Source organism: Paenibacillus sp. GCM10012306, assembly GCF_042649265.1.
Lineage (GTDB): Bacteria > Bacillota > Bacilli > Paenibacillales > Paenibacillaceae > Paenibacillus_AQ.
On sequence record NZ_JBHRYW010000002.1, the window covers coordinates 230687 to 288357 of the forward strand.

Annotated in this window: 51 protein-coding genes (2 of these 51 running past the window's edge); 41 read left to right on the forward strand and 10 right to left on the reverse strand. The window is 48.7% G+C overall.

Going from position 1 to position 57671, the window contains the following annotated elements; genetic code table 11:
• Both ACFORK_RS04710 and cysI read left to right on the forward strand, forming a co-directional pair.
• Nucleotides 1-782 carry the 3' portion of an assimilatory sulfite reductase (NADPH) flavoprotein subunit gene (locus ACFORK_RS04710; RefSeq protein WP_379197094.1) on the forward strand. The gene continues 1066 nt to the left of window position 1, outside the view, so the window shows 782 of its 1848 coding nt (coding positions 1067-1848); its start codon lies off the left edge, out of view; it ends in the stop codon at nt 780-782.
• A gap of 53 nt (nt 783-835) precedes the next feature.
• Nucleotides 836-2563, forward strand: coding sequence for an assimilatory sulfite reductase (NADPH) hemoprotein subunit (gene cysI, locus ACFORK_RS04715; protein ID WP_379196189.1), 1728 nt, complete (start codon nt 836-838; stop codon nt 2561-2563).
• Nucleotides 2564-2657: 94 nt separating this feature from the next.
• Here cysI and ACFORK_RS04720 read toward each other — a convergent pair whose 3' ends face one another.
• The gene (locus tag ACFORK_RS04720; protein ID WP_379196191.1) at nt 2658-3767 is read right to left on the reverse strand and encodes a glycosyltransferase; all 1110 of its coding nucleotides are present in this window, start codon (nt 3765-3767) and stop codon (nt 2658-2660) included.
• Nucleotides 3768-3964: 197 nt separating this feature from the next.
• Nucleotides 3965-6175, reverse strand: a complete 2211-nt coding sequence (locus ACFORK_RS29090; protein WP_483874835.1) for an exosporium glycoprotein BclB-related protein — start codon at nt 6173-6175, stop codon at nt 3965-3967.
• 232 nt (nt 6176-6407) lie between these two features.
• Between ACFORK_RS29090 and map the strand changes: the two genes are divergently transcribed.
• Nucleotides 6408-7154: a type I methionyl aminopeptidase gene (map, locus tag ACFORK_RS04735; protein ID WP_379196193.1), complete on the forward strand. Its 747-nt coding sequence runs from the start codon at nt 6408-6410 to the stop codon at nt 7152-7154.
• A gap of 69 nt (nt 7155-7223) precedes the next feature.
• Here the strand turns inward: map and ACFORK_RS04740 are convergent, their stop codons facing one another.
• The 4 genes from ACFORK_RS04740 to ACFORK_RS04755 all read right to left on the reverse strand — a co-directional run bounded on the left by ACFORK_RS04740 (nt 7224) and on the right by ACFORK_RS04755 (nt 10213).
• Nucleotides 7224-7628, reverse strand: a complete 405-nt coding sequence (locus ACFORK_RS04740) for a CBS domain-containing protein (RefSeq protein WP_379196195.1) — start codon at nt 7626-7628, stop codon at nt 7224-7226.
• A gap of 179 nt (nt 7629-7807) precedes the next feature.
• Nucleotides 7808-8989, reverse strand: coding sequence for an oxalate decarboxylase family bicupin (locus ACFORK_RS04745; RefSeq protein ID WP_379196197.1), 1182 nt, complete (start codon nt 8987-8989; stop codon nt 7808-7810).
• A gap of 137 nt (nt 8990-9126) precedes the next feature.
• Complete coding sequence (locus ACFORK_RS04750) at nt 9127-9318, reverse strand: hypothetical protein (protein WP_379196199.1); 192 nt, start codon at nt 9316-9318, stop codon at nt 9127-9129.
• A 151-nt stretch (nt 9319-9469) separates the two neighbouring features.
• Nucleotides 9470-10213: a hypothetical protein gene (locus ACFORK_RS04755; RefSeq protein WP_379196201.1), complete on the reverse strand. Its 744-nt coding sequence runs from the start codon at nt 10211-10213 to the stop codon at nt 9470-9472.
• A 162-nt stretch (nt 10214-10375) separates the two neighbouring features.
• Here ACFORK_RS04755 and ACFORK_RS04760 point away from each other — a divergent pair, with 162 nt between their 5' ends.
• Both ACFORK_RS04760 and ACFORK_RS04765 read left to right on the forward strand, forming a co-directional pair.
• The gene (locus ACFORK_RS04760; RefSeq protein ID WP_379196203.1) at nt 10376-11092 is read left to right on the forward strand and encodes a response regulator transcription factor; all 717 of its coding nucleotides are present in this window, start codon (nt 10376-10378) and stop codon (nt 11090-11092) included.
• A gap of 1 nt (nt 11093) precedes the next feature.
• Nucleotides 11094-12557 carry a sensor histidine kinase gene (locus tag ACFORK_RS04765; RefSeq protein WP_379196205.1) on the forward strand — a complete coding sequence of 488 codons (1464 nt, stop codon included), beginning with the start codon at nt 11094-11096 and terminating at the stop codon, nt 12555-12557.
• Nucleotides 12558-12757: 200 nt separating this feature from the next.
• On the opposite strand, the gene ACFORK_RS04770 is transcribed toward ACFORK_RS04765, so the two are convergent.
• On the reverse strand, nt 12758-13099 hold the full coding sequence (locus ACFORK_RS04770) for an ArsR/SmtB family transcription factor (protein WP_379196207.1): 342 nt from the start codon (nt 13097-13099) through the stop codon (nt 12758-12760).
• Between the two features lie 107 nt (nt 13100-13206).
• Between ACFORK_RS04770 and ACFORK_RS04775 the strand changes: the two genes are divergently transcribed.
• The 9 genes from ACFORK_RS04775 (at nt 13207) to ACFORK_RS04815 (ending at nt 23701) form a co-directional block, all read left to right on the forward strand.
• On the forward strand, nt 13207-14583 hold the full coding sequence (locus tag ACFORK_RS04775) for an MFS transporter (protein WP_379196209.1): 1377 nt from the start codon (nt 13207-13209) through the stop codon (nt 14581-14583).
• A gap of 825 nt (nt 14584-15408) precedes the next feature.
• Nucleotides 15409-16185, forward strand: coding sequence for an ABC transporter ATP-binding protein (locus ACFORK_RS04780; RefSeq protein ID WP_379196211.1), 777 nt, complete (start codon nt 15409-15411; stop codon nt 16183-16185).
• 282 nt (nt 16186-16467) lie between these two features.
• The gene (locus tag ACFORK_RS04785; RefSeq protein ID WP_379196213.1) at nt 16468-17271 is read left to right on the forward strand and encodes an ABC transporter permease; all 804 of its coding nucleotides are present in this window, start codon (nt 16468-16470) and stop codon (nt 17269-17271) included.
• A gap of 12 nt (nt 17272-17283) precedes the next feature.
• Nucleotides 17284-18168, forward strand: coding sequence for an ABC transporter permease (locus ACFORK_RS04790; RefSeq protein ID WP_379196215.1), 885 nt, complete (start codon nt 17284-17286; stop codon nt 18166-18168).
• 23 nt (nt 18169-18191) lie between these two features.
• Nucleotides 18192-19799: an FAD-dependent oxidoreductase gene (locus ACFORK_RS04795; protein ID WP_379196217.1), complete on the forward strand. Its 1608-nt coding sequence runs from the start codon at nt 18192-18194 to the stop codon at nt 19797-19799.
• Entirely contained in the window at nt 19796-20128 is a 333-nt protein-coding gene (locus tag ACFORK_RS04800; RefSeq protein ID WP_379196219.1) for a 4Fe-4S binding protein, read from the forward strand. Before ACFORK_RS04795 ends, ACFORK_RS04800 begins: the two co-directional genes overlap by 4 nt.
• Nucleotides 20129-20566: 438 nt before the next feature.
• The gene (locus ACFORK_RS04805; protein WP_379196221.1) at nt 20567-21634 is read left to right on the forward strand and encodes an ABC transporter substrate-binding protein; all 1068 of its coding nucleotides are present in this window, start codon (nt 20567-20569) and stop codon (nt 21632-21634) included.
• Nucleotides 21635-21746: 112 nt separating this feature from the next.
• On the forward strand, nt 21747-23360 hold the full coding sequence (locus ACFORK_RS04810; RefSeq protein WP_379197100.1) for an FAD-binding protein: 1614 nt from the start codon (nt 21747-21749) through the stop codon (nt 23358-23360).
• On the forward strand, nt 23357-23701 hold the full coding sequence (locus ACFORK_RS04815; protein WP_379196223.1) for a 4Fe-4S binding protein: 345 nt from the start codon (nt 23357-23359) through the stop codon (nt 23699-23701). The genes ACFORK_RS04810 and ACFORK_RS04815 overlap by 4 nt, the downstream gene beginning before the upstream one ends.
• A gap of 179 nt (nt 23702-23880) precedes the next feature.
• Here the strand turns inward: ACFORK_RS04815 and ACFORK_RS04820 are convergent, their stop codons facing one another.
• A complete protein-coding gene (locus ACFORK_RS04820) occupies nt 23881-24060 on the reverse strand; it encodes a TetR-like C-terminal domain-containing protein (RefSeq protein WP_379196225.1) in 180 nt (59 codons plus the stop codon).
• 10 nt (nt 24061-24070) lie between these two features.
• On the opposite strand from ACFORK_RS04820, the gene ACFORK_RS04825 reads away from it, so the two are divergent.
• From ACFORK_RS04825 to ACFORK_RS04860, 8 genes are all read left to right on the forward strand, one after another.
• Entirely contained in the window at nt 24071-25000 is a 930-nt protein-coding gene (locus ACFORK_RS04825) for an NADP-dependent oxidoreductase (RefSeq protein WP_379196227.1), read from the forward strand.
• Nucleotides 25001-25151: 151 nt separating this feature from the next.
• Entirely contained in the window at nt 25152-26309 is a 1158-nt protein-coding gene (locus tag ACFORK_RS04830; RefSeq protein WP_379196229.1) for a YhgE/Pip domain-containing protein, read from the forward strand.
• Nucleotides 26310-26378: 69 nt separating this feature from the next.
• Nucleotides 26379-26921, forward strand: coding sequence for a PadR family transcriptional regulator (locus tag ACFORK_RS04835; RefSeq protein ID WP_379196231.1), 543 nt, complete (start codon nt 26379-26381; stop codon nt 26919-26921).
• Between the two features lie 565 nt (nt 26922-27486).
• Nucleotides 27487-28014, forward strand: coding sequence for a WGR domain-containing protein (locus ACFORK_RS04840; RefSeq protein WP_379196233.1), 528 nt, complete (start codon nt 27487-27489; stop codon nt 28012-28014).
• A gap of 339 nt (nt 28015-28353) precedes the next feature.
• Nucleotides 28354-28491 carry a hypothetical protein gene (locus ACFORK_RS04845; protein WP_379196235.1) on the forward strand — a complete coding sequence of 46 codons (138 nt, stop codon included), beginning with the start codon at nt 28354-28356 and terminating at the stop codon, nt 28489-28491.
• A gap of 978 nt (nt 28492-29469) precedes the next feature.
• Complete coding sequence (locus ACFORK_RS04850; protein WP_379196237.1) at nt 29470-29883, forward strand: cytidine deaminase; 414 nt, start codon at nt 29470-29472, stop codon at nt 29881-29883.
• A gap of 4 nt (nt 29884-29887) precedes the next feature.
• Nucleotides 29888-30367 (forward strand): hypothetical protein, encoded by a 480-nt coding sequence (locus ACFORK_RS04855; RefSeq protein WP_379196239.1) that lies wholly within the window; start codon nt 29888-29890, stop codon nt 30365-30367.
• 427 nt (nt 30368-30794) lie between these two features.
• Nucleotides 30795-31274 carry a GNAT family N-acetyltransferase gene (locus ACFORK_RS04860; protein ID WP_379196241.1) on the forward strand — a complete coding sequence of 160 codons (480 nt, stop codon included), beginning with the start codon at nt 30795-30797 and terminating at the stop codon, nt 31272-31274.
• 435 nt (nt 31275-31709) lie between these two features.
• Here ACFORK_RS04860 and ACFORK_RS04865 read toward each other — a convergent pair whose 3' ends face one another.
• Nucleotides 31710-32384, reverse strand: coding sequence for a hypothetical protein (locus tag ACFORK_RS04865; RefSeq protein WP_379196243.1), 675 nt, complete (start codon nt 32382-32384; stop codon nt 31710-31712).
• A 152-nt stretch (nt 32385-32536) separates the two neighbouring features.
• On the opposite strand from ACFORK_RS04865, the gene iolD reads away from it, so the two are divergent.
• The 18 genes from iolD (at nt 32537) to ACFORK_RS04955 (ending at nt 55999) form a co-directional block, all read left to right on the forward strand.
• Complete coding sequence (gene iolD, locus ACFORK_RS04870) at nt 32537-34399, forward strand: 3D-(3,5/4)-trihydroxycyclohexane-1,2-dione acylhydrolase (decyclizing) (protein ID WP_379196245.1); 1863 nt, start codon at nt 32537-32539, stop codon at nt 34397-34399.
• A gap of 12 nt (nt 34400-34411) precedes the next feature.
• Nucleotides 34412-35305 carry a myo-inosose-2 dehydratase gene (gene iolE / locus ACFORK_RS04875; protein ID WP_379196247.1) on the forward strand — a complete coding sequence of 298 codons (894 nt, stop codon included), beginning with the start codon at nt 34412-34414 and terminating at the stop codon, nt 35303-35305.
• Nucleotides 35306-35324: 19 nt separating this feature from the next.
• Complete coding sequence (gene iolC, locus ACFORK_RS04880; protein ID WP_379196249.1) at nt 35325-36332, forward strand: 5-dehydro-2-deoxygluconokinase; 1008 nt, start codon at nt 35325-35327, stop codon at nt 36330-36332.
• A 37-nt stretch (nt 36333-36369) separates the two neighbouring features.
• Nucleotides 36370-37815 (forward strand): CoA-acylating methylmalonate-semialdehyde dehydrogenase, encoded by a 1446-nt coding sequence (locus ACFORK_RS04885; protein ID WP_379196251.1) that lies wholly within the window; start codon nt 36370-36372, stop codon nt 37813-37815.
• Nucleotides 37816-37951: 136 nt separating this feature from the next.
• A complete protein-coding gene (gene iolG, locus ACFORK_RS04890; RefSeq protein WP_379196253.1) occupies nt 37952-38965 on the forward strand; it encodes an inositol 2-dehydrogenase in 1014 nt (337 codons plus the stop codon).
• 18 nt (nt 38966-38983) lie between these two features.
• Nucleotides 38984-39817, forward strand: a complete 834-nt coding sequence (gene iolB, locus ACFORK_RS04895) for a 5-deoxy-glucuronate isomerase (RefSeq protein ID WP_379196255.1) — start codon at nt 38984-38986, stop codon at nt 39815-39817.
• A 98-nt stretch (nt 39818-39915) separates the two neighbouring features.
• Entirely contained in the window at nt 39916-40929 is a 1014-nt protein-coding gene (locus ACFORK_RS04900) for a LacI family DNA-binding transcriptional regulator (protein WP_379196257.1), read from the forward strand.
• A gap of 5 nt (nt 40930-40934) precedes the next feature.
• Nucleotides 40935-41480 carry an HAD family hydrolase gene (locus ACFORK_RS04905; RefSeq protein WP_379196259.1) on the forward strand — a complete coding sequence of 182 codons (546 nt, stop codon included), beginning with the start codon at nt 40935-40937 and terminating at the stop codon, nt 41478-41480.
• A 909-nt stretch (nt 41481-42389) separates the two neighbouring features.
• Entirely contained in the window at nt 42390-43538 is a 1149-nt protein-coding gene (locus tag ACFORK_RS04910) for a GntR family transcriptional regulator (RefSeq protein ID WP_379196261.1), read from the forward strand.
• A 389-nt stretch (nt 43539-43927) separates the two neighbouring features.
• Nucleotides 43928-45457: a Vps62-related protein gene (locus ACFORK_RS04915; RefSeq protein WP_379196263.1), complete on the forward strand. Its 1530-nt coding sequence runs from the start codon at nt 43928-43930 to the stop codon at nt 45455-45457.
• Nucleotides 45458-45484: 27 nt separating this feature from the next.
• Complete coding sequence (locus ACFORK_RS04920) at nt 45485-47599, forward strand: DUF5054 domain-containing protein (RefSeq protein ID WP_379196265.1); 2115 nt, start codon at nt 45485-45487, stop codon at nt 47597-47599.
• Between the two features lie 420 nt (nt 47600-48019).
• Nucleotides 48020-49978, forward strand: coding sequence for an ABC transporter substrate-binding protein (locus tag ACFORK_RS04925; RefSeq protein WP_379196267.1), 1959 nt, complete (start codon nt 48020-48022; stop codon nt 49976-49978).
• A gap of 89 nt (nt 49979-50067) precedes the next feature.
• On the forward strand, nt 50068-51066 hold the full coding sequence (locus ACFORK_RS04930) for an ABC transporter permease (RefSeq protein WP_379196269.1): 999 nt from the start codon (nt 50068-50070) through the stop codon (nt 51064-51066).
• Nucleotides 51067-51068: 2 nt separating this feature from the next.
• Entirely contained in the window at nt 51069-52214 is a 1146-nt protein-coding gene (locus tag ACFORK_RS04935) for an ABC transporter permease (protein ID WP_379196271.1), read from the forward strand.
• Between the two features lie 32 nt (nt 52215-52246).
• Nucleotides 52247-53290: an ABC transporter ATP-binding protein gene (locus ACFORK_RS04940; protein WP_379196273.1), complete on the forward strand. Its 1044-nt coding sequence runs from the start codon at nt 52247-52249 to the stop codon at nt 53288-53290.
• Complete coding sequence (locus ACFORK_RS04945; protein WP_379196275.1) at nt 53287-54333, forward strand: ABC transporter ATP-binding protein; 1047 nt, start codon at nt 53287-53289, stop codon at nt 54331-54333. The genes ACFORK_RS04940 and ACFORK_RS04945 overlap by 4 nt, the downstream gene beginning before the upstream one ends.
• Nucleotides 54334-54430: 97 nt before the next feature.
• Nucleotides 54431-55465 carry a LacI family DNA-binding transcriptional regulator gene (locus ACFORK_RS04950; protein WP_379196277.1) on the forward strand — a complete coding sequence of 345 codons (1035 nt, stop codon included), beginning with the start codon at nt 54431-54433 and terminating at the stop codon, nt 55463-55465.
• 30 nt (nt 55466-55495) lie between these two features.
• A complete protein-coding gene (locus tag ACFORK_RS04955) occupies nt 55496-55999 on the forward strand; it encodes an MgtC/SapB family protein (protein ID WP_379196279.1) in 504 nt (167 codons plus the stop codon).
• A 193-nt stretch (nt 56000-56192) separates the two neighbouring features.
• Here the strand turns inward: ACFORK_RS04955 and ACFORK_RS04960 are convergent, their stop codons facing one another.
• Complete coding sequence (locus tag ACFORK_RS04960; protein WP_379196281.1) at nt 56193-57266, reverse strand: LLM class flavin-dependent oxidoreductase; 1074 nt, start codon at nt 57264-57266, stop codon at nt 56193-56195.
• A 187-nt stretch (nt 57267-57453) separates the two neighbouring features.
• Between ACFORK_RS04960 and ACFORK_RS04965 the strand changes: the two genes are divergently transcribed.
• On the forward strand, nt 57454-57671 hold the 5' end (the start) of the coding sequence (locus tag ACFORK_RS04965; protein WP_379196283.1) for a DinB family protein. Its footprint extends 262 nt past the window's final position; only the first 218 of its 480 coding nucleotides appear in the window; it begins with the start codon at nt 57454-57456; the stop codon falls past the right edge of the window.

Here is a 57671-nt window from a genome sequence, read left to right on the forward strand (position 1 = left end):
AACTTCTGTCGCCTGAACGCAAGCAGGAGCTAAAAGAATATATCCATGGGCGTGATCTGCTGGATCTGGTTCAAGACTTCGGGCCTTGGGAGGCACCAGCCCGCAGCTTTGTACCAATCCTGCGCAAGCTGCCAGCCCGTCTGTACTCCATTGCAAGCAGCTATAATGCGAATCCGGACGAGGTCCACTTCACCGTTCGTGCTGTACGTTATCAGACCCATGGCCGGGAGCGGTATGGTGTATGCTCCGTACATTGCGCAGAGCGGGTGCAGCCGGGCGATACTTTGCCGATTTACATCCAAAACAATCCCAACTTCAAGCTCCCGGCTAGTGGGGACGCTCCGATTATCATGATTGGACCGGGTACGGGCGTAGCGCCGTTCCGTTCCTTCCTGGAGGAGCGAGAGGAGCTTGGTGCTGAAGGGAAATCGTGGCTGTTCTACGGAGACCGTCACTTTGTGACGGACTTCCTGTACCAGACCGATTGGCAGCGGATGCTGAAGGACGGTGTACTGACGAAGCTGGACGTGGCATTTTCCCGTGATACAGAAGAGAAGGTATATGTTCAGCACCGATTGCTGGAGAAAAGCCACGAGCTGTATCAATGGCTGCAAGAGGGTGCACATGTCTATGTTTGCGGTGACGAGAAGCATATGGCCCATGACGTCCATACTGCACTGATCACGGTTATTCAGCAGGAAGGCGGGCTTAGCCCCGAGGATGCTGCCGCTTATCTAGAGCAGATGCAGCAGGAGCAGCGCTATCAGCGTGATGTATATTGATATACAGGGTCCAAAGAGGACACCGGGATGATCTGCGAGAGGAGATGGCAGCATTGGCGAATAAATTATCGGTAACGCCTATTGGCGGTCCGCCAAGCGATGTTGAACATATAAAGAGTGAGAGCAATTATTTACGGGGCGCCTTGGTGGAGACCCTGCAGAATCCGATAACCGGGGGCTTGCCGGAGGATGACAACCGTCTGCTGAAATTCCACGGCAGCTACATGCAGGATGACCGTGATCTGCGCAATGAACGGGAGCGGCAAAAGCTGGAGCCGGCCTATCAGTTCATGTTGCGGGTCGTAGCTCCCGGCGGGGTGGCGACACCGGCCCAATGGTTGGAATTGGACAGACTAGCCCAGTTATACGGCAATGGCACACTACGGATAACGACGAGACAGGCTTTTCAAATGCATGGAGTTCTGAAATGGAATTTGAAAAAGACGATCAAGAGCATCAACGATTCACTGATGACAACGCTGGCGGCATGTGGTGACGTGAACCGTAATGTCATGAGTAACCCTAATCCCTATCAGTCGGATGTACACGGTGAGGTCTATGAATGGGCAAGACGAATCAGCGATCATCTGTCTCCGCGCACACCGGCGTATCATGAGATCTGGCTGGACGGGGAAAAGGTTGTGGACAGCCTCGCAGACCAACCGGAGGTAGAACCGATCTACGGTCCGGTTTACTTGCCGCGTAAATTCAAGATTGGCCTGGCCGTACCGCCTTCTAACGATGTAGATGTATTCTCGCAGGACCTGGGATTCATCGCTATTATTGAAGATAATAAGCTGGTTGGTTTCAATGTCACTGTGGGCGGCGGGATGGGAATGACCCATGGCGATACTAGCACTTATCCGCAGCTTGGCCGGGTTATCGGCTTCTGCAAGCCGGAGCAGATGATTGATGTCGCTGAGAAGACGGTGACGATTCAGCGTGACTATGGTAACCGCTCCGTACGTAAGAACGCCCGTTTCAAATACACCATCGACCGTCACGGCATCGAATGGTTCACAGAAGAGCTGCATGATCGGCTGGGTTGGCAGCTGGAGGGGGCACGCGATTTTAACTTTGAGCATAACGGCGATCGTTACGGTTGGATAAAAGGTAATAATGGCCGCTGGAACCTGACACTCTACGTGCAGAGCGGACGGATTCATGATCAGGAAGGCTATGAGCTGATGACTGGCCTCCGGGAAATTGCCAAGATCCATACCGGAGATTTCCGGCTGACCCCGAATCAGAATTTGACTATTGCCAACATCACTACAGCGAAGAAACGCAAGATTATGGAGTTGGTTCAGCAATACGGGCTGACCGATGGTGCCCATCATTCGGCACTGCGGAGAAGCTCTCTGTCTTGTGTGGCCCTCCCGACTTGTGGTCTGGCGATGGCGGAAGCCGAGCGTTATCTGCCGCTGCTGCTCGATAAGCTGGAGCTGGTGATTGACGAGGCAGGTCTGCGTGACAAGGAAATTGTTATTCGGATGACTGGTTGCCCGAATGGCTGTGCCCGTCCGGCACTGGGTGAAATTTCGTTCATCGGCAAATCACCGGGCAAATACAATATGTACCTGGGCGCAGGCTTCACTGGCGATCGGCTGAACAAGATTTACCGGGAAAATATCGGCGAGGATGAGATTCTTTCGCTTCTTACGCCGATGCTTCACCGTTATGCCAAAGAACGTCATACGGGCGAGCACTTTGGCGACTTTGTCATCCGCGCCGGATATGTCAAGGCGGTAACGTCAGGGCTTAATTTTCATAGCGTATAGAAAGATAGAATAGACAGTGGAATTAACAAAGCTCCGGGCAATGTGCCGGAGCTTTGTTTTTTAACGACCGCTTATATTTTGATGAGAGCAGAATTCAGACGACCAGTTGGGCTAACGCTTCTTGGGCCAGCGTGTAGTTCGGATAGAGCTTTAACGCTTCTTCATAAGCTTCAGCAGCGAGTTTAGGCTCTTCCAATTGTTCCAGACATTTGCCTTTGTAATACCAGGCGTGAAAGCTGCCAGAACCTTTTAAAATCAAGTGACTGATATTGTCTTCTCCCATGAGAATGCATTGCTCGAATAGTTCTATAGCCGATGAGTATTCTTTACTTTTGAACAAGGCGACTCCTTTATAGAAATGCAAATTGATATAGTCTGGGTACAGCTTAATGGCTTTATCAATGCCTGTTGGAACGTTCTCCAGACTATCCACAATAATCAGGCAAGAGTATTTCAGATTGTATAGCAAGGAAGGCGGTAATTTACCGCTATTCAAAAAACGGGCGATGGACAAATTCACAAAATTATAGGCTTGCTCATATTGACCAGTCCGATAATATTCACTGGCTAGATGGTATTCCGTCCAGGGATTGCTGTTCTCGCTATTCCATTCCTGAAGCAGAAGCGTTAGATTCCGCTCATTTTTTTGTTTGGCTGTGACATAGGGCTGAAGGTAGCCATAGTGGTAGATGAACAGGTCTTCGATTTGCTCGATGCTGCGGGGGGCTTTTTCCCCAATCAATATCTCTTCGACATTTAGCGTTTCATGAATAGGGTATATAAAACGCAGTCCGATTTTGTTGCGAAATAACCGGGTATGTGCAATATGAAATGTCTCATTGGGGTCAGGAGTTTCACCTATATAATTTACTAAGTGAACATTAAACAACGGCACGTCTGCCACCGTCAACCGTTCCTTCCAATTTCCAGCGGCAGATACATCCAGTACCTCGTCTGCATCCATCCATAGAATCCAATCGCCGGTCGCTTGCTCCAGACTATAATTACGGGCTTCTGCAAAATGATTATTCCATTCATAACTGTAAACCTGTGCTCCAGCACTCTGACAGAGCTGTATCGTCTGATCTGTCGAACCTGTATCGACGACAATCATTTCATCCACGAACGGCCTCACGCTTGCCAGACAGCGTTCGATGCTCTTTTCTTCATTTTTAACAATCATGCAAAGCGATACGGTAGTCATTTTAGCATCTCCTTTGAGGGTTTTACAGAGTAAAGAGTATTATTGTAATTTCTATACTGTAGATGCTTAAATATGAGTTTTTTTTGAAAATTACTATGTAAAAAAAACAAAACAGAGCTGGCTCACGGATCTATTGAGATCTTTGAACCAGCTCTATTGTTAAAGGATCATTGGAAGATCCTAATATTATAAATGTATCAGCTGATGGTGACACCTGCCCTAGCATATCCACCAATGGTGTTCAACAGGCTTAGACCGGAAGCAGTTGAGGAGAAGACCATGAGCAGGCTATCCTGGGCTGCAACAGCTATAGATAAACCGGATGATAACCCGTTACTAATCTGACCAGTAGGGACAATTCCTGTGAGTGCAGGGGCTAAAGTTACACTAGCTCCAGGAATCGGTATAAAGGAATTATTGGGGGTAGCTGACCTATATAATTGAGCTGTAATTGTAATCGATGAGCCGACAAGTGAAAGTCCGGACGTTGTGCTAAAGAAGGCGGCTATGCTCGTAATTGTGCCGGGCCGGGAGCATTGAAACGCAAAGTTAAGCAGAGTGCCTGAAGAACCGGTCAAATCGATGCTCCCACCTGCAGCGCTGACACCTGTTACAGAGCTACCAAAGCCTACAAGGCTTGTTGAGCCGATTAACCCGCCAGCAATAGTTGTCATAGAGATTGGTGTACCCGATGCGTACGGAATGATCGCCCCGGGACCCGTGGCGCCGGTGGAACCCGTGGCGCCGGTAGAGCCTGTGGCGCCGGTAGAGCCTGTGGCGCCGGTGGAACCCGTGGCGCCGGTGGAACCCGTGGCGCCAGTAGAGCCTGTGGCGCCGGTGGAACCCGTGGCGCCAGTAGAGCCTGTGGCGCCAGTCGAGCCCGTGGCGCCGGTGGAACCTGTGGCGCCGGTGGAACCTGTGGCGCCAGTGGAACCCGTGGCGCCAGTGGAACCTGTGGCGCCGGTGGAACCTGTGGCGCCAGTGGAGCCTGTGGCGCCAGTGGAGCCCGTGGCGCCGGTGGAACCCGTGGCGCCAGTGGAACCTGTGGCGCCGGTGGAACCTGTGGCGCCGGTGGAACCCGTGGCGCCAGTGGAACCCGTGGCGCCGGTAGAGCCCGTAGTACCCGTGGCGCCCGTAGCCCCTGTCGCTCCAGTAGCCCCTGTCACACCAGTGGCACCGGTAGCGCCTGTCTCTCCCGTAGCGCCCGTGGCGCCAGTAGAGCCCGTGGCGCCAGTAGAGCCCGTGGCGCCAGTAGAGCCCGTGGCGCCAGTAGAGCCCGTGGCGCCAGTAGAGCCCGTGGCGCCAGTAGAGCCTGTGGCGCCGGTAGCACCAGTGACGCCAGTAGCGCCCGTCGCCCCCGTAGCGCCAGTTGCGCCTGTCGCACCAGTGGCGCCTGTGGAACCCGTAGCGCCCGTAGCGCCCGTAGAGCCAGTAGAGCCAGTAGAGCCCGTGGCGCCGGTGGAACCCGTGGCACCAGTAGAGCCCGTGGCGCCGGTAGAGCCTGTGGCGCCGGTGGAACCCGTGGCGCCAGTAGAGCCTGTGGCGCCAGTGGAACCCGTGGCGCCAGTCAAGCCTGTGGCGCCAGTGGAACCCGTGGCGCCGGTAGAGCCTGTGGCGCCGGTGGAACCCGTGGCGCCAGTGGAACCTGTGGCGCCGGTAGAGCCTGTGGCGCCAGTGGAGCCCGTGGCGCCAGTGGAACCCGTGGCGCCAGTCAAGCCTGTGGCGCCGGTAGAGCCCGTGGCGCCAGTGGAACCCGTGGCGCCAGTAGAGCCTGTGGCGCCGGTGGAACCCGTGGCGCCAGTAGCGCCGGTGGAACCCGTGGCGCCAGTAGCGCCGGTGGAACCCGTGACGCCAGTGGAACCCGTGGCGCCAGTGAAGCCCGTAGCGCCAGTAGCTCCCGTAGCGCCGGTAGCCCCCGTCGCACCAGTGGCGCCGGTAGCCCCCGTCGCACCAGTGGCGCCAGTAGCGCCTGTCTCTCCCGTAGCGCCCGCAGCGCCATTAGCACCAGTGGCACCTGTCGCACCAGTAGCCCCAATAGCCCCCGTAACCCCAGTAGGCCCAATCGGTCCACCAGCTGGGCCCGTAGGGCCGGTCGGTCCAGTTGGACCAACTAAAGAAGGGGCCGCCAAGATGCACTTCATTTTAAACACGAGGAGAATCTCTTTCTTAATGATTTCCTGCATAGTATTTTGAACACTGTCATTAATAGCAATCAGTTCGCTTATAGAGGGCGGATTAGTCAGCCCTGGTAGTGTTCCAAGGGCATATTGAATTTTTTCCGCTTCGGCATTAATGAGATGGCCTAATCCTAATTCTTCAATCGCTATCGATGATAGTAATAGGTTAAGCGCTTCATCTCTGGTAATGAGGACGGTAGGCGTAAGGTTGGGAATATCTTCTAGAGGCAAGAGAAACATCCCTTTACTTTTGGATTTTAATATCTTATGTGTTAATCCAAAGAAAGTTCCTCGAATCCTCGTAACATCCCGTTATTTCCGCTTTTAAATAGAAGCTGTTTTACATGTAATCATAAAAAATTTGGATTTCTTCCGTTTTTCTTTCATAATATAAGGGGAGTACTAACCATACCAAGAGCCATTATGATCAGTAATGAGTTCTGTACAAAAAAGAGGCGAATATATGATTATCATCAAAACGATGGAAGAGATCGAGAAGATGCGGGCTGCCGGCAAGATTCTTGCCGAATGCCATCGGCAGATTGCGCAAATTATTAAGCCCGGTATTACTACCTGGGAGATTGATGAGTTTGCAGAAAAGTTTATCCTGTCCCAAGGAGCAACGCCTGAACAAAAAGGCTACCATGGTTATCCTTATGCGACCTGTGCATCGGTCAACGATGTGATTTGCCACGGTTTTCCTAAGAAAGAGCCTTTGAAGGAAGGCGATATTGTGACAATCGATATGGTGGTGAACCTGAACGGCTGGCTAGCTGATTCGGCTTGGTCTTACGCAGTGGGAACCATCAGCGATGAAGCGCAAAAGTTACTGGATACCACGAAGGAATCGCTGTTCCGCGGCATTGAGCAGGCGGTGGCAGGCAATCGGATCGGGGACGTAGCACATGCGATCCAGACTTTTGCTGAAACCAGCGGCTATTCGGTGGTGCGCGACTTTATTGGTCATGGAATCGGTTCGGAGATGCACGAAGCCCCAGAGGTGCCGCATTACGGTCCCGCAGGGAAGGGGCCTCGCCTCAAAGAAGGTATGGTATTTACCATTGAACCTATGTTGAATACCGGAAGCTACCGTACGAAGGTGGATGCAGATGGTTGGACAGCCCGCACTATTGACGGCGGTTTGTCTGCACAATACGAGCATACCCTGGCGATCACGCCACAAGGAACGATTATTCTGACAGAACTGTAATTCCTTAACCATACAATACCCCCGGCCTACCTCACTTTAGTGTGAAGAGGGACCGGGGGTATTTGTGTTTTAATCTGTGATATTGCTTGTATAATATTCGATGATATCTTTTCGACGGATGATCCCGATGAAGACTTCGTCCTCGTCGATTACAGGAACAAAGTTCTGATCGGCAGCCAGAGTTAACATATCTTCCATTTGTGCTCTTACAAATACACTCTCGTTGTGCACATGCCTTTGGATATCGCTAATTTGCACCTCACGCATGGTTTCAAACGTTAGTCCTGGCGTTCGCTTCAGCTTCCACAACAGGTCACCCTCCGATAGAGTTCCTACATATTTCCCATCGGCATCAATTATAGGGATCGCTGTGTAATGATGCTGTTCCAATTTCTCCAGCGCTTCCAGCATGGACATTGAGGAGGTGATATAGGCAACCTGATCTTTAGGTAACAAAAAAGAGGATATTTCCATCGGTATGAACTCTCCTTTACTGTGGATTGATTGGCAGTGTCTCTTTAATTAAAACACATTTATGTATGTAAGCGCATTGATAAAATGATTAGAAATGGATATATCTCAATATTGCTGAACATAAAAACCCTTGGAAACGCCTAGTTCATTAGGATTTTCCAAGGGTTTTCGGCTGCAAATCACGGGTTTGGCCAATGCTGAGGGTATTTTACAACCGGATGTTTGACCTTTTGCAATTTGGCTATCAGATCTGGACCCACATTCAGATTGCTTTCGACAAGTTGGGGAGGTGTGAGCGCCATCCATTGATTCAGCGATACATCCTCGAACCTGTCGCTCTTGAACATCTCCAGAAACCACAGACTCTCTGCACCGGTATTCTGAATATAATGTCCAAAGGCAAAAGGTACATATCCCACGTCCCCGGCTCTGTAATCGAACGTTCGTGCTGCGCCGTTGCCTGCGAATACGGTCATCCGGCCTTGCCCAGAGAGGTAATACTGCCACTCATCATTATTGGGGTGCCAGTGCAGTTCCCGCATACCGCCCGGTTCAATCTCCACCAGTGCTGCGGCGACGGTTTTGGAGATGGGGAAATTAGAGGAATCCACGATTCGTACACTTCCCCCAGAGGTTTTGAGTGGAGGTTGTGCGAGTAACTGGTGCTTGAAAGACAAAGGGATGGGGCCATACGGTGATTCAACAGCCTGGCTGTTGAGGGGGCCTGGAACGGTATCCTGATAAATGTATACCTGTTCGTTAGGGATGGACTGAAAGTCGCTTTCCGGTACCCCAAAATTGGCCGATAATACCTCTTTGGGCGTATGCGCGAACCAGTCCGAGATTGAGAGTGTATTGAGGTCGGAGAAGCGGCCGTCGTCGAATACAAGCAGGAACTCACAGCCCGCGTCAAGACCTTGGATCGAGTGAGGAATACCAGGTGGAAAATACCACAGATCCCCTGGCCCGACATCGGCTATGAAATTTCTGCCGTTCTGGTCCACTACGGTAATTCGTGCCTGGCCCAGCAGCATATAAGCCCACTCCGCCTGCTGATGCCAGTGCAGTTCCCGGACGCCGCCCGGGGTCAGACTCATGTTCACCCCAGCGAGCGTGGTGGCGATCGGAAGCTCCCGCACGGTTACTTCACGTGACCAGCCGCCGTGGTTCAACTGTATGTGGGTATCGGAGAATGAAAACCGCAGGTTCGGAACCAGTCCATTATCGGTAACCGGGGGGACGAACATATCTGGATTCTCTAAATCCCGTAGAATATCGCGCGGACCATTGTCTACATTCCCCGCACCATCACTACGGATGGGTTGGGGAATATGTGCAGCTTTGGAGGGATGCTGATTCATGAATTCCTCTTCCTCTCTTTATGAAATGCCGAATGAATGACATACATGAGATTGTTATGAGGTTTTACGGGCTTTTATACGATTTTAGCGAAACAAAAACAAGCTCGGGCGGTGAAGGGTTGGGGGTGAAGCGATATTCAAAATCCGGACTGAGCTCTGAATCTGCCTTTTACAAGCTCGGCTTTTAAGTTTGATTTTGCGACGGCTACAACTGCGTTAACAGGTCGCTGGCTAGTGGCTTCGCTATCTATACTGAGAAGGAAGCAAAGCGCGGCTGCAGCCAGCAGCAGGAGGGAGAGCAAAATCTTTTTAATGAGGTGGAAATCCATAAAGTGGTAGCTCCTTCTGTGTATCGTGTTGGGACCAGCAGAAAGCAGACCCCTAGGAAGGGGCCTGTTGGTTCATGCACAATCGGTCATTCTATATAGTGGGGATGTCCGGGAATAGTAATGTTTTTATGCGTGGAATGTATAGTGAAATTTATTCTTGAGGTTGGGCTTTCTCCAACCCAGTGACTTTAACCTCTGCCTTATATTGCTTCAGGAGCTCGGCAAGAGCGTTCTTGATTTTGGCAGCGTCCTTAGTAGCCACAGCGTCGTTCAGATTAATCTGAGCGTTAAAAAATGCATTGTTTTCAATAGCGACTACCGGGAATGCAGCGTCGAGTTTTACAGCTTTTTCTGCCGGAACGCCTTCCAGATTACCGATAACTTTCATCTCACCGAGGTCTGTAGCCTGAGCAGGAATTGTAACGCCGGTCCATGTCCGCTTTTCCGCTTCTGAAGTTTTAGGGCTTGCCGCAGCCGTTTGGTTGCTCTTCGTAGTCTCAGACTTGGCCGGCAGCTCAATTTTTACGCCGTCCAAATTTTTAAGCGTGCCTCTCACGGCTTCGCCTTCTTTCAGAGCGGGAAGCGCAGGAATCTCAGAACCGGTCTGAGAGGAAGAGGCATCTACTAGAATAGCCATAGGCAGCACTTCTTTGTATTTTTCCAGCACAGCTTCCCATTCGCTTACTGTTTCGGGTGCGTATTTTTTGGCCAGCTCTAACGGGTTAGCCATTGTAAATGCCGCAGTAGTTGCTTTCAAAGGTTGGACGTTGCTAGTTACGTTTCTGGTGTCTTTAAGAGTTGCAGCACTGTCGGCGTTGGCGATAACCGGTACCGAGATGGCGGAGATCAGCAGGGCGGACAGGGCGACATTTTTGAATTTCAGGCTGTAGTTCATTGTTTAACACTCCTTGTGGTTTGGTTTGTCTTACAGTGTCCAATTTACAGGAGGAGTGTGGCACAATATTGGTTGAATTGTGGAAAAACAATGGCAACGCCCTTACGCTCTATCTACCTTTGGTATACTTACTAAAGAGAAAACGTACAGGAGGATCACTTCATGAACAACAACTATCTCATCGCAGTAGTCGACGATGACGAGAATATACGGACCTTAATAGAAGCATATCTACATAAGGAAAACTACCGAACGATCGGGCTCGCGAATGCTGAGGATGCCTGGACATTATATAGAATGAGTCCACCAAGTATGTGGGTAATGGACATTATGCTTCCTGGCATGGATGGCTATGAATTATGCAGACGCATCCGTAATGAGGGCGAGGTTCCAATTATCATGATTTCGGCCAAGGATAATGAAGTGGATAAAATCCTTGGTCTTGAACTGGGCAGCGACGATTATCTTGTCAAGCCTTTCAGCCCTCGCGAACTGGTCGCCCGAATCAAACGGCAGCTGGAGCGCTGGGTCCGAATATCGAACACAGAAGAACGGACAGCTCCTAGTGAAGCAGTTTCTTCACGGATCGAGATCGGCGAGCTTAGGCTGCTGCTGGAGGAGAGACGGGTGATCTGGCATGGCGAGGAAGTGGATCTTACCAGTAAGGAGTTTGCTATGCTTAAAGTCTTGGCTGAACATCCGAACCGGGCATTCACAAGGGACGAGCTGTTGACGTTCGTCTGGGGAGACGATTACTTCGGCAGCGACCGTGCAGTCGATCATCTAATTAAACGGATGCGCAAAAAAATAGAGGAATTACCGGTTGAGTCCGTATGGGGACATGGATACCGTATGCGTACAGACAGGAGTGAGATTTGAGATGAAGCTCGTTCACCAGATTAATCTTGCCTTCGGTTTATCGTTGGCCTTGATTCTTTCGATCACGGCGGTGTTGATTCATTATGTGCTGCTGGATCATTTCATCGGGGCACAGAAAGATGATCTCAAGACATTAAGCACGGCGATGTCGGCGACTTTATCCCAAGCGGGAGAGAATCTTACCCCAGCAATGATTCAGGATATGGGTACCCTGCAAAATGTGGCTGGAGTAGATGTGGACCCGAGCAAGACGATTAGTGGTACAGTCCTTGATGTCGTAAGCGCGATTCCGGTTAATTACGCTGGCGTGGAAGCCATCGTCACTGATCCTAGCGGGAAAGTGCTGTCTGGCCCAATGCCACTAAATGCAACTTCCTTGCGATCAACAGATGACTCATTCTCAGCGGTCATGCCTGCACAGCTGCAGGAGTTCAAACCTGTTACGTCCAGTCTTCAGGAACTATGGAATGGGAAAGATGGACGTTATGTGATGGATGTAAGCGCGATTCCACAGGGGACCCTAACGCTTCTGACACCAATGAGCAAGATCAAAGCAATCGAGCAGGCGCTCTTGGGACGACTTATTCTGGTAATCTTCATTGTAGGTGCGGTTTTGTTCCTGCTCAGTTTGTTCATTACGAAAAAGCTAATCCAGCCGCTAATGAATTTGAAGCAGGAATTGAAGAAGGTCAAGGAGCGGCATTTTACCGATGTACAGCTGGTCAGAGCCGGAGGTGAGATAGGTGCTGTGGCGCAGACCGTATATGAAATGGCCGGAGAGCTGAATCGGTTCAACCAGGTACAGAAGCAGTTTTTCCAGAATGCATCCCATGAGCTGAAAACGCCTCTGATGTCCATCGCGGGGTATGCGGAGGGTATCCGGGATGGTGTGTTTGAAGGTGAGAGTGTCCGCACAGGCCTGGATGTAATTCTGGAGGAGAGCGGCAGATTGGGGAAAATCGTAACGGAAATGACGCTGCTAGCCAAATTAGACAGCGAAGAGGATATCTTCAAGCCTTCCGAGGTGAGCCTGAATGAGCTATTGTCAGAGATGGCCGAGCGTGTCAACCCGCTGCTGGTGAAGAAAGAGCTGATGCTCAACATTGACTGTCCGGATAACAAAGCGCTGGTCATCATGGCCGACCGTGATAAGCTGCTGCAAGCTTTGCTCAATATCGTAACGAATGCTGCTAGATATGCGAAGGCGTACATTCATATCACAGGACGTGTTGAAAAAGGAAAAGTGGAGTTGACCGTCACTGATGATGGCCCTGGCTTCCCGCAGGAACTGCTCCCAACACTGTTCCACCGGTTCGTTAAGGGTAAAGATGGCGAGTCGGGTCTTGGCCTTGCCATTGCCCGCGCGATTGTGGAGCGCTGTGGCGGCCTGATACAGGCTAGTAACCGCCAGGAGGGCGGCGCGGTGATCACATTTGGCTTTCCGGCGGCTGGTAGTGCCACGTGAAGAGAGAATACAACTAACGTGGACATAGATAAAGGTCCGGTTTCCTTGGATAGGGCTAAGGATCGGGTATATCTTCCTGCCGATCAATTGCAATCCAAAAACAGCATGTCGATGAGGTTATCGGCACGCTGTTTTTTATACTTATTGGTTTACTAGTAAAGAATGATCTTATGACTGATATTATTGGTGGAATAGGGTGATCAGTTGTTCAGGTTCAACAGCTTGCTTTTCTCTTCGGAATTTTCGAAAGCCTCGAGAATGGAAGATAGCAGACCAGGAAAACGGAGATTCAAGTCTTCTGCCCGCAAGGCCACGAGCCTCTGTGTTCCATGAGGACGCACATGTACAATACCTGATTCCCGAAGAGTCTTGATATGATGAGACGCTGTGGATTTGACCACAGGAACGTTAATTTCACCGCAGGTGCGTTCACCGACTTGATACAGTTCAGAGACAATTAATAGACGGATAGGATCGCTTAATGCATTAAGTACCGTGGATAAATGAATATCCGCCCGGTCGGGATGAAATAAGAGCTTCACGGGAGGACCTCCTTTTTTTACTGATGATTGCATTATAACACAAACCGTGTTATATTATTTTCAAATTTCGATAATAATCGAACAATAGAAATTGGATGGTGGAGAAAATGAATAAACAACCAGTCCCTGCCGCATCTGGCGGACAGGAATCGACTGTGATAAATGAACGGGCAGTAGGCATTTTGCTAGGTGTAGCGATCGTGCTGGTCATCATGAATACCATGATGTTCAATCTGGCTCTGCCCGATGTTGCTGAAGCTTTTCATTTGACACCTGCGTTAACTTCGTGGATTGTCACAGGCTATTCGATCGTTTTTGCTGTCTCGTCTATCACGTACAGCCGTCTTGCCGATTTTGTACCGATCCGCAGGTTGTTCATAATAGGTATCCTGTCGCTCAGTCTTGCAGCGATAGTAGGGCTGTTCAGTAACAGCTTTATAATGCTTCTAATTGTGAGGCTCGTTCAAGCCACTGGTGCAAGTTCAATTCTTGCATTGACGATGGTTCTGAACTCCCGCTATATTCCGGTTGAACGCCGGGGCAAGGCGATGAGTATAACCATGTCTTCTGTCTCGATGGGTCTTGGACTGGGTCCGGTTGCTGGCGGAGCTATTGTTGAGTATTTAGGCTGGCATATGTTGTTTGTAGTTACTGCAGTTACGGTGCTGCTGGTACCGCTGTTCGTCATTTTTATTCCAAAAGAGTCTGTGCAGAAGGGGTCTTTTGATTTCCTGGGCGCATTGTTCATTAGCGCGGGCACGACAGGCCTGCTAATCGCTTTAACGAATCATTCCTGGATTGGTCTGGTCGTAGGTCTTGTAGCGCTTGTATTGTTCGCTGTCCGGATTCGTTCGGCTAAGGAACCGTTTGTCCTGCCATCCTTGTTCCAGAACCGCCGCTATCTGATCCTGGCTGCAGTTGGTATCGCTGCTTATCTTTGCAGCTTCGCGACCTTGTTCCTGATGCCGCAGATTCTGGTGAAACAGTACAGTCTAAGCGCCATCCAGGCAGGTATGGTGATTTTCCCGGGCTCGTTCCTGGCGATGGTTGTCTCCCAGCGGGTCGGCCGGTTTATTGATTCTCGCGGCAACAGCCCGATTCTGCGGATTATCCCGTTGTTCTTCCTGGCAGCCGTTGTCTTGTTTGCATTATTTGAGGGAAGCTCGTATGTAGCTATCATCTTTATTTACATGCTGATGAGCACCTGCTTCACAATTCTGTCGAGTAGTGTATCCAACGAAATCTCCCGTATTCTGCTGCCGGCCGAGATGGGCTCCGGGATGGGGCTGTACCAATTGCTGCAGTTCTGCAGCGGAGCCATGGGGGTTGCTGCTTCTGCCAGTGCACTGGCGATGCAAAAGAGTCTGCCAATGGGCATGGCCTATAGCAATATTTACTGGGGCCTGTCCATCATCGTCATCGTATCCATCGGCTGTGCGGTGCTCTACCTGAGATCGGCCATGCAACGCCAGCCGCAGGTATAATCCGAATTTTCCCAGCTGAAGTACAAAGGTAAAGGTAAAAAGTCCAAGAATCCTGTGTTTATAAGGCGTCTTGGACTTTTACTTTATTCAGAACAGATTCCGAAGGAGTTCTATAGCAGTGAAGCTCAGCAATGTCTTCGAGAGATAGGATTTAAGCAAATCCGCATAAAGAATCGTTGACAACCCATTAAATAGATGCTATTTTAAAAACACAAATTCCAATATATTTACTTTGAATTAATTGAATAACCGACTGTTCAGAACAGAGGTGTTGCGCTTAAGAGAAGCGTGATACCTCTGTTTTTTTAGCTCAATGTCTTAGTGATCGCTAGCCAGAACGATCTGGCCAAACAGGCTCGATAAAACAGCGTCAGCAGAACACGATCATCAAAACAAGCTTAATAAAACAGTGTCGTGAAAACAAGCTCATCAAAACAGCATCGTAAAACACTTAGTAAAAACAAATTTGTTAAAACAGCGGTATCCAAACAATGCGATAAAATCAGTGTATCAGAACAATATTTTCATAATAGCCAGTTCAGCAGCTAACATGTGGTACTACACATCGCGTGAGAGCTAACGGACCGTATAGGCGTTATTTTCAAATGAGGCTGGTCTGGCACATGTAGCGGACTCAAATGACGCTATTTCATCCCAAACAGCCCATTTTGAGCAAGAATCTTGTCATTAAGGTCTCTGGAGTCCTTTATCTTCTGAAATGGTTTGATCAAAAGGCAATAAAGCCTCTGGAGTCCGTTGTTTGACAAAGCAAGCATGGTTTTGAGGTGATCCATTTTTTCACTCACAATTAAAGGGGGAGCTGGGATGGGAGAGGCTTTATTATCCATAACCAATCTGAATAAACGGTTTGAGACGGCGGGCGGGTCTGTGCAGGCCCTTCACAATGTAGATCTGAATGTCCAGCAAGGGGAATTTATTACGGTTATTGGTCCCAGTGGTTGTGGAAAAAGCACTCTACTCCGCATCATTGCCGGGCTAGACAGCGGCTATACGGGCAATGTAACTCTGGAGGGTAGCGAAATTGGCGGACCGGGGATTGATAAGGGCTTTATCTTTCAGGAGCATCGGCTGTTTCCTTGGCTGACTGTAGAGAAGAATATCGCTTCCGATTTGTCGCTAAGGAACCATGAAGTTCGGCAGAGAGTGGATGAGCTGATTGAACTGGTAAAGCTGAAGGGATTCGAGAAGTCCTATCCTCGTGAACTGTCCGGTGGGATGGCCCAGCGAGTGGCGATTGCCAGAGCGTTGCTGCGGAGTCCGAAAATTCTGTTGCTGGATGAGCCATTCGGGGCACTGGATGCCTTCACTCGGGCGCATATGCAATCGGTACTACTGGACATTTGGCGCACCAACAAAACAACGATGATCTTCGTGACTCATGATATTGACGAGGCTGTCTTCCTGGGTAACCGGGTAGTTATTCTAGAGCCGCGCCCAGGGAAAATCCGCCAGATTGTACCTATAGATCTACCGTATCCGCGTAAGAAGACGACTTCATCCTTTCAGGAGCTGCGCTTACGGGTGCTGAATCAGTTCGAGAAGGTGGATGAATTGGAACTTACAGATGGGGCGGGAATCTGAAGCAAGCTTTTATGGCAGAAATTCCTTTCCTCTGTAAACCTTATGAAAAATAGCCATGGCCATGAAAAAGCAGCGATGGGGCAATGTAGAGCGGTAATTAGCGAATTAGAGCAGTATGGAAGTAGAATTAATACAGCATTGAAGCAGCATTAAATCAAAAAATCAGCGCTGAAGTATCACTATAGGTCGACCATACACTTGGAGACTTCCTGAAGAACAACTTTCGGGAGTCTCTTTTTTTATAGCTTTAGAGGATTGGTAAAGAACAGGAGGAGAGCATTCATGAGCAACAGCACTGCAGTCGTACACACAGCAAGAGGACCAGGAAAGTTAGCAACATTGGGGTTGGCCTTGCTGCTTCCGGGAAGTGTGCTGATTCTGTGGCAGGTATTAGGACATTATGGAATCATCTCCGAATTGCTGTTTCCTACACCGTATACCATTGGCGAGTCTTTTTGGAATCTGGCTGTTTCTGGTGATCTGTGGATTAATCTGAAAATTAGTGCGGTCCGGGCACTTAGCGGGTTTGCACTTGGCGGGGGGCTTGGGCTGCTACTGGGTCTTCTGGTCGGCCTGTTCCGAAGGTCGGAGAAGCTGCTCGATCCATCACTACAGATGATTCGGATGATCCCGAGTCTTGCGGTAGTGCCACTGTTCATCCTTTGGTTCGGTATCGGCGAGGAATCTAAGGTATTGCTGATTGCCAAAAGCGCCTTTTTTCCGCTCTATATCAATACCTTCGTAGGTATCCGTGGTGTGGACAACAAGCTGTTTGAGGTTACCCGGGTGCTAGGTTACAGCCGGCTGAAGCAGATCTCCAGACTGGTGCTGCCCGCAGCGTTGCCAAATGTCATTCTTGGCGTACGCCTGTCGCTTGGATTGTCCTGGCTTGGACTAGTGGTGGCTGAGCTTATCGCTTCAAGCTCAGGCATCGGCTATATGATGTCGGATGCTCGCCAGTTTGCCGACACGCCGGTGGTATTCGTGGGGATTCTGGTCTTCGCAGCAGCCGGGCTGCTTAGCGATACAGTCGTTCGCTTGATCGAGCGCAGGCTGCTGAGATGGAAGGGCAACTTTCAAGGATAGGAGGAGTGTAGTATGAGCGATAGTGCAGAAATCATTATCAATCAGGCCAAAGCGGTTAGAGAGGCCCATGATTATAGCGGAACGGCACCAATCTGGTCCAAAAGGAAGACCCGAAAATCTCGAGTTGCTTGGAGACCATTGCTGTCTGATCTGGGAATTGGTGCCTTGATCCCAGTCGTGACTGTGGCTGTCTGGCAGTTCGCTGGCAGCGCCGGGTGGATCTCGGGTGAGTTCTTGCCTGCACCGTTATCCATTGCGAGAGCTTTTGGCGAACTGTTCACCAGCGGCGAACTGCTGCACCATCTGGGTGTCAGTATCGGCAGGGCGGGAATCGGTTTTCTGATCGGCGGTGTTCTGGGGCTGTTGTTCGGCATATTAACCGGATTGTTTCGCAGCGCGGAGTACGTACTGGACCCGAGTGTCCAGGTGCTGCGCCTTGTTCCGCACCTTGCGATAGCGCCGCTAATTATCCTTTGGTTCGGTTTTGGAGAAGTATCCAAGGTGGCTATTATTATGAGCGGCTCTTTCTTCCCGCTCTATATTAATACATTTGCCGGTATTCGTGGCGTGGATAACAAGCTGTTCGAGGTGGCACGTGTGCTTGGGTTTAGTCCATCTCAAAAGCTAGTAAGATTGATTTTACCAGCGGCACTTCCCAGCATTCTGCTTGGTTTGCGGCTGTCACTGGCTGTCGCTTGGATTGGTCTTGTCGTCGCTGAATTAATCGGCTCACAATCAGGGGTTGGCTTCCTTATCAATGAAGCGAAGCAGAATTCCCAGACGGAAATCATTTTTGTCGGCATTATCATATTCGCTATTGTCGGCAAGCTGATCGATTCTCTTTTTAAAGTGATTGAACGTAAATTTCTGTTCTGGCGCGATAGCTACCAAGGCTAAACAATTTGAGGAGGTATATGCACATGAGTGTAGCAGCACATAAAGGATCGTTGGATTTGACGGCAGATGTTCTGGTGATTGGTGGAGGTCCGGCGGGAACCTGGGCGGCGCTCACAGCAGCCGCTAAAGGCGTTAAAGTCGTGTTGGCTGACAAGGGGTACTGCGGATCAAGCGGAGCAACGGCTCCTTCCGGCACTGGTGTTTGGTACGTAAACCCAGACAAGAAGCTGCGTGAAGAGGCCAAAGCCAGCCGTTTTGAAATGGGTGGACGACTGGCAGAAGACCGCTGGATGAACCGGGTGCTGGATCGAACATATGAGAATATGAATCGCCTCGGTGTAGCCGGATATCCCTTCCCGCTGGATGAACAGGGGAATCAGCACCGCCGGAGTCTGCAAGGACCGGAATATATGCGCTTAATGCGCAAGCTGGTCAAGAAGGCCGGGGTCAAGATTCTGGATCACAGCCCGGTTCTGGAACTGCTGGCCGACGGTCATGGCGTTGCTGGCGCGGCTGGTGTACAGACGCAGACCGGAGAGACCTGGTCTGTCCAGGCAGGGGCAGTGGTGATTGCCACTGGCGGCTGCGCTTTTCTGAGCAAGGCGCTGGGCTGCAACGTTTTGACAGGAGACGGATACCTGTTTGCAGCTGAGGCGGGAGCGGCTCTGTCCGGAATGGAATTTTCGAATGCTTACGCGATCTGCCCTACCTTTTCCTCGGTTACCAAAACGGCATATTACAACTATGCCAGCTTCTATTATGAGGATGGCAGCGTAGTAGAAGGAGCCGGCTCCAAGAAAGGCCGGTCGGTCATAGCCCACAGCCTGCTGGCTGGGCGCCAGGTGTTCGCCAAGCTGGACGGAGCGCCGGAAGATTTACAGCCGCTTCTGCGGGTAGCGCAGACGAACTTTTTCCTGCCCTTTGACCGCCTCGGGATCAATCCCTTCAAGGACGCATTCCCGGTTACGCTACGGCTGGAAGGCACTGTGCGAGGCACAGGTGGCATCCGCATCACGGATGAGAACTGCGGCACAGGCGTTCCGGGACTCTACGCAGCAGGCGATGCGGCTACACGCGAGTTGATCTGCGGCGGCTTCACCGGTGGCGGCAGCCATAACGCCGCCTGGGCAATGTCCTCCGGTTCTTTTGCCGGGGAAGGCGCTGCTGATTATGCGCTGAGTCTGGGCAGACATGCGGCGGACCGCACAGCATCCAGTCTTTCGTCCTCACCGCTAGTGGACCGGCAGGTGAAGCCGGGAACCGCGGCGCGGACAGCAGAGCTTGTCTCCGCGGTGCAAGCGGAAGTAAAGCCTTATGATATCAATCTTTTCCGGACAGAGAAGGGTCTGACTTCTTCGCTGGAACGTTTGGGCGGATTGTGGAAAGAACAGCGCAATACGGAGATTCAGCGCACACCTGAAGGGGTGAAAGCACGGGAGATTCAGGCGATGACGGCGACAGCACGCTGGATGTATAGCTCCGCGCTTGCGCGTACGGAGTCGCGTGGTATGCACAAGCGGGAGGATTATCTAAAAATCGATGAGCAGCAGCATCATCGTCTCATCAGTGGTGGCCTGGATGACGTATGGGTCAAACGAGAAGAGGTAGCGAAGGAGAGTGTTCTTCTGTGATTGAAGTCCTCAGTGCAGACAGTTGTATATCTTGTAACCAATGCGTAGCGGTCTGCCCGACTAACGTATTCGAGCGTGTGGAAAATGGAATCCCCGTCATTGCCCGGCAAAGTGATTGCCAGACCTGCTTTATGTGCGAACTGTACTGCCCAGTGGATGCACTCTATGTAGATCCTGATGCCGAAGCCGTGACCGGTGTGACAGAGGCAGAATTACAAGAGCGAGGGCTGCTTGGCGGATACCGTGAAAAGGTGGGCTGGGGCAGAGGTCGGCAGCCGGTGGCGGGCCATGACTTTATGTATCAATTATCGCGAAGAGCGGGCTTTTAAAGTTCTATATGTATTAAGTGAATTTAAGATTGAAGCAGAAAATCAGGCGTTATTCTGGTGAAGTACCCGTCTTCTTAAAGTGGAAAATGGTCCAACTTCCCAACTAACAGCATTTTTGCACCTTATTTTTCTTCAATGCAGAAAAAAGAGGGAATTAAGGACATTATTGTATCTTATTTTTCGGAAAATCACGCTGAACGGGTATTCTGGAAGATTTAAGGTACAAAATTGCACTTATTCTCCAATAACCCTTAGTTGCAGACAATTTAGGGTACAAAAATGTCGTTAATTACACTCCTGAAATAACTTCTAAGCATTATTTGTTATTTTAATGTGCTCTATATAGATTTACAAAGCTGCAAGAACACCATGAAATTCGCATTGGCAATATTGCCTTCATATTCATTCCAACATCCAACATCGAGGGGAGAAACAACAATGGCAAAGGTATTCAGAGAGAATCAAGGGGGACACGGCAAGCGGCTGCGTTTGCTGCTCATCGCAAGTGCATTGATGATTATGATGGTGCTTCAGGCTTGCGGGAACAACGCAGGTTCCAGTAGCAAAGAGGCTTCTGCTCCGGCAAGTGGAGAGAAGGCCGAGGCTGCTAGCGGAGCGGCATCAATTAATGTACCTGCAACGCTGAACTTTGGCTTTATCGGCTCCAACAAGCTGAACCTTCCGGGTGGAGCCGAAGGCTGGGGCTTTTACAAGGGCATTATTCAGGAGGAGCTGAAGAAGTACGGTATCACTGAAGTGAAGCTGACTGGCTTTCCGAACGGACCGGACCAGACGGAATCCTTAATCAGCGGTCGGCTTGATTTCGGAAGTCTTGGTGACACCCCTGCCATCATTGCCTATGCTTCCGGAGCGAAGACTCGTCTGATCACCCAATCCTCGGCGAATACCATTGGCTACTTGATTGGTAAGAAGAACGGCCCAAAGACAGTCAAAGATCTTCAAGGTAAGACGATTGCCATCCAAAAAGGCTCCTTCATGCATCGTTATGTGGCCGGATTGCTAAAAGATGAAGGAGTCACAGATGTGAAGCTTGTTCACATGCTGATTCCCGACGCAACAGCAGCCTTGGCCCGCGGAGATGTGGATGCCACTACTAATAATGGCGTTCCTGCACTGAAGCTGCTTGATGAAGGTTACACTTATCTGGATGATGCTTCCAAGCATCCTACCCTCCTGGGTTCAAGTGCAACCGTAGTGTCTGAGGATTATTTGGCGAAGTTCCCTGATTTCCCGAAGGTATGGAATGAAGCGCGCGAGAAAGCGCTGGCCGATCTGAAGCAGCATGAGGATGAATATTATCAATTCCTTGCGGATATCGGTAATACAACGCCAGAACTGGTGAAGAAAGTGAGTCCGATCAGCGATATCAAGGATACCGCGTTTACGGAGGAAGGTACGAAGCTACTGGAAGGCACGAAGAACTTCCTGGTGGAAGAGAAGCTGGCGAAAAAAGATTTCAAGATCAGTGATTGGCAGCTGAAATAACACTCAATAGCACTAAAAATATCACTCAATATCACTCAATATCACTCAATATCACTCAATATCACCAAGAACAGAAGGTCCATGGGACATGGCCTATGAACAAGGAGGAAACATGGTGTCTCAGCAGGATCAACAATGGACGACAGATGTGCTGGTGCTGGGCGGCGGACCGGCGGGAGCCTGGGCTGCCTGGAAGGCTGCTTCGCAAGGAGCCAAGGTCATCCTGGCGGATAAAGGTTATCTGGGTACCAGCGGAGCGACCGCGCCTGGAGGCACCACGCTGCTCGTCATTCCCCCGGTGGCGGACTTGCGGGAGCAAGCCGTTCAGGCCAGACTCCGGGCAGGCGGATACTTGTCCGAAAATGCCTGGATTCACCGGGTACTGGATCAGGTAGAGCATAATCTGGAACTGGTGGCCGAGTGGGGATATCCGTTCCCCAAGGATGAGGAAGGCAAACCGCTCCGCACTCATCTGCACGGACCGGAATACATGCAAATCATGCGGCGGACCGTGCGCAAAGCCGGGGTCAAAATTCTGGATCAGTCGCCTGCCCTGGAACTATTGCATGATGAGCATGGTGTCGGCGGTGCACGCGGTATCAACCGCTTGACCGGTGAGAGCTGGGAGATTCGGGCTAATGCCGTCGTTATGGCTACCGGTGGCTGCGCTTTTCTCAGCAAAGGTCTGGGCTGCAACGTGCTGACCGGGGAGGGGCTGCTGATGTCTGCCGAGACGGGCGCGGAGCTATCCGGCATGGAATTCAGCCGTCAATATGCCCCCAGCTTTGCCGATGGGACCGTCACACGCGGGCGTATGCTGGCTTGGGCCACGCTGTATGATGCGGCTGGCCAGCCGCTGCATAAGGGAGATCGTACCTTTGGCAGCTTGCCGGAACTAATGAAGCAAGGTCCCGTCTACGCCTGTCTTGATCTGGCCGATACGGCAGAGAAGAGGGAGTTCCTGCGCCGGGCCCACCCGATCTTCTTCATGCCGCTGGAACGGGCCGGGATCGACCCGTTCCGGCACAAGTTTCCGCTGACCCTTCGTTACGAAGGGACGATGCGCGGTACTGGCGGCTTGCGCCTTACGGGTAGCGACTGCGCCACCACGGTCCCCGGCCTATATGCGGCCGGGGACGCCGCCTCGCGCGAGAAGGTAACCGGCGCGATCTCCGGCGGCGGGGCCTACAACGCTTCCTGGGCCATGTGCAGCGGAAGCTGGGCCGGGCAGGGCGCCGCGCAGTATGCGCTGGCCCAGCCAAGAGGCGCAGACAGCCGGCGGCTGGTCGCGGCGGGCCGCTATGGTCTGCCGGCTGGCGCCACCCACAGCAGGGCGCTGGACGCAAAGCCGCTGATTGCGGCTGTCCAGCGGGAGATCCTGCCGCTGCGGATTAACTACTTCCGCAGCGTACCGGTCGTCCAGTCCGCCTTGCAGCGACTGACGGACCTCATGCCCAGCCTGCACGGAAGAATCGCACCATCGGTGCAAGGGACCGTGCAGGCCCGGGAAGCGGCCGCCCTGCTGGTCGTCGGCCGGTGGATCTATACCGCTGCGCTGGCCCGCAAGGAGACCCGCGGTCTGCAAAGCCTGGCGGAATATCCAGCTCTGGACCCACGCCAGACCCACCGGGTGATCCTATCTGGTATCGAGCAGATTTGCACCAGCACAGAGAGCGTGCCTCACGCCCATGAGCTGAGCAGACTGCAGGAGGAGCAGGCGATATGATCGAGCTAGTCAGCAAGGACCGCTGCATCGGGTGCAGCTTGTGTGTGAAGGTCTGTCCGACCAATGTATTCGAGATGCAGGGCAAGCTACCCGTCATCGCCCGGCAGGAGGACTGCCAGACCTGCTTTATGTGCGAGGCTTATTGTCCTGCGGATGCACTATATGTGGCGCCTCAGGGTGAGCGTTCGGTCGAAGTGAATGAAGAGGAATTGGTGTCATCCGGGCTGCTAGGAAGCTGGCGGGCCGAGATCGGCTGGAGCCGGAATTCCGTGTCCACGATGGCGGAGCGGGATACGACGCCTTTTTTCGAAATCTTCACCGAGCAACACAGGGGTGGGTAAGAAAGAACGTCCGCATGCGCTTATTCCCCCTTCTTTTCTTCCCCTTCACGGAGCAGCATAGAGGTAGGTAAGAGAAGGCAAACGAACGCTCGAGTATTACTTAAAAGGATTGGAACAGATTCGGCCCGGCCGGAGGTTCCAATCCTTTTTTTGCGCTGAATAGTAGGGGACAGATATCCTTACCCGATCTCCACTTTTTGCACCTGATTTCGCTCCAGTAACATCCATATTTCATCGGCGATATCTTCCGCGGAATAGGGCATTTTGTTCATAATCCACCATTCCACAACCCCTACAGCAGCCGATGTCAGGAAGCGGATCAGAATTTCTTTGTTGGCATGTTGATTGATACGATCCATGGATATCTGGTTGAAAGCTATTATTTTTAATGAATACGGAACCCCAGATGTGCTTAGAGAAGAGGAGGTTGAAATTCCGATCATCCATGATGATGAAGTGTTGGTTGAGGTGTATACCACGTCAGTAAATCCTGTAGACTGTTACATTCGTTCAGGACAAGTGCATGATATATTTCCAGTAGACTTTCCACACATTTTGGGCGTTGATATTGCCGGTATCGTCCAGGCGACAGGGAAGAATGTAAATCACGTACAACCAGGGGACCGGGTCTTCGGGCTTGTGGATTCCGGAGGCTACGCAGCATATACAAAGGTAGATAAATCTGCTGTGGTCCGTATCTCCCCAAGTATTTCTTTTGCCGAAGCAGGAGCTTTACCGGCAGTTTCGATTACAGCTTGGCAATCGCTTTTTCACTACGGTCAGCTCCGTAAAGGAGAACGTATATTAATTCACGCCGCAGCAGGCGGTGTAGGGCACATCGCGATTCAGTTGGCTAAATGGGCAGGCGCTTATGTTATAGGAACGGCAAGCTCGTGGAATTATGATTTTGTTAGACAGCTCGGCGCGGATGAGGTCATTGATTATACAGCTGTTGATTTTACTAAAGTTGTGCATGCTGTCGATGTCGTCATTGATGGTATTGGTGGTGAGGTTGAGGATATGAGCTATAAAGTGCTCAAGGAGGGAGGCAAGCTGATCTCGCTGATTAACCGGGCTATTAAGGGAAATACTTCTCGGAATGATGTCATGGCAAAATTTGCGCTCATTCAGTCCAGTGCAAGTGATTTTGCGCAGATTGAAGAATTGGTTAGAGAGCACAAGCTGAAAGTTCATATTAACGGCGTTGTTCCACTGTCACAGGCGGGAGTGACCGAGGCGCACCTCAGAAGTGAAACCCGTCATGTCAACGGCAAGTTGGTTATTCAAGTCAGGGAATAGGTTATGTAAAAATACTCAACAGGTTTATAAAAATGCTGCGGCAGTTTTGTAGACCTGTTTTTTTTGCTCCTTGTATTCCCCATTGACACCCACCTTTGATTGTATTACTTTAATTAAAGTATATAAAATAAAGTATAAGGTGGAGTTGGGTATGAAATCATTTCTGAAGCACAAAGGTATTTTGAGTGGCGTCTTTATGATGATCTTTTATCAGATCGTGATGATCGGGATTTTTATGGGCGGGTACAGCTCGGTGCCTAAGGATCTGGACAAACTAACTGTGGCCATTGTCAACGAGGATCAGCAGGCTGGTGCAGCGTTTGTGAAGGAGATTCAAGCGCAGATGCCTTTTCACGTCGTAACGAATCTGTCACTGGAAAAGGCCAAACAAGAGCTGGAAGATCGCAGCGCCCATCTGGTGATGCATATTCCGCAGGATTTTACGCAGAAGCTGTCTGCACAGGGAGAGCAGGTCAAGCTGGATTTTTTCATTAACCAGTCCAATCCCGCTACTGTAAGTAGTACCATGCAAAACGTTGTCACCCAGATCACGAATAAGATCACCACACAATTGCAGACCCAGAGCTTCGATGGTATTCTGCAAGGCATGAAGGTGCCCGAAGCCCAGGCGCAGCAGATGGTAGCTGGTGTAATGGGCAAGGTGGATGCCAATGTCGTGATGACCAATCCACAACCGGTCGGCATGCACAATCAGATGGCTCCAATGTTCCTGACGATGTCTTCCTATGTTGGTGCGATGATCTATTCCATGATGAGTGTTGGCGCTTTGAATCAGTTGAGATCTCGTCTGGGCAAATGGAAGGCTTTCCTGTCCCTGCAAGGTGTCAATGTACTGTTGTCCTTGATTGCCCCGCTTGTCGGCGTATCATTGTACTTCGCGGTTCATGGCTATGGTGTTGAGACATTTATGAAGGTGTGGATGGTGCATTCGTTAGAAATGTTTGTCGCTATTGAGTTTACAAGCATTTGCTGTCTGCTGTTGGGCCAGGCGGGGATGATTCTGAATCTGCCGATTCTTCTGAGCCAGACGATTGCCAACGGCTCTGTAATTCCCCAGGAAATGATGAGTGGTGTGTTCAAGGCTATCAGCTATATTTCCCCGATGTTCTATACAGTACATCTGGATTACAACCTGTTGTTCGGCGGCGGCAAAACTGGAGCATATCTCGCGGGCCTGGCACTGGTAGGCCTTGGAGCGCTGTTGATTAATACGTTGATCCATCTGTTCAAGACAGTAAAACAGCCTAAAGAAGCAATTGAGCCTGCACCGCAGCCTCTTTTCATGTAAAATAACTATAGCGGGCTCTGAAGTCTCCTCGTGAGCCCCTTTTAAAAATGCATGAAGGAGAGGACACTATTGTCGCTTCAAATATTTATCCTGGGTATGCTGAGTGAGGGCGAGCATCATCCATATGACATTAAGAAGATGATCCTCAAGCCACTGGAGAACACAGTGTCCATCAACGACGGAACGCTGTATTATAACTTCGAGGTGCTGTTGAAGAAGGGGCTGATCAAGAAGCTCCAGGTGGTGCAATCTGACAATCGTCCAGAGAAGACCACCTACGGTATCACCGACAAGGGACGAATCGTGCTGGAAGAAGAAATATACGATGTTTTCAAAAAATTCAACGATATCCGGTCACTATATTCCTCGTTAATGTTCCTGGATAAGGTCGATCCCCATAAACTTGCGTATGTCATCGAGGAGGCTATTGCGAGATTGGAGAAACGGGTCAGTATGATTGAGGGATCTGATCCTGAGCTCTTGGAAGTTCCGGAAGAGAAACGGGAGGCCGTCAGCCTGATTGTGGAGCATGCGAACCAAACGTTCCTCAAGGATATCGACTGGCTCCATAAGCTGCTGGCTTCTGTTCGTAAGCGCGCCGGGGCTGAATAACAGCACAACAGATGCTATTTCAAGGGAAATAAAAAGTATTACACTCAGATGTATTTTATCAAGACAGCTCCTGATTAAGGGGCTGTTTTTTTCCATTTCTAAAGGACGGATTAGTCCTTCACTCGAATAAAGTTTCTCGAAAACATAAAGTATCTGGAAAAAAATGAAGTACAGTTCGATCACAGGGAACGTCTTGTCAGAAGAAGAGGAATTAAAGGTTAGCAGACACAATGAACTACCTGATTCGAACAAATGGTTGCCGACGGATGTGCATAAGTCTGCATTTCGTGAATTTGGCAGGTATGCAAATGGGGAGAATTTTTTATTTACAGGTACACCATTTTGGGAATGATAGGCAATTTTATTTTTAGAATAATACAAGATTCCAGAAAAAAGATAACTTAATTACGCTAACGGGCAGGTTAGTTTAACAAAGAACTAGTAACCAATGCATAAGTTTTGATATTTTGAGATAATTAAAAGGCAACAAGACATTGAAGGTAAGAAGTAAAAACCGAGGGAAATGTACATAAAAGATTAGTGATTTTCACAGGAGGAATAAACGGTGATTAAGTTAGTCAAAAAAGTTGATAATGAATTGGTGTATTGGGAAGTTTGGAAAAATGGTAGAACATTAACAGTCCACTATGGTGTTGTTGGAGATACTGGTGAATCAGAAGAAGTAAAATTAAACTTATTTGAAAAAGCAGAAAAGGTAATGGAAAAATTAGCTGAAGAGAAGCTGAATAATGGTTATGAAAATCTTGATGAGGAGGAGTTAATCGAGTTTGTTGTCCAATACCCATATGAAGAAAATCAAATGGAAGAAGCACTTGAAAAAAGGCATATGGTCGAAAATTTAATGAATGAGTGTTTAGGTTGGACTGGAAATGGTTCGAGTGATGGTGGAGACATTGGTAGTGGTAGTGTGAACGTCTTCAACTACGTTCTTGACGTCGAAAAAGCTTTAAAAACTACAATTAAGGAATTATCTAATAAAAATTTATTAGATAATGTGAAAGTAGCCTTTTTAGATGAAGATGAAGAATATGTTTCTCTTTATCCAGAAGGTGCAGAATTTGATATTATTTAATTTAACTCCCTCGAAATGATTCGGTTTCCTCACTCAGACTCATGAATTCGCAGGATTTCATCCTGTATTTAAAGTGAAGAAGAGGATGGTGAAGGAGCCGGTGGCTGGGAGATGGAGAATTGGGTATGCGCAAATAAAGGGTGAATAAGGATCGCCCATATTGTTTCATTATGTGCACGTCCCCACTTACAATGTCTACCCAGCGATGAATCTGATTAACCGCAGCGTTGAGACGCTTGGTTACCGTCTCTCGGTTTGCCATTAGAATACTACATACTCAATTTCAGTCATTTTATATATGTACTCCGACATAAGGAAGAGGAAGCTCAACAAGAAGAAATGGAAAAGTTGTTGCTAAAGACTCGTTCTGAATTGGAAAGTGGGAGATATTATCTTTTTGTCTGCCCCATGTGTGCTGACTTGGGTTTTGGGGCGATTGCAGTTTCCATAAGGCGTGAAGGAGAAAATATTATCTGAAGTGAGTTTAGTCTTGTAAAATGGAGAATCAATAAGACCATTGAACGTAGGTACTTTTATGTTTAATTGGTTAAAGTACTCAGGTGGCATTTTGTCTTCTAATATTTAAGAATAATTAATAATATGTTTAGTTGATGAGCTAACGGGGAACGATAGTTTGACAACAACAGCGGCAGTCTAAGGCTTTAATTATCAAGTCTTGTTCTGCCGCTGCTTCATTTAATGGATCAGTCTAAAACTTTATTTTCACAGAACATTAGGAGGATTTTATACCAAATAAGACAAAGTTAAGAACCAGACGTAGGATTCAAACTACAAGTAAAAAGTTCAAGCTTTATTATGGTGATGTTTGGACTCTATGTGATTCACAACGTGTAATTAACGGCATTTTTGTACCTTAATTACTATGTAATGAAGCGTTAGCAGGGATTAGAGGCAGTATTGTACCTTAAATATTCCACTATAGCACGTTTAGAGAGTTTTTTCGAAAAATAAGATGCAATAATGCCCTTAATCACCTCTTTTCTCTATATTAGAGAAATATAAGGTACAAAAATGCCCTTAATTGGGAGATGGATCTTATATCATTTGAAATCTGCCGACCAGTTAGTCATCCGATACAAGCTTTCCTCCGGAAATCTTTCAGGCAAACCCTTAGCTCCTTTTCGCTGTTTGTTACTTTCTTTTGTTCGTCTTAAAAATTAGAACACTAATTCAGTGAATAGGATCACCTAATATAAAAAGCGAAGAGATATCTTTCGGGCCATTTATGGCTTGGGGTGCCTCTTCGCTTTTAAACATGGCAGAAGATTCTTGCCTACTTCACCGAAAAGCCAATATAACACTCCTCCGAGCATTCCTGGACTTCACGTAACAATATATTCACTCAGTATGGCTATCGCCGCTCGGATACTGAATGTATAATTATGGAATGAGCTCAGTCGATATATCAATTTTTTAGTGGGAGTGAATTTATTAATGACAGTAGATCAAGAAGATCTTCAACTTATAGATGTGGCGAAGAACACAATAAAAGCTTTATATGTAGACGGAAAGCATCATGTTGGAGCAGCTGTAAGAACAAAAACAGGAAAGATTTATTCAGCAGTACATTTAGAAGCTAGTATTGGTCGTGTCTCTGTATGCGCAGAGGCAATTGCATTGGGGAAAGCTATCTCAGAAGGAGAAAGCGAATTTGATACCATCGTAGCAGTTAGGCATCCTGACCCCACTCAAGAAAATCAACAAATAGAAGTTGTGTCCCCATGTGGTATTTGTCGAGAATTAATAAGCGATTATGGCGAAGGAACAAATGTGATTTTAAGTGACAAAGAAGGATACATAAAGACCGTAATAAATGACTTGTTGCCCAATAAATACACTAGAGACTAATGGGGTGATTAAGATAATTCTTGATGAGTTTTTCCAACACTTGTCTGACGAGGATAAACTGTTATACTCCAAAATTGCTGATCAAGCTGAAAAACTTGGATACAAACCCCGAAAGGCCAAGACTCAAGCACTTAATTTTGTATTTAAAAATAATAAGACTAAGAAACATATTATGAAATTCTCGATAGAAAAAGAAATTCCAGTACTAAAAATGAAATTCTATGCTTCATTAGAATACTCTTATATTTTTCATGATAGTGTAAGGTTTGCTATTGAAGAATATAACTATAAGTACACTGGATGTTACAACGGTGGGAAGTGTTTAGACGAACTTGAAGGATATCAATACAAATATGATGATGGTCGTACCTATTTTAGATGCGGTAGCGAATTAATCAGTTTGCCGCCAGTCACACATCACGAGCTTCCAGAGATTCTTAAATTACTCAATACCCAGCATCAATATTATTTATCTAAAGGATAAGCGCTAAGTATTAAATCAACAAAGTAGTTTACACACGAAGAGGTATCCTCCGACCATTCACGGCTTGGGGATTAAAGTCTCAATATTTCAGAGAATACCGTAGACTCGTGCGATTTCGGTAGTATCCATAACATGACGTCTGTACTCAAAATCGCAAGTTCCTCCTGTATTTCATTTTGGGTTATGTACAAAAACAAGTTTCACGGGCAGATCGCAGAAATTGTGTAAGAGGCGGAACCTTTGATGTATTTTGAATTGGACTTATGAAGGTTTTGAACTACAGTTTATTTCTGAATATGTAGTAATATGTTGTCAATGCAAAGCGGAGATCGAAGGTAGAAATCGGCATTATTTTTAATCATGGCGAAAGTTCTTGCCTACTGCACAAAGAAGGATACATAAAGACTTTAAAAAGGCGGACGCTTAAATGAATTATGAATTATTACGTGCTGCTAAAAAACACAAAGAGATCATACAAAATTTAATGCAATTTTATATTTATGATTTTTCTGAATTTGTAAAGTGTGATGTGGAGGAAGATGGGCTTTTTGCGCCATATCCTTATTTAGATGACTATTGGGAAGAAGAGAATCATCGGTTTCCTTATGTCATAAAACAAGATAAAAAATATGCAGGATTTGTCTTAGTAAGATTCATTGAATCAGAAGAGCGGAATTACTTTTCAATAGCAGAGTTCTTTATTCTGAAGAAGTATAGAAAAGAAGGAATTGGCAAAGCAGTAGCCAAACAAATATTCGAATTACATAAGGGTAACTGGGAAGTCTTTCAAATAGAAAGTAACAAACCGGCGCAAGCTTTTTGGAACAAGACCATTAACGAATACACTAGAGGGGAATTTAAAGAACGGTTTGAAGACGGTAGAAAAATACAAAGTTTTATTAGTTAATCGAAGACTAACAAAGTAGAAAGAGCTGATTATTCTGAATCATCAATGTCCAAAGTGCAATATTGATATGACTCGCTCAAGAGCAACAAGTGCGATTGGTAAGTTCTCAGCAATAAAAGAACCAGTTAAAAATTTTACAACAAAAGAAAGCAGTCCGATCATTCCGTTTGTATGTTCGAAATGCGGATTAACGGAGTGGTATGTAGAAAAGCCTGAGAATTTCAGATGAACAATACGGTAGACGCTATTTATTTATTCTAAGTCCAAAAAAATAGTAAAAAGCTAAGCCTGTCGCTCCTCGGTTTAGTCATTCTTGGGTAAGTTAAGGGGCAAAGTTGTTGGCAAATCGGACAATTAATGCGAAGAGGTATCCTCCAGCCATTCACGGCTAGGGGATACCTCTTTACTTTTTATTTTCCAGAAAATTAATATTTTTTACCTAATCGTGTCAATGAGAGCCTTCATGCGTACCGGAATCTCTTCGCGCAGCTCTGGCCAGGAGACGAATGTCTCCTCAGGTAAGGTATAGGGAACATATTCGAACGATGGCTGAAAACTGAAAGTTCGTAAATGCGCCTCGGCTGGCGGATCGATATGTACTCCTGGTTTGAACTCACCACTGAACATGTCCGGTTCCAGCACACCTTCGATTCCTGCCTCCTCTTGGCAGCATCTCTCGACGTTCGGGAGCAGCCGGAACAATTCTTCATGTGCCGCCATGGCGTGTTTACCGGGCTGAACATAAATTTTGATGACATTATCATCCGTCAGATTGCTGCGGTCGCGCATTAGTCCTACCATAAAATGGCCATGGAAGCTGACTTCAGCGTACTCGATGCCACCGTCATGATTTAGATATACCCAAACATGCTCCAAATCATAAATATGTTGAATGTCATAATCGTAATAAATGGCGTACTCAATGACCAGGCTATACTTGCTGGTATCGACATGGACGATCCGGTCAAAAGAAACCGAAGGTGCGGTCGTCTCGAATACAGTGACCCCGACACGATGCGGTTTGAAGGGCTCCTGACGGTCCAAATATAGTAATGGTGCAACGCGAAGAACAGTGTCCCAGAAGGGACGAAGATGGTCGACAACAGGCATTAGCAAAACCTCCAAGAAATAATGATTGATTTTTTTGTCCTATTCATTGTAACATTGGATTAAGCGCTTTACCTATACAATTAATATAAAATGATTGCATTTACATTTCTTTATTTTTGATAAGCGCTTAACTCACAAATAGGGAGGATACAATGACTACTATCCGCTTAACAATGGCACAGGCCCTATTAAGATTTCTGGATCAACAGTACATTTCCTGCGACGGAGTCGAAACAAAATTTGTTGCCGGGGTAATGGGAATCTTTGGTCACGGTAATGTAACCGGTCTTGGTGAGGCCCTGGAGCGTAGCTCAGGCAGCCTGAATTTCATCCAAGGCAAGAACGAACAGGGGATGGCACATGCGGCCACCGCGTTCGCTAAACAACACAATCGCAAACAAATTTATGCATGCACTACTTCCATTGGTCCTGGTGCTTTGAATATGGTTACTGCAGCCGGAACGGCAACGGTCAACCGTATTCCGCTGCTACTTCTTCCAGGAGACAACTTTGCTTCCAGACAGCCTGACCCGGTATTGCAGCAACTTGAAGCCGGTCATGACTACACGATTTCGGCAGCCGACGCTTTTAAGCCGGTGAGCAGATTCTGGGATCGCATTGTCCGCCCTGAACAATTGATGACTTCAGCTCTGAACGCGATTCGCGTGCTTACAGATCCGGCCGAGACTGGCGCGGTAACCCTGGCACTGCCACAAGATGTGCAGGCTGAAGCTTATGATTATCCGGCATCCTTCTTCGAGAAACGGGTGCATTATGTAGAACGCCAACAACCGGCTCCCCAGGCTCTGGAAAGAGCGATCGCCCTTGTGAAGTCCAAACGCAAGCCTTTGATCATCGCCGGTGGAGGCGTTAAATATTCAGACGCTACGAAAACGCTTGCGGAATTTGCAGAGAAGTTTGGCATTCCGGTATCGGAAACACAGGCAGGTAAAGGCTCCTTGCCTTGGAACCACACGCTCAATGTTGGCGGAGTCGGCGTAACCGGCGCTTTGGCCGCTAATAAAGTAGCCAAAGAGGCAGACCTGATTATTGGTATCGGAACAAGATATTCCGATTTTACGACATCATCTAAATCTGCGTTTCATCCGGAAGCGCAGTTCCTGAATATCAACATCAACCGTATGGATGGCGCCAAGCTTGATGGCGTAGCCTTGACGGGAGATGCGAAGACGGTCATCCTTCAGCTCTTGAAAGGCTTGAGTGATGCAGGTTATAGCAGTTCTTATGAAGACGGACAGCTTGCGGCACTCGGCACCGAGTGGAAGAACGAGGTAGACCGGTTGTATGGGCTGGAACATCCAGAAGGCTTCGCCCAGACACGTGCGCTTGGTGTTATCAACGAGACGATCGGCGACGAAGCCGTTATTGTCTGCGCGGCAGGCAGCTTGCCGGGTGACCTGCACCGCTTGTGGCGGGTCGGACAACCAAAGGGCTATCACATGGAATATGGCTTCTCCTGTATGGGATATGAAGTCAGCGGGGCCTTCGGCGTTGCACTTGCCGAGCCGGAACGTGATGTGTACGCCGTTGTCGGAGACGGCAGTTATCTGATGCTCCATTCCGAATTGGTCACAAGCCTTCAGGAAGGACGCAAAATCACTGTGCTGCTATTCGACAACCATGGTTATCAATGTATTCATAACCTGCAGCGCGGACATGGCAGTGACGGCTTCGGCAACGAGTTCCGTTATCGTGAACAGAGTACAGGCCGTTACACAGGGGCGCCGCTCCCGATTGATTTTGCAGCGCATGCCCGCAGCCTTGGCGCAGCCGCATACAAAGCGACTACACCAGAAGAACTTGAGCAAGCACTTAAGGCAGCGAAGGAAGAAACACGCACTACATTAATTGAAATTCCGGTTCTTGCTGGTACGAATACTGACGGATATGAATCCTGGTGGAATGTAGGGGTTCCCGCCGTTTCCTCAAGCACTAAAGTCACAGATGCGCATCAGGCAATGAACGAGAAGTTATCTCAGGCGAGAGTCTACTAGGAGGACTAAGTGATGACACGGTTTCCATTTCAATTAGGCGTTCACCCTATTAACTGGGTCGGCGAAGATGTTAAAGAGCATGGCGATGATACCACTTACGAGCAGATTATGGACGATATCCATTCCCTGGGCCTTAAGGGCACGGAGATGGGTAGAAAGTTCCCGACCGATATTGCAGTTCTAAAGGAAGAACTGGCGAAGCGTGACATTCAGCTGGTCTCCCAGTGGAAATCCGTATTGTTCTCTGATCCCGCATATCGTGAGCAGGAGTTGGAAGCTTTCCGGGAACATGCCAAATTCCTGCAGAGCATGGGCAGTAAGGTCATCAGCACTTGTGAGGTGGGTGGCTCGCTGCATTTCGATCCGCGACGGACGCCAAATGAGAGTGAAGTCATTCGTCTTGATGAAGCGGGCTGGGCCAGCCTGGCAGAAGGTCTGAATGCTGCCGGCAGAATTGCCCAAGAGTACGGCTTGAAGCTGACTTACCATCACCACGGCGGTACTGCTGTAGAAAGCCCGGAAGAAATCGACAAGCTGATGGAGCTGACAGATCCACAGGCTGTATATCTACTCTTCGATTCTGGTCATGCATTGTATGGCGGCGCGAATCCGCTGGATGTACTGCGTAAGCATTATGATCGAGTGGCTTATGTACATCTCAAGGATGTGCGTCCAGCGCTGCTGGAGCAGGCCAGAGCCGATGGCGTGGACTTCGTCACCTGCATTCGTAGAGGCGTGTTCACGGTTCCGGGAGATGGCTGCATTGATTTCAAACCGATTATCGGCGAACTTGTAAGCCGTAACTATACAGGATGGGCGCTGCTCGAAGGGGAACAGGACCCAGGCGAACATCCGGCGCGTGAATACGCAGAGAAGGCACTCCGTTACTTGGAATCTTTACTATAAACGAAGGAGGGTGAACATATTGTCTAACATTTTTCCTTCCGGAAGGAAGTTTGACTTTACTGCGATTGGCCGCTTGTGCATCGATTTGAATGCGAATGAGATTAATCGGCCTATGGAAGAGACGATGACGTTTACCAAATATGTAGGTGGCTCTCCTGCCAACATTGCTATCGGCATGAGCCGATTGGGTCATGCAACAGCATTTATCGGCAAGATTGCCGATGACCAGATGGGGCGCTTTATCCAAGGGTACCTGGAGAAAGAAGGTATTGATACCGGTAATGTCGTTACAGACAAGACCGGTGCGGTTACAGGCCTTGCTTTTACCGAAATCAAGAGCCCGAGCGAATGCAGCATTCTGATGTATCGTGATAATGTGGCTGACCTGAAGCTGGGACCGCTTGAAGTGAATGAGGAACTGATTGCTAACAGCAAGGCCCTGCTTGTATCGGGTACTGCGCTCGCAGCTAGTCCTTCGCGGGAAGCAGTGCTTCTGTCTCTGGATTATGCCCGCAAGCATGGCACTACAGTCATTCTGGATATTGATTATCGCCCGTATACCTGGAATTCTGCCGAAGAAACAGCAGTATATTACAACCTGGCGGCAGAGAAGAGTGACATTATTATTGGCACAAGAGAAGAATTCGACAGCATGGAGCGATTTGAGAATAATCTCGAGCATAGCGACAGCTTTACAGCTTCCAAGTGGTTCAACCACTTTGCCAAAATCGTTATTATCAAACACGGTAAGGAAGGATCCATCGCCTACACCGCAGAGGGACTGGAGCAACGGGCTAAATCCTATCCGGCCAAGGTTATCAAGACTTTTGGTGCGGGCGACTCTTATGCCGCAGGCTTCATTCATGGACTCATGTCCGGTCTAACTATTGAGAAAAGCATGGAATTCGGCAGTGCGGCTGCATGTATTGTCATTTCCAGCCATAGCTGTTCAGATGCCATGCCAACTGTAGCACAAGTTGAAGATTATATTGAACGCTGCAACCGCGGCGAAATCATAGCTGGCTAAGCAAAGCCGCTAAATCTACTATAAGCGAGGGAATACGATGACAACGAAGTTAAAGAACTGGATCGGCGGAGAATGGGTGGAGTCTTCCGCTGTACAATACGATGATGTGTACAACCCTGCTACGGAAGAAGTATTGGCGCAGGTGCCATTGTCTTCCAAGGAGGACGTAGATTCAGCGGTCCAAGCCGCCCGCAAGTCTTTTGAGAGCTGGAGTCGGACACCGGTTCCTCGCCGGGCCCGCGTACTTTTCAAATATCAGCAGCTGCTAGTGGATCACTGGGATGAGCTGGCTACCCTGATTACGAAGGAAAATGGTAAAAGCTTGAGCGAAGCGCGTGGCGAAGTGCTGCGTGGGATCGAATGTGTCGAGTTCGCTGCTGGTGCACCAAACCTGATGATGGGTAAACAATTGCCGGATATTGCTTCCAACATTGAGTCGGGCATGTACCGTTATCCTATCGGCGTGATCGGCGGTATTACACCGTTCAACTTCCCGATGATGGTACCTTGCTGGATGTTCCCGCTGGCGATTGCCGTTGGTAACACCTTCGTATTGAAGCCATCCGAACGTACGCCACTTCTGGCGAACCGTCTGGCTGAGCTGTTCCATGAAGCAGGTCTACCTGCCGGCGTGCTGAACGTCGTACACGGTGCACATGATGTCGTAAACGGTATTCTGGAGCACCCGGAGATCAAGGCGATCTCCTTCGTTGGATCACAACCGGTTGCAGAGTACGTGTATACAAGAGGTACGGCTCATGGCAAACGCGTGCAAGCATTGGCTGGCGCGAAGAACCACTCCATCGTTCTGCCTGACGCGGATCTGGATTTGACGGTCAAAGAAATCGTTAATGCAGCATTTGGCTCTGCAGGCGAACGCTGCATGGCTTGCGCCGTTGTAGTCGCTGTCGGTGATGTTGCCGATGAGCTGGTTGAGCGGTTGGCTGCTGCTGCCGATCAGATTACGATCGGTAACGGACTGGATGAAGGCACGTTCCTTGGCCCGGTTATCCGTGGCGGACACAAGGAAAGAACACTTGGTTATATTGAGTCTGGGGAATCCGAAGGCGGTGTGCTAGTCAGAGACGGGCGTAAGGATGAAGCTGTTCAGAACTCCGGCTACTTCGTAGGCCCGACGATCTTTGACCGGGTTAGCAGTGAAATGAAGATTTGGAGAGATGAAATTTTCGCACCGGTATTGTCCGTGATGCGTGTAGATACGCTGGAGGATGCAATCGCTGTTGCCAATCGTTCAGAGTTCGCGAACGGAGCTTGTTTGTTCACCAGCAACGGAAGCAGCGTGCGTCAATTCCGTGAAACTATCGATGCAGGTATGCTCGGGGTCAATCTCGGCGTTCCAGCTCCAATGGCCTTCTTCCCGTTCTCGGGCTGGAAGAAATCGTTCTATGGTGATTTGCATGCCAACGGACCAGACGGCGTAGAATTCTTTACCCGCAAAAAGATGGTTACCGCTCGCTGGTAATTCACAATAGCAGCCTTACAACTACGAAATAGCAGATCCCCGGCCGTGAGCCGGGGGGAATGATGGAGTGGACTGAATCCATATAGAAGAGAAATCGGAATCGTATTTACACCCCACTACAGAAAGGCTGACGACTATGAAGAAGCTGAAATTCGGTATTATCGGCGCCGGCAGAATCGGGAAAATCCATGCCGACAACTTGATCAGACATCCACAAGCGGAGATTCTCGCAGTGAGCGACCTGTTCGCAGGTCCGGAACTTGAAGAATGGGCGGCATCTAGAGGCATTGCCATCGTCACTAAGGACAGCGAAGAGATCCTGAACCATCCCGAGATTGACGCTGTATTTATTTGTTCTTCCACTGATACGCATGTCCCTTTGATTAAGAAGGCTGCAGAACAGGGTAAGCATATTTTCTGTGAAAAGCCGCTTAGTATGGATATCCGTCAGACTGAAGAAGCTATCGAAGCCGTATCCCAGGCAGGCGTACAGCTGCAAGTCGGCTTTAATCGCCGGTTCGACCACAACTTCAAACGGGTGCGTGAGCATGTGCAGAACGGAGCCATTGGCGACACCCATCTGATCAAGATTACTTCCCGGGACCCGGGGCCACCACCAGAAGCATACATTAAGGTCTCCGGGGGCATCTTCATGGATATGATGATCCATGACTTTGATATGGCTCGTTTCCTCTCGGGTAGTGAAGTTGAAGAAGTCTATACCCAAGGTAGCGTACTGATTGATCCTGTATTCGGTCAATACGGCGATGTGGACACAGCGATTGTGACCCTTCGCTTCGCAAATGGTGCGCTTGGCGTCATCGATTGCAGCCGGAAGGCGGCTTATGGCTATGACCAACGTGTTGAGGTGTTTGGATCGAAGGGTTCTGTAACGGCTGCCAATGATTTTCCGAACACGGCTGTTTTGAGTACAGAAGACGGCATCCAAAGCGACAAGCCGCTTCACTTCTTCCTGGAACGTTATAATGCAGCATATGTAGACGAAACACAGCAATTTATCGATACTCTTCTACTGGGCAAGGCGGTTTCAGTTAACGGAAATGACGGCTGGCAGGCAGAAAGAATTGCCCGGGCAGCGAAGCTTTCCTTGCAAGAGAACCGTCCGGTCAAACTCTCGGAATTACAATAAGGAAAGGTTGTGAAAAGCGTGAGCAAGCTGATTGTAAGTCCGGATTCGCAACGTACAGGTAATCAACCCGCGCTATCGATAACACCTGAGTCCGCTGGCTGGACCTATGTAGGCTTCGAGGTCTATCGATTGAGTCCTGGTGAGACGTTAAGCCAGTCTACAGATGGTGACGAGGTATGTCTGGTGCTTCTGAGTGGTAGAGCCGACATCGCGACTGCCAATGCTTCCTGGCTCAATATCGGGCAAAGAATGAGCGTGTTCGAGCAGATTCCACCTTATTCTGTTTATGTCCCGAATGACAACCGTTTCAAGGTGACCGCTGTAACTGAACTGGAGCTTGCAGTATGCAAGGCCCCTGGTCACGGCAACCATGATGCGCGTCTGATCGCTCCTAGCGATGTAGGCGTTGAGGTTAGAGGAGAAGGACCTACGCAGCGGTTCATCCATAATATTTTACCGGAGCAGGAGCCGGCTGACAGTTTGCTGGTGGTCGAGGTATTCACACCGCAGGGTCATTGGTCGAGTTATCCTCCGCACAAGCATGACCGGGATGCGCTGCCAGAGGAGTCATTGCTGGAAGAGACTTATTACTTCCATGTGAAGCCTGAACAAGGTTTTGCCGTTCAGCGTGTGTATACGGATGACCGTTCTCTCGACGAGACGCTGGCTGTCAAAGATAGCGAAGCCGTGCTTGTACCGAAAGGGTATCACCCTGTCTCGGCGCCTCCTGGCTATGATGTTTACTACCTGAACGTGATGGCCGGACCAACCCGGATCTGGAAATTTCACAATGATCCAGATCATGAATGGCTCGCTAAGCCACTTTCCACCGCTCCGGCTGAGAGTGAATGAGTGTTGCAAAAAGAGTATATTCATCGGATAATAATGTGATGGGGATTTGAAAGAAGAGAAACTATCCCTTAACAATCCGATAATAATGAGGCTATGCCATGAAAGCAACCACGATATATGATGTTGCGAAGGAAGCGGGCGTATCGATTGCCACCGTCTCCAACGCAATTAACGGTAAAGGAAAAGTAAGCAAGAAAAGGCGCGAAGAAATCCTGCAGGTGATGGAGCGACTGAATTATCAGCCCAGTGTCATTGCGTCCGCTTTGATGGGGAAGAAGACCTACACGATAGGTCTTCTGATTCCGGATGTCTCCAACCCTTTTTTCTCTGAAATTGCAAGAACAGTAGAGGATTTGGCACATTCAGAAGGCTACAGTGTCATCGTTTGCAGTACGGACAACAGGGATGAACGCGTTGAGAAGTACATCCGACTACTGGAGCAAAAGAACGTTGACGGTATTCTGATCGGAACCGGATTAGAGAATGCAGAGATTCTCGCGCTGCTTGCAGAGAAGTCCTTTCCGATTGTTATGATTGCACGGGAGGCCGCAGGCATGTCGGTGCACAGCGTCCTGACGGACGACTTCAGGGGCGGCGAGCTTGCCGCCCGGTATTTGCTGGGCAAGGGCCATAAGCAAGTGGCGGTTCTTTCGGAGAATTTCAAGGTCAGCAGCAGCTTTGAGCGGGTCAGAGGTTTCCGGTTTGGATTATTCGAAGCAGGAATTTCATTGAGCCCGGAGGAGATTCTGTCCTGTGAGTCGAATATTAAAGACGGCAAACGGGCAGCCGCTGCGATTATTCGCGGATCGGAACGTCCCACGGCTTTGTTCTGCTGCAACGATTTGCTTGCTATCGGCGCGCTGCAGGCCGCGAAAGAAGCGGGCATATCCGTACCGGAGCAGCTCTCGATTATCGGCTTTGACGACACCATACTGTCCACCGTGACGAACCCAACGCTGACAACTATTGCTCAGCCTATGGATCAGATGGTGAAGCTGGCGTTCGATCTGCTGATCGGCAGTCTGGATAACGCAGATGATATCAAGCAGAGAATTGTTATGCAGCCAGAACTGGTCATCCGGGAATCCACTGGCAGTCCGCCAATCGAATGAAGAGGATGGTCATAAAGAATATGGACGACAAGAAGTTAATTATCTTTTTTGACAGCGGCGACACGATTGTTGATGAATCGACTGAGATTCGGGACGAAGAAGGCATCGTTCTCGGTGCGGATCTGATCCCTGGGGCAGAAACCACGATTCAAACTCTGCATGAGAGAGGCTACACGCTGGCCCTGGTGGCCGATGGCGATGCACAATCCTTCAAGAACGTATTCAAGCAACATGGACTTCATGATTATTTCAGTGCAATGATTATTTCTGAGAATATTAAAGCTGTTAAACCTAGTCCTCGGATGTTCAAGGCTGCAATCGGAGCACTTGACCTGTCTGAGCAGGATTTCTCCCGGACCGTCATGATCGGCAATAACCTGAGCCGTGATATGAAGGGAGCCAACGCACTTGGCATCACCAGCATCTTTCAGAGCTGGACGCCGCGTTATCCCCATGAACCGGCGGATGAATCCGAACGGCCGACACACACCGTCAGTGAACCGCTGCAGTTGCTTGAGCTCATTGAACGGCTGAATGCCGAGCTGCAATAATAAGGCAGATTGCCTGTTGTATAGATTGAACTGGGGAAATATCACAGGGGAATAAGGAATGCTTCTCCTATGTTGAAAAATTCAAGGTCAATCTATGCATGCCCTTTGGTTGAAGAATGGGAGTTTAACCATCCTTCGGCCAAAGGGCTGTTTTTTTATATTTTTATATAAATCGTATTTAAAAACACAATGTGATCTCGAAAATGACACGGACGTCTAAATAACGACTTTCTTGTAGCTTAAGGTACAAAATAGAAGTGAACTCTTTTGAATGCTCAGCTCACAAGGATTTCACGCCTTCAGGTGACCAATGCGCCGGAAAGCTCAACTTCATTCGATAGGGCATTGCAATAACGGGAATAACTCCTGTTATTTTGATTGAATTTTTTTCTGTTCTAAAGATAACTGGAAAATATCCCGTTAATTACCTCATATCTAGATCGTTGAGGGGGAAAATAGGTTTTTAACAGGAGAATTTCCCTTTATTTATCGCAAATAAGGAGAAAAGAAAGAATTAACGGTATATTTTCCTGTTATAAAACTCTTACTAAGCTCGAACGTAGGCTCAGGCGGATTTTCTGGTAAAGTGGGTACTGCGGCCGTTGTTGCTCCCTATTCTTCTAGGTTTAGGTACTGCGGCCGTTGTTGCTCCCTATTCTTCTAGGTTTAGGTACTGCGGCCGCTGTTGCTCCCCTATTTTTTCTAGGTCTAGCAACAACAGCGACCTGAAGCCCAAACATTCCCCGTGATGCCTCCCGGAGCGCGGTGCTTGGCCCAAGGTTTCGTCTTACTTTAGCAATAAAAGTGGAGATTCTTAAACAGGATTGTACAATAACTGTATCGAACTATCTTTTTCATGAGACAATGACAAAAGAAAGATAGCAATTCGGAATTGAGGTAGATGTGTACATGGAAGAACAACATCAGAAGTCGGATCGGAAGCCGCTACTATACCTGCAAACTGCTGATTTGGTGCTGGAGGAAATTCGCAAGCGTAAGTTGCAGCCGCATGATCCGGTGCCGTCTGAGGCGGAGCTGGCCAAGCTGTATTCTGTCAGCCGCATGACTGCCAAGCTGGCGCTGCAAATTTTGGAGAAGCAGGGAATTGTATACCGAATGGCGCGGCGGGGCACCTTTATGTCAGGCGACTATTCAGGACCAGATAGAGAGATTGCAGCGGATCGAGCAGATATTGATAATACGCTGGATAAGCGAAGAATTGCCCTTGTGTTTCCGAACGTGGATGATTATATCGCCAGAATTATCGCCTCCGTTGAGCGGGAAGCCCGCAAATCCGGTTGCCATCTGCTCATTCGCATGACTACCGACAAAGAGGATGAGAGTAGCAGCCTTCAGGAGCTGTATGATGATGGCGTGGACGGAATTATTCTATTCCCACGAGGAAGAACGCATTGTAGTGAGAAGGTACTGGAGCTTAATTTGCTAAACTACCCGCTGGTGATTATCGACCGGATTTTTCGCGAGCTTAACATTGATTGTGTGTATCACGACCATCATCAAGGTGCCTATAATCTAACGGAATATTTGATTCAGAGAGGACATCAGGAAATCGGTTATCTCTCCATGCCATTTGACGGAGTGACAAGTCGGGAGGACCGTTATAAAGGTTACATGCAGGCGATGCTGGATTATGAGCTACCTGTGAACGGGCGGAATATTAGCCTGAACTGCTCAGAGGATTATATGTTGAATCTGAACGGCTCCAACCAGGAACTGGTTGATTTCATGCAAAATAATCCGGACATGACAGCGGTCCTCTGTGCGGATGATTATCTGGCGACTTCCTGCTTGAACACGGCTTTGTCAATCGGCAAGGCGGTTCCTAAGGATCTGTCCATCATCGGGTTTTCTGATATCCAACTCGCCAGTTTGTTGCCGGTCCCGTTGACCACAGCGAGACAAACAACGCAGCAGCTAGGTCAGGCAGCGGTTAATCTGCTCTGCAAGCGTATGGAGAATTCCAAGGAGGGAGCGGTGTCGATTAAAGTAAACACGACTATTATCGAACGAAGCTCTGTACGGAATCTTAATCTCTGAACCGAATAGTGGTATTCAGCCTCTCTAGCCTTCAACATCACTTGTTATGTGATAGGGGAGGTTTTTTATATATCAGTGACATATGGAGGTTGGTTTCTTTAAAATGGAAATTTAATCTCGACATTGTTATCTTTGTCCTTGGGTTGTGCAATGATATTGTAAATAATGGTCGAATTATGAGATTTGGGATCGGAAAAATTTACGTAACAATGCTGATTTTATTATTGTATATGTCACTGACATAGATTACCCTGAGTGTATAGTTATCTTTAATCATGAAAGGAGGATCTTTAGAAAGCGTTATCATACATCCTGAGAATAGACCTACAGAAGTCCGAAGAAATGAATGTTAGCAGAAAATGAAATCATCATTCGAAGAGGAGCCGAATATGACAATCAAATCCTTGCTTACAGTATCGTTCTTGGCAGTATCTCTGATCTTACCGGTAGCGCAGCCTGCGATGGCGGAAGAAGCACAGCCCATGCTGGTGGAGGAAGCACAGTCAGCGCTGGCGGCAGAAAGTCCGGTAACAGTGTATCGGGATGGTGATTTTGACGGCATTTCACAGCAGTTTGGGATTGGTCTTTACAATGTGAACGAGCTAAATGTCGTTGGAAACGATAAAATTTCTTCAGTCAAAATAGCATCAGGTTACCGTTTAACCTTGTATCGTGACAAGGACTTCTCTGGTGACGCAAAGCAGCTAACTCGTGACGCAAGTTGGTTGGATGATTTCAACGACGCGACTTCCAGCCTTAAGGTTGAGAAGATTGGCGGTCCGAACAAGCCGGTGATTGCTTACTCCAATTCTCCTTATGGTGGATTCGAGCAGCAGTTTGATATCGGCAACTATGATTGGGCGGATATTGTTAACGGAGTTGGCAATGACACAATCTCTGCTATTCGTATAGCACCAGGTTATAAGGTAACACTATACAAAGACAATAACTTTAAAGGATCGTCAAAGGTGTTAACTTCTGACACGATCTATCTATCCGATTTTAATGACCAGACCAGCAGCTTGAAAGTGGAGGCCATTTCACCACAGGATTCCACGACCAGGGCTGTGCCAGGCAATGCTTACAGTGATACGGCCAAACGCGAGATTTTGCAGACATTCGCTCCCAGAATTTGGTTTGCGCAAGGGGAGACCTACTTCCCGGCTTCCGTAGAGTTCACACTGCCTTACCTGGACCGCTATATTAATCCTGACTCTGGATTGTATGAATTCAAAACTAAAACGGAGCTTAATCCTTACACTTTGAAGCTCCCTCATTTCTCAGGCGATTTGGCCAATGCTCCAATCTATGCTTTCTGGGTAGAGAAGGAGTATAACAATGTCGATCTAGTATACTTCCAGTACAGTGCCTATGATCTAGGCAAAACTGTGTTCGGAACAGAAGTAGGCGATCATGTCGGGGATTGGGAACGTGTAACGGTTAGATTGGCCAAATTCTCAGACCAAGGCAGCAATTATATTAAACCGGTTCAAGTTTTTTATGGTGCCCATTCTTTTGGCACAACATACAACTGGAATGAAGTAGATAAAGTGAATAACACCCATCCGGTAGCTTACTCTGCATTTGGCTCTCACGGGATGTGGAAAGATCCAGGTAACCATGTATATAAAGAGCTGGTCGTTACCCAACTAATAGATGTGGCGAACCAAGGCACCGCATGGGATACATGGAACAATATTCAGGCATTCCAGTACTACCCGAATGAATTGACAGGCAATGGCCTCGGTAATGCGTGGCCGTCTTGGCTGGACAGAGATTACAGCAATCCGAACAGTCTCTCGGTGTACAAATTCGGTAATCCTGCCCAAGGCTCTTTCTTTGGACAGCCGCTCCTCGCTGGTGGACCTACCGGTCCGCAAGAAAAAGGCGCGCTTACGAACGATGTAGTTCTTGACTAATTATTTGAAAATGGAGGCAAGACAACCATGACTAGCAGAAAAAGAGTACACGTTGTTTTTAAGACTCACCTCGATATCGGTTTTACCCATCTGGCAGCTAATGTAGTAAAGCAATACATGGAGGAGTATATTCCAAAAGCGATCGCGCTGGCTGCTGAGCTTGAAGCTAAAGGTGGTAAAGAGCGCTTCGTCTGGACCACTGGTTCCTGGTTGATTCGCTATTACCTTGATCATGCGTCCGAAGAAGGCAAGAAAGCGATGGATGAAGCGATCCGTAAGGGTCACATCGTGTGGCACGGCTTGCCGTTCACAACACATACCGAGCTAATGGATCCAGCCCTGTTCCGTTATGGTCTGTCGATTAGCCAAGAGTTGGATGCCCAGTTCGGCAAAACGACGATTGCTTCGAAGATGACAGACGTACCGGGTCACACCCTGTCGATGGTGCCATACATGAGTGAAGCAGGCATTCGCTATATGCACCTTGGCGTGAACCCGGCCTCGATGCGCCCGGATGTGCCGAAGCTGTTCAGATGGCAGGCGGCCGATGGCAGTGAGATTATTGTCAACTATGCTGGAACTTACGGTGAAGCCGTAGAGCTGGACGATCTTAATGATATCCTGCTGTTCGCGCATACCGGCGACAACTGTGGTCCACCAAGTGCAGAGGAGATTCGTGAGCAGTTCGAGCATATTCAAGAGCGCTACCCGGATGCAGAGATTATTGCTTCTTCGCTGGATGCTTTTGCTGAACAATTGCTTACGGTTAGCGACCGACTGCCAGTGGTACGTGAAGAGCTTGGAGATACCTGGATTCACGGCGGAGCTACTGATCCGCTGAAGGTTGCTAAACTTCGCGAGCTGCAACGCTTGAGAGACAAGTGGCTGGCTGAAGGCCGAATTGATGTCGCAAGCGCCGAGTACAAAGGTTTCAGCGACGCCTTGCTGCTTGTTGTAGAGCATACTTGGGGCCTTGACGTGAAGAAATGGCTGCCGGACTTCCGCAACTATGCGAAGCCAGACTTTAACAAGGCGCGGGAAGTTGACGATATCGACGTGGATGACATCCCGGCTAAATTCCAATACATCGGTGCATTTGCTATGGACGAGTTCGACAAGCATTCCAGCGGATTGTTCGCTTCTGAGACCAGCCGCCGCACGTACTCGATGATCGAGAGCTCTTGGGCGGAGCAGCGTGGATATCTGGACACAGCTGTTGCTGCACTGAGCGAAGATAAGCAAGCTGAAGCACGGGCAGCTTTTGAGCAATTGAAGCCAGTGAAGAATGAGTTGTCCGGTGCGACTCAGTTTGTCAGCCATTCGGCTTACAACAGCGGTGGTTATGAGGTTGCCTTCAATGAGAACGGCGCTTTGATCCAGCTGATCGACGGCAACGGCAAGAACTGGGTGGATGCCGAGCATCCGTTTGGTCAATACATCTATGAGACCTTCGGCACAGATGATTACGGCAGATATTTCCGCACTTACATGCAGAACCTGCCGCTAACGCACCCGTGGGCAGATGCCGATTTCAGCAAGCCGGGCTTTGAATTCGTACGTCCGCTGCCAAGCCATGGTATCTATAAACCGATTGTAAGAGAAATGCAGAAGACAAGCAGTGTGAACGGTGATCAATACTTGCTCCGTCTGTCCATGCCTAAGGAAGCTCATGAAGTATACGGAGCACCGAAGGAACTGGAACTGATCTACACTTTTGCCGGTGATGGTGGAGTGGATGTTAGTTTGCAGTGGTTCGGAAAAGATGCCAACCGCCTGCCGGAAGCCAGCTGGTTCAGCTGCGGCCTGAAGGTGGATAATCCAAATCTGTGGATGATGGATAAGCTGGGCGGTCCGATCTCGCCTCTGAATGTAGTGAAGGACGGCAACCGTAATCTGCATGCCATCGACCGTGGAGTTTTCTATGAAGGGGCAGACGGTCAGGCTTCGATTGCGGCATTGGATTCTGCACTGGTTGCACCTGGTCAGAGAAGACTGCTGCAGTTCGACAATACGTTTGTTTCGCTGAACGGCGGATGGCACTTCAATCTCCACAACAACAAATGGGGAACAAACTTCCCGATGTGGTACGGAGATGACGCCAAGTTCCGCTTCCGTCTGAACACACATTCTAACCTCAAATAAAAGGAAATAAGCAGGGGTTTTACCGAAATTTGATGATCCGCTAATAATCCTAGTACATTTTGGTCCTATAATAGGACAAGTAAGAGGGATTAACGGATTGCGAATGAGGTAAAACCTCTTTTTATTCATATTAAAATAATATTGAACTTTCTGTTAATTACGTATTGATTAAGCGCTTAATTCCATGTATTATACAAATAAAGCGTTTACATTTCGGTATTAACAATGTTTAAACCGGTTTAATAAGGGGTTATGTCACAGGCCCATATTTTTTTAAACCAATATTAAACCGGTTTAATATTGCTTTTACATAGCATTTCCGCATTTATGTTAAATCGGTTTAATTCCACTTGGGAGGTGGGAGACAGCTAGAGCAAGTTCCGCTAGACAAATCGTAAATCTAAACACGGAGGGGTTAACTTGAAAAGGGGTAGCAAACTGTTAATGGGTCTTGTCCTTTTAACTACGGTTCTGGGAGGGTGTACAACTACTTCCTCTAACAACGCAGTTGAGAAGGTTAAAGAATCGCCGGATGTGAAAGAAACGATCGTCAAGGACAATAACACTAAAGAGGCACCTCAGTTTGCTAAGCTGGTGTCTGAAGGCAAGCTGCCACCGCTGGAAGAGCGTCTTCCGGCTGCCAAGGACATTAAAATTGAGGAAGTCGTCGATGAAATCGGGCAATACGGCGGCGACTGGAAAATGCCTTGGAACGGGGTAGCTGATAAGTGGGGAATTGGTCAACCAACCGAAGAAGCGCTGTTCCGCTTCAATAAGGAAGGCAATAAGGTTGAACCAAACGTAGCCAAAGGCTATGAAGTTAACGCAGATTCCACAGTGTTCACCATTCATTTGCGGGAAGGCATGAAATGGTCTGACGGTGTTCCTTTCACAGCTGATGATGTCCTCTTCTATTGGGAGCACATGCTAACCAAAGAGACTTTCGGTAAAAAGATTTACGATGCTTACTATTCCGTTGATCCGGCAACTGGCGACAGAGCGCTAGCGGAAGTCAAGAAGGTAGATGATTACACCTTTACAGTGACTCACAAGTATCCAAGCGTACTCTTCCTTGAACGTGTGGCGATTGATAACAAGTGGTTCTTTGCTCCGGCACACTTCCATAAGACTATCCTGCCTGAGTTTGTAGGTGATGCGAAGACGCTGGAAATCACCAAGGAGTGGGGCTATGAAGATCCGAAGACCTTCCTGATGGAGACCGGATATACAGACTGGCTGCACTACCAAATTCCTACACTTCGCGCTTGGGTGCCAACGAATGATCCTAACGGCGACCAATTCGTGATGGAACGTAACCCTTACTATTGGAAAACAGATAAAGAAGGCAAACAGCTTCCTTACATCGACCGGATTGTTGCAACCAAGATTCAAGATCCAAGCCAGAAGGTGCTGGGTACACTCTCCGGCGACTATAACTTGACTATTTTTGATTCGAAGGACTTCACAGTCCTGAAGGAAAATGAGAAAAAAGGCGACTTCCGTATCATTCCATGGACACAACCATCTTGGTCCAGTGCGGGTATCCAATTGAACCAGACAACAGAAGATCCGAACCTGCGCAAGCTGTTCCAGGATATCAAGTTCCGCGAAGCGCTTTCGATCGGGGTAGACCGCAACCAAGTCTCTGAGATCGTAACCAACGGACTAGGTGAGCCGATTCAGGCTTCCGTTCCGAAAGGGGTTATGGGGTATCAGGAAGGCTGGGATAAACAGTGGGCGGAATACGATCCGCAGCGGGCTAACCAGCTCCTCGACGAACTGGGTCTGACTAAGCGAGATAAGGATAATTTCCGTACCAATGCTGACGGCTCTGAACTGGCGCTGACCATCGTCGAGAGCAGCACCGACAATGCGCCATTCTTGGAACTGCTGAAGAAGTACTATGAAGAAATGGGTCTCAAAACGAATGTGAAAATCGTGGATGGCACTACCCAATTCGATATGAAGTATGCCAACCAGATTCCAATGCATACCGAGAATATTTCTGTCGCTAACGTTGCCTTCCGTCCGGATACCCTCGTTCCACTTCGTGTCATGACACCATGGCTCGGTCATTACGGGCTCTACACGCAATCCGGTGGTAAAGAAGGCGTTAAACCTGAAGGCGATGTAGCGAAGATCCTGGAATACTGGGATCAAGTGAAGTCCAGTAAAACACTTGAAGATATCAACAAATACAGCAATGAAATCGTCAAGCTGCATCAGAAAAATCAATGGGTAATCGGTTATGCAGGACCAACACCGGTACTGATTGTTGCAAACAATAAGATTCACAACATTCCTACTGACGCCATCTGGTGTGACGAATATCGTTCCCTCGGCCAAGGACATCCAGTGCAATTCTTTATCAAGCAATAAGCTTTGAATCGATTTGGCGGCAATAGCGGGGTATCCCATCCCCGCTATTGTTTTGTATCATCAAGTGTTGTAGAGGAGAGGATTGCAAAATGCTTCAATACATTATCAGACGAATTCTGCTGGCGATACCTGTGGTGGTCTTAATCTCCTTCATCGTCTTTTATATCATTCAATTGCCGCCCGGAGATTATGTCTCCTCCTATGCGGCCAAAATGTCCGCCTCTGGCGATATCATGACCCAGACCGAAATGGATCAAATGCGGGCAAATCTGGGCCTGGATCGACCGATCTATGAGCAGTATTTTATATGGATGAGTAAAATTATTCTGCATGGCGATTTCGGATTCTCGTTCAACTATAACAAGCCGGTTATGGCGGTCATTCAGCAATATATGGGACTGACACTTGTCGTGTCCTTAGTTACCATGGCTTTTCATTATATCGTTGCGATCCCCATCGGGATTTACACAGCAGTGAAGCAGTATTCCGTAGGAGACTATTTCTTCTCGGGCCTGAGCTTTATCGGGATGGCTACCCCGAACTTCCTGCTGGCGATTATTCTGATGTTCCTGTCTTATAAATGGTTCGGTAATCCGTTGCTCGGCTTATTCTCCCATGAATACGTAAATGCGCCGTGGTCGATGGACAAAGTGAAAGACTTAATGCAGCATATGGTCATCCCAGTTATCGTCATCGGGCTATCGGGTACCGCAGATCTGGTCCGGATTATGCGGGGACAGATGCTAGATGAGTTGAATAAACCGAATGTGGTTACCGCACGCGCCAAGGGCTTGTCAGAGATGCAAATCTTGTTCAAGTATCCGACACGTGCAGCCTTGAATCCGATTGTGAGTACCTTCGGCTGGTCCTTGTCCTCGATCTTTACGGGCGCGACCATTACAGCGATTGTATTGAACCTACCGATTCAAGGTCCGGTCATGCATAACGCCTTGCTGGGTCAGGATATGTACCTTGCCGGAACCTTCCTGTTAATTATGGCTCTGCTGACCGTACTCGGAACCCTGATTTCCGATATTTTGCTAGCTTGGCTTGATCCAAAAATCCGTACAGAGTTCAGGGGATCTTAATTATGAGAACACTACCGTTATTCAAAGGTCAAAAACCGGCAGCCCAGGTCGCGGCGGCACCCAAAGACACGGTTTACAGCTCGCAATGGCGGCTGATTTATAAGAAATTCAAGAAGCATAAGCTGGCTCGGATCAGTATGTATATCCTTGGTTTGCTATACCTCGCGGCCCTGTTCGCGCAATTCATCGCGCCCTATGATCTGCAAAGCTATGACAGTAAATACGTTAATGCCCCGCCCATGGGTCTTAGGTTTGTGGATGCAGAAGGTAAATTTCACATCAAACCATTTGTCTATGAGCTGAAGACGGAGCGGGACCCGGAAACTTTACGTAAAATATTTGTTCCGGATACAGAGACCAAATACTCCTTCAAGTTCTTCGTGAAAGGACAGGATTATAAATTTCTGGGCCTGATCCCGATGTCGACCCATTTGTTCGGGGTAGAGGAGCCGGGACGAATCTTTCTGCTCGGTACGGATGGCATGGGCCGTGATCTATTCTCCCGGATTGTGCTTGGCAGTCAAATCTCGCTCAGCATTCCTTTAGTCGGTGTAGGCATCAGCTTTATTCTAGGATTAATTATTGGCGGCATCTCCGGTTATTTCGGTGGCTGGATTGATTCAGTGATTCAACGTGTAATCGAAATTATCCGTTCCTTCCCTACACTGCCGCTATGGATGGCCTTGTCTGCTGCGATTCCGCCGCGTATACCAGTGGTGACCATGTATTTATACATTGTTATCATATTTGCATTCATTGGCTGGACGGATCTGGCACGCGTCGTTAGAGGCAAATTCATCTCGCTTAAGAATGAAGATTATGTGGTAGCGGCGAGGATCGCTGGCGTAGGCAACACGAAGATTATTGTGAAGCATATGCTGCCTGGCTTTATGAGTTATCTGGTCGTAGCGACGACCTTGGCAATCCCCAGTATGATCCTAGGGGAGACGGCCATGAGCTTCCTCGGACTTGGTGTCCGTTCACCTGCAACCAGTTGGGGTGTGCTGTTACAGGAAGCCCAAAAAATCGAGAACGTGGCTCTGTATCCATGGAAGCTGCTTCCACTGGGTGCAGTCATTCTGACCGTATTGACTTATAACTTCATTGGTGATGGCTTGCGCGACGCAGCTGACCCGTACAAAAAATAATGTCACAAATACTAGGCAAGCGAGGGGATAGCATGGCAACTCAAGCGGCTCACAAGGAGCAACCTTTACTGTCCGTTCAAGATTTGAAGATCAAGATCCAGATGGAAAGTGGCATCATGAATGCCGTGGATGGGGTCGACTTCAACATTTACAAAGGCAAAACGCTAGGACTCGTCGGTGAGTCAGGCTGCGGTAAAAGCTTGACCAGCCGTTCAATCATCAGCATTAATCCGAAGGAATGTGAAACGAGCGGAACCATCACTTACAATTCGGAGTCAGAGTCGGCGCTGAATGGCTTGAATCTTTTATCCCTGAAGCCTACTGGCAAGCAGATCCGCTCCATCCGCGGCCGGAAAATCTCGATGATTTTCCAGGAACCGATGACCGCTTTCTCACCAATGTATACCATTGGAAATCAGATTATGGAAGCGATCCGGACGCACCAGACGAAGGACAAGAAAGAAGCCAAGAAAATCGCGCTGGAGATGCTCAGCAAAGTCGGCATTTCCGATCAGGCGAAACGGTTTGATCAATACCCACATGAATTCTCGGGAGGGATGCGCCAGCGGGCGATGATCTCTATGGCGCTGTCCTGTAACCCGGAGATTCTGATAGCTGACGAGCCGACGACAGCGCTCGATGTGACGATTCAGGCGCAGGTGCTGGAACTGATGAAGAGTCTGCAGGCGGAGTTCGGCATGGCGATTCTGCTAGTGACGCATGATTTGGGGATTATCGCCGAGATGTGCGATGAGGTCGCGGTGATGTATCTTGGGAAAATCGTGGAACAGGCACCGGTGAAAGAAATTTTCAATAATCCGAAGCACCCTTATACCAAAGGATTGCTCCGATCTATGCCGAGGCTGGGCGGGAACAAGAGTAAACGACTAGATTCCATTGAAGGCTCTGTTCCAATGCCAATTAACATGCCGCCGATGTGTGGATTCTATGACCGCTGCAAAGACCGGATCGAAGGCGTATGCAATGCGCAGTCTGCACCGAAAATCACAATTTCTGACGAGCACATGGTTAGATGTTTCCTGTACGGTGACCAGAGAGAAGGAGAAGTACAATGACCAAACCTATTCTTGAAGTCCTCAAGCTGAACAAGAGCTTTCAAGTCAAATCCGACAAGGCGCTGTTCAAAAAGCCAAAGCCTGTTCATATCCTGAATGATATTTCATTCGAATTGCTTGAAGGGGAGACGCTTAGTATTGTCGGAGAATCCGGCTGTGGAAAAACGACGCTTGGGCGGTGTATCGTGAGGGGCGTTAATGCCTCTTCGGGCAGTGTCGTCTATCATGCAGAGGATGAGAAGGCCGTTGATTATCTTAAGCTTGACCGTAAAGGAATCAAGGCTTACCGAAAAGATATTCAGATGATTTTTCAGGACCCGTATTCCTCACTTAGTCCGCGGATGAACGTGTTTGATATTATTGCCGAGCCGCTGATTGCCAATTTTAAGCTGAGCAAGGATGAGGTGGAGGCCAAGGTCACGGAGATTGCCGAGAAGACCGGACTGAATGTAGGTTATTTAAAAAGATATCCCCATGCCTTCTCCGGGGGACAACGGCAGCGGATTGCTATCGCACGCGCGCTGATTACACAGCCTAGGCTGATTGTCTGTGATGAGGCGGTATCTGCGCTCGATGTCTCGATTCAAGCACAGATTATTAACCTGCTCAAAGATTTGCAGGAGCAATACAAGATTACTTATATTTTCATTTCGCATGATCTTTCTATCGTACAGAACATTTCTGACCGGGTAGCCGTAATGCATCTGGGCAGAATCGTGGAGCTGGCGTCAACGGAATCGCTATTCGGACATCCTCAGCATCCCTATACGGAGGCTCTGATGTCGGCTGTACCCCAGCCGAATCCTGAATTCAAGAAGGAGCGGATCATTCTGGAGGGAGAAGTGCCGAATCCAGCCAATCCGCCAAGCGGCTGCCATTTCCACCCCCGCTGTGCTTACAAGACAGAGAAATGTATCCAGCAAGTGCCTGAACTTCGTGAAGTGGGTTATAATCATTTTGCTGCATGTCATTATGCAGAGAAGCTGCAGCTTCGCGGCGTTCCGATGGAGAATACAGACGAAGTGCAATCCAGAACATCGTAATTAACCTACATTGTTGAACCCGGCGATGCGATACAGTCAGTCACTTGACCACCCAGATGAAACTTTTAGCAAGTGCTTAAGGAGAGGTATTTTCAAAATGGCAAAAATCGATGACGTAGCCCGGCTGGCGGGCGTATCAAAGGGTACGGTATCTAATGTATTCAGCCAAAAAAGGCCAACCAGCAAAAAAGTGACTGAGAGAGTACTGCAGATATCGAAGGAATTAAATTACGTACCAAATCATATTGCAAGAAGCCTGGTCACCAAGAAAACAATGGCGATCGGGCTCACTATTCCGCATCGTAAATTCTTCTTCAGCATGTTCCATAATCAATTTATTAATGGTGTGCTGTTGGAGGCCTCCAGGTATGGCTATCGCGTGCTGCTGGACATGATTGCGACTGAAGAGATCAAGACGCCTTCACTGGCTAGTTTTCCGATCGACGGAGCGATTGTGCTGGGGCCAACGGAAGAAGACCCGCGCATTAATCTTCTGCACCGGCATGACATTCCGTTTGTCACTATTGGCCGTGTCATGAATGAAGGAATGGAGGATGTCCCTACAGTCAACAATGACAATAGACAAATCATGCGTGAAATCTGTGAGCACCTGATTGGACTTGGGCACCGGAATATTATGTTCCTGAACGCTGGAAAGCGAATGACAGTTGCCAAAGAGCGGTTGGAGGAATTCATGCAGTCGATGGAGACTCATGATATTGCTGTCACCCCGGATATGATCTTCGACAAGCCGGATATTCAGTCGGACAAGTATATGAGTTATGGTTATGATGAGACCCTTCAGATGCTCCAGCATCATCAGGGGCGCGTGACGGCGATTATTGCCGATGATGATCGTGCAGCGATCAATGCGCTCCATGCCATTAATGATGCAGGACTCAGTGTGCCGGAGGATATCTCGCTGTTCATGATCTGCGGAGACCTGTCCACGACGCATCAGGTTCGGCCGTCGCTTACAGGAATGGACCTTCAGGCCTCAGAGCTTGGGGTGCAATCGGTTCGGCTATTGATGCATAAGCTGGGGGTTCTGGAAGGGGAGTATGAGGATAACTGGGTTGTGCCCAGCAAGTTTATTGAAGGCAGTTCCTGTTCCGCCATCACAGAGCCGTGAAGGGGAACTGCAGAACTGGCGAGGTGAGAAATGAATGCGATTACATCATCTATAAGAGCTGGTATCCCTTTGGAATATTACATCCGGATTCTGGTCAGTGCGGTACTGGGACTCCTGATCGGATTCGATCGAACACATAAGAACAAACCGGCAGGCGTTAAGACATATACTTTCGTTACAGTAGCTTCTGCACTAATCACTATCGTATCTATTGAAAGTGTTGAAGTCTACGGCCAGCTGCATAACCGGACGATGATGGACCCGATGCGTCTGGCAGCCCAGATTGTCTCCGGACTTGGCTTTCTCGGAGCAGGCTTGATTATGAAGGCTGGTTTTGAGGTTAAGGGCTTAACCTCTGCTGCGATGATTTTGTTTGCGGGAGGCGTCGGGATTGGTACGGGTGCAGGCTTTTATGGCATCGTGATCTTCGCAATCGTCGTCAGCTTCTTCTTTGTCCGTGTTGGCACATGGATAGAGAAGTGGGAGCACCGCAAGCTGGAGGTCAAAGAGGAGAAGAAAGACTTGAGCGCGTGAGGCGTTTGATGGATTATCCAGCCGGTCACATATTTTTGTGTTTTTGACTACCTCTTCGCTCAGTGGAACAAGAAAAGAGCTGTACCGGCGTACTTGTACCGGTGCAGCTCTTTGTTTATTGCAGCGAGGTGTGCATAGCGCACTCGACTTACAGGTCAATTAGTAGACGCTGTGTCCTTGCAGCCATCCTAGCTTATTCCCAGCCCTCGATACGGGCCAATTCCTTGCGCACAATAGGCGCGACCTTGGTGCCTAGCAGTTCAATCGCGTGCATGAGCTCCTCATGTGGCAGCGTACCAGCGCTCAAATGCAGGAAGAAACGCGTAATACCAAGGTTCTTACGCAACAGAATGATCTTCTCTGCGACATATTCCGGGTCTCCCACATACAGAGCGCCGCGCAAGCTGCGGGCGGCATCGAAGGTCGCCCGGCTGTAAGGCTGGCTCCAGCCGCGCTCGCGCCCGATGACATTCATCTGGGCCTGGATCGGCGGGTAGAGCAGCTCAGCCGCATGCTCGGTTGTGTCGCTGACAAAGCCGTGCGAATGGGTCGCGATTTGCAGCTTCGCAGGATCATGCCCGGCCTGCGCGGCGGCTTGTTTGTACAGCCGGACGAGCGGTGCGAACTGCTCTGGCATGCCGCCGATGATCGCGAAGGCGACCGGCAGACCCAGTGCGCCCGCACGAATGGCGGACTCCGGGTTGCCTCCGGTGCCGATCCAGACCGGCAGCGGGCTCTGAACGGAGCGCGGGTAGACACCGAGGTTATGGATGGCCGGGCGATGCCCGCCGCGCCATGTAACCTTCTCGGATTCACGGATCTTCAGCAGCAGCTCCAGATTCTCTTCGAACAGCTCGTTATAGTCATCCAGGCTGTAGCCGAACAGCGGGAAGGACTCTGTGAACGAGCCGCGTCCAGCCATAATTTCTGCCCGACCGTTCGAGAGGCCGTCTAGTGAAGAGAAGCCCTGATAGACACGGACCGGATCGGCCGAGGATAACACGGTCACGGCGCTGGTCAGCCTAATACGTTTGGTTACAGAGGCTGCGGCCGCAAGCACAATCTCAGGAGCGGTACCCGCATAATCGGCCCGGTGATGCTCCCCGATGCCGTATACATCCAGGCCGACCTGATCGGCCAGGACAATCTCCTCCACAGCGTTGCGCATCCGCTGCGCATGACTCATAATCTCACCCGTTTTCAAATCGGGAGTTGTTTCCAGAAAAGTACTAATTCCTATTTCAATGCGGTTTGCTGGTTCAGCCACTGCAATCGCCTCCTTATTTATAATTTTATAATACTATATTTTTTAATGTTTCTCAACTTTAGTAAGTAACTTTTATTTTTCTAGATTGGAATATTTGTAGTTAATTTCCTTTTTCGTCTGTTACAATTAACTTGTAGCCAAGCAATAGAACCCGGAATTGCTGACAAAATTGCAGGAGGTAATACGTATGGCGGTTAAAACCAATGAGCAGATGGTACTCGAATTTCAATCGTTTCTCCCTTTTGTGGAGTCCTTGAGTGAAGCATCTGAGACGCACTGGAATACACCAATCGGTGAAGGAAAATGGACAGTGAAGGATATCATTTGTCATATTATGTTATGGGACAAGTACTTTTACGAGGAAGCCATTGAGAAGATCAAGCAGGGTCAGCCTTTGACATCCAG

Bases quoted from the DNA above. Each gene is read 5' to 3' on its own strand.
- ACFORK_RS04785 (WP_379196213.1), top strand. From the start codon at position 16,468: ATGAGCAACAGCACTGCAGTCGTACACACAGCAAGAGGACCAGGAAAG.
- ACFORK_RS04780 (WP_379196211.1), top strand. From the start codon at position 15,409: ATGGGAGAGGCTTTATTATCCATAACCAATCTGAATAAACGGTTTGAG.
- ACFORK_RS04750 (WP_379196199.1), bottom strand. From the start codon at position 9,318: ATGGATTTCCACCTCATTAAAAAGATTTTGCTCTCCCTCCTGCTGCTG.
- ACFORK_RS04945 (WP_379196275.1), top strand. From the start codon at position 53,287: ATGACCAAACCTATTCTTGAAGTCCTCAAGCTGAACAAGAGCTTTCAA.
- map (WP_379196193.1), top strand. From the start codon at position 6,408: ATGATTATCATCAAAACGATGGAAGAGATCGAGAAGATGCGGGCTGCC.
- ACFORK_RS04850 (WP_379196237.1), top strand. From the start codon at position 29,470: ATGACAGTAGATCAAGAAGATCTTCAACTTATAGATGTGGCGAAGAAC.
- ACFORK_RS04765 (WP_379196205.1), top strand. From the start codon at position 11,094: ATGAAGCTCGTTCACCAGATTAATCTTGCCTTCGGTTTATCGTTGGCC.
- ACFORK_RS04845 (WP_379196235.1), top strand. From the start codon at position 28,354: ATGGAAAAGTTGTTGCTAAAGACTCGTTCTGAATTGGAAAGTGGGAGA.
- ACFORK_RS04810 (WP_379197100.1), top strand. From the start codon at position 21,747: ATGGTGTCTCAGCAGGATCAACAATGGACGACAGATGTGCTGGTGCTG.
- ACFORK_RS04950 (WP_379196277.1), top strand. From the start codon at position 54,431: ATGGCAAAAATCGATGACGTAGCCCGGCTGGCGGGCGTATCAAAGGGT.
- iolG (WP_379196253.1), top strand. From the start codon at position 37,952: ATGAAGAAGCTGAAATTCGGTATTATCGGCGCCGGCAGAATCGGGAAA.
- ACFORK_RS04740 (WP_379196195.1), bottom strand. From the start codon at position 7,628: ATGGAAATATCCTCTTTTTTGTTACCTAAAGATCAGGTTGCCTATATC.
- ACFORK_RS04745 (WP_379196197.1), bottom strand. From the start codon at position 8,989: ATGAATCAGCATCCCTCCAAAGCTGCACATATTCCCCAACCCATCCGT.
- ACFORK_RS04775 (WP_379196209.1), top strand. From the start codon at position 13,207: ATGAATAAACAACCAGTCCCTGCCGCATCTGGCGGACAGGAATCGACT.
- ACFORK_RS04940 (WP_379196273.1), top strand. From the start codon at position 52,247: ATGGCAACTCAAGCGGCTCACAAGGAGCAACCTTTACTGTCCGTTCAA.
- ACFORK_RS04955 (WP_379196279.1), top strand. From the start codon at position 55,496: ATGAATGCGATTACATCATCTATAAGAGCTGGTATCCCTTTGGAATAT.
- iolD (WP_379196245.1), top strand. From the start codon at position 32,537: ATGACTACTATCCGCTTAACAATGGCACAGGCCCTATTAAGATTTCTG.
- ACFORK_RS04795 (WP_379196217.1), top strand. From the start codon at position 18,192: ATGAGTGTAGCAGCACATAAAGGATCGTTGGATTTGACGGCAGATGTT.
- ACFORK_RS04900 (WP_379196257.1), top strand. From the start codon at position 39,916: ATGAAAGCAACCACGATATATGATGTTGCGAAGGAAGCGGGCGTATCG.
- iolE (WP_379196247.1), top strand. From the start codon at position 34,412: ATGACACGGTTTCCATTTCAATTAGGCGTTCACCCTATTAACTGGGTC.
- ACFORK_RS04885 (WP_379196251.1), top strand. From the start codon at position 36,370: ATGACAACGAAGTTAAAGAACTGGATCGGCGGAGAATGGGTGGAGTCT.
- ACFORK_RS04820 (WP_379196225.1), bottom strand. From the start codon at position 24,060: ATGGATCGTATCAATCAACATGCCAACAAAGAAATTCTGATCCGCTTC.
- ACFORK_RS04860 (WP_379196241.1), top strand. From the start codon at position 30,795: ATGAATTATGAATTATTACGTGCTGCTAAAAAACACAAAGAGATCATA.
- ACFORK_RS04815 (WP_379196223.1), top strand. From the start codon at position 23,357: ATGATCGAGCTAGTCAGCAAGGACCGCTGCATCGGGTGCAGCTTGTGT.
- ACFORK_RS04930 (WP_379196269.1), top strand. From the start codon at position 50,068: ATGCTTCAATACATTATCAGACGAATTCTGCTGGCGATACCTGTGGTG.
- ACFORK_RS04830 (WP_379196229.1), top strand. From the start codon at position 25,152: ATGAAATCATTTCTGAAGCACAAAGGTATTTTGAGTGGCGTCTTTATG.
- ACFORK_RS04790 (WP_379196215.1), top strand. From the start codon at position 17,284: ATGAGCGATAGTGCAGAAATCATTATCAATCAGGCCAAAGCGGTTAGA.
- ACFORK_RS04915 (WP_379196263.1), top strand. From the start codon at position 43,928: ATGACAATCAAATCCTTGCTTACAGTATCGTTCTTGGCAGTATCTCTG.
- ACFORK_RS04720 (WP_379196191.1), bottom strand. From the start codon at position 3,767: ATGACTACCGTATCGCTTTGCATGATTGTTAAAAATGAAGAAAAGAGC.
- ACFORK_RS04920 (WP_379196265.1), top strand. From the start codon at position 45,485: ATGACTAGCAGAAAAAGAGTACACGTTGTTTTTAAGACTCACCTCGAT.
- ACFORK_RS04910 (WP_379196261.1), top strand. From the start codon at position 42,390: ATGGAAGAACAACATCAGAAGTCGGATCGGAAGCCGCTACTATACCTG.
- ACFORK_RS04905 (WP_379196259.1), top strand. From the start codon at position 40,935: ATGGTCATAAAGAATATGGACGACAAGAAGTTAATTATCTTTTTTGAC.
- ACFORK_RS04760 (WP_379196203.1), top strand. From the start codon at position 10,376: ATGAACAACAACTATCTCATCGCAGTAGTCGACGATGACGAGAATATA.
- ACFORK_RS04935 (WP_379196271.1), top strand. From the start codon at position 51,069: ATGAGAACACTACCGTTATTCAAAGGTCAAAAACCGGCAGCCCAGGTC.
- ACFORK_RS04755 (WP_379196201.1), bottom strand. From the start codon at position 10,213: ATGAACTACAGCCTGAAATTCAAAAATGTCGCCCTGTCCGCCCTGCTG.
- ACFORK_RS04865 (WP_379196243.1), bottom strand. From the start codon at position 32,384: ATGCCTGTTGTCGACCATCTTCGTCCCTTCTGGGACACTGTTCTTCGC.
- ACFORK_RS04805 (WP_379196221.1), top strand. From the start codon at position 20,567: ATGGCAAAGGTATTCAGAGAGAATCAAGGGGGACACGGCAAGCGGCTG.